The organism is Mesorhizobium sp. M0276 (genome assembly GCF_040321755.1).
Lineage (GTDB): Bacteria > Pseudomonadota > Alphaproteobacteria > Rhizobiales > Rhizobiaceae > Mesorhizobium.
In genome coordinates this window covers 1-55962 of the sequence record NZ_JAMYSC010000029.1, presented here as the reverse complement: position 1 = coordinate 55962, position 55962 = coordinate 1, and the positions used below count along the sequence as shown (strand labels likewise).

The 55962-nt window shown below is 63.2% G+C and carries 56 protein-coding genes (1 of these 56 only partly in view); 27 read left to right on the top strand and 29 right to left on the bottom strand.

Annotation, left to right across the window (positions count from 1 at the left end):
• Positions 1-159, top strand: the 3' portion of a protein-coding gene (locus tag NKJ01_RS22245) for a DUF1488 family protein (protein ID WP_352730965.1). The gene continues 108 nt to the left of window position 1, outside the view; the window shows 159 of its 267 coding nt (coding positions 109-267); the start codon falls outside the window, past its left edge; it ends in the stop codon at positions 157-159.
• Positions 160-361: 202 nt separating this feature from the next.
• On the opposite strand, the gene NKJ01_RS22240 is transcribed toward NKJ01_RS22245, so the two are convergent.
• Together NKJ01_RS22240 and NKJ01_RS22235 are read right to left on the bottom strand one after the other, a co-directional pair.
• The gene (locus NKJ01_RS22240) at positions 362-763 is read right to left on the bottom strand and encodes a type II toxin-antitoxin system HicB family antitoxin (RefSeq protein ID WP_352730963.1); all 402 of its coding nucleotides are present in this window, start codon (positions 761-763) and stop codon (positions 362-364) included.
• 5 nt (positions 764-768) lie between these two features.
• Entirely contained in the window at positions 769-957 is a 189-nt protein-coding gene (locus tag NKJ01_RS22235; protein WP_084025473.1) for a type II toxin-antitoxin system HicA family toxin, read from the bottom strand.
• Positions 958-1413: 456 nt separating this feature from the next.
• Between NKJ01_RS22235 and NKJ01_RS22230 the strand changes: the two genes are divergently transcribed.
• From NKJ01_RS22230 to NKJ01_RS22210, 5 genes are all read left to right on the top strand, one after another.
• Positions 1414-2457 (top strand): LacI family DNA-binding transcriptional regulator, encoded by a 1044-nt coding sequence (locus NKJ01_RS22230; protein WP_352730960.1) that lies wholly within the window; start codon positions 1414-1416, stop codon positions 2455-2457.
• A gap of 63 nt (positions 2458-2520) precedes the next feature.
• Positions 2521-3768: an ABC transporter substrate-binding protein gene (locus tag NKJ01_RS22225; protein WP_352730957.1), complete on the top strand. Its 1248-nt coding sequence runs from the start codon at positions 2521-2523 to the stop codon at positions 3766-3768.
• A 332-nt stretch (positions 3769-4100) separates the two neighbouring features.
• Positions 4101-5024, top strand: coding sequence for a carbohydrate ABC transporter permease (locus NKJ01_RS22220; protein WP_352730954.1), 924 nt, complete (start codon positions 4101-4103; stop codon positions 5022-5024).
• Entirely contained in the window at positions 5024-5881 is an 858-nt protein-coding gene (locus NKJ01_RS22215) for a carbohydrate ABC transporter permease (RefSeq protein ID WP_352730951.1), read from the top strand. The genes NKJ01_RS22220 and NKJ01_RS22215 overlap by 1 nt, the downstream gene beginning before the upstream one ends.
• 22 nt (positions 5882-5903) lie before the next feature.
• The gene (locus NKJ01_RS22210) at positions 5904-7883 is read left to right on the top strand and encodes a glycoside hydrolase family 127 protein (RefSeq protein WP_352730949.1); all 1980 of its coding nucleotides are present in this window, start codon (positions 5904-5906) and stop codon (positions 7881-7883) included.
• Here NKJ01_RS22210 and NKJ01_RS22205 read toward each other — a convergent pair.
• Together NKJ01_RS22205 and NKJ01_RS22200 are read right to left on the bottom strand one after the other, a co-directional pair.
• Positions 7870-8586: a gamma-glutamylcyclotransferase gene (locus tag NKJ01_RS22205; protein ID WP_352730946.1), complete on the bottom strand. Its 717-nt coding sequence runs from the start codon at positions 8584-8586 to the stop codon at positions 7870-7872. The two genes, NKJ01_RS22210 and NKJ01_RS22205, sit on opposite strands and share 14 nt — an antisense overlap.
• Positions 8587-8716: 130 nt before the next feature.
• The gene (locus NKJ01_RS22200; RefSeq protein ID WP_031260414.1) at positions 8717-9232 is read right to left on the bottom strand and encodes an Hsp20/alpha crystallin family protein; all 516 of its coding nucleotides are present in this window, start codon (positions 9230-9232) and stop codon (positions 8717-8719) included.
• Positions 9233-9678: 446 nt separating this feature from the next.
• Here NKJ01_RS22200 and NKJ01_RS22195 point away from each other — a divergent pair, with 446 nt between their 5' ends.
• The gene (locus tag NKJ01_RS22195) at positions 9679-10371 is read left to right on the top strand and encodes a DUF2270 domain-containing protein (protein ID WP_023760004.1); all 693 of its coding nucleotides are present in this window, start codon (positions 9679-9681) and stop codon (positions 10369-10371) included.
• An 87-nt stretch (positions 10372-10458) separates the two neighbouring features.
• Positions 10459-12789 (top strand): cation:proton antiporter domain-containing protein, encoded by a 2331-nt coding sequence (locus tag NKJ01_RS22190; protein WP_352730943.1) that lies wholly within the window; start codon positions 10459-10461, stop codon positions 12787-12789.
• A 31-nt stretch (positions 12790-12820) separates the two neighbouring features.
• Here the strand turns inward: NKJ01_RS22190 and NKJ01_RS22185 are convergent, their stop codons facing one another.
• Positions 12821-12964 (bottom strand): hypothetical protein, encoded by a 144-nt coding sequence (locus NKJ01_RS22185; protein ID WP_352730941.1) that lies wholly within the window; start codon positions 12962-12964, stop codon positions 12821-12823.
• A gap of 254 nt (positions 12965-13218) precedes the next feature.
• Here NKJ01_RS22185 and NKJ01_RS22180 point away from each other — a divergent pair, with 254 nt between their 5' ends.
• The 3 genes from NKJ01_RS22180 (at position 13219) to NKJ01_RS22170 (ending at position 15504) form a co-directional block, all read left to right on the top strand.
• Positions 13219-13662 (top strand): SRPBCC family protein, encoded by a 444-nt coding sequence (locus NKJ01_RS22180; protein WP_023760001.1) that lies wholly within the window; start codon positions 13219-13221, stop codon positions 13660-13662.
• A 98-nt stretch (positions 13663-13760) separates the two neighbouring features.
• Positions 13761-14216 carry a hypothetical protein gene (locus NKJ01_RS22175; protein ID WP_352730939.1) on the top strand — a complete coding sequence of 152 codons (456 nt, stop codon included), beginning with the start codon at positions 13761-13763 and terminating at the stop codon, positions 14214-14216.
• 139 nt (positions 14217-14355) lie between these two features.
• Positions 14356-15504, top strand: a complete 1149-nt coding sequence (locus NKJ01_RS22170) for an amidohydrolase (RefSeq protein ID WP_352730937.1) — start codon at positions 14356-14358, stop codon at positions 15502-15504.
• Between the two features lie 59 nt (positions 15505-15563).
• On the opposite strand, the gene NKJ01_RS22165 is transcribed toward NKJ01_RS22170, so the two are convergent.
• Entirely contained in the window at positions 15564-15713 is a 150-nt protein-coding gene (locus tag NKJ01_RS22165) for a hypothetical protein (RefSeq protein WP_352730935.1), read from the bottom strand.
• 160 nt (positions 15714-15873) lie between these two features.
• Here NKJ01_RS22165 and NKJ01_RS22160 point away from each other — a divergent pair, with 160 nt between their 5' ends.
• Positions 15874-16356, top strand: coding sequence for a VOC family protein (locus NKJ01_RS22160; RefSeq protein WP_352730933.1), 483 nt, complete (start codon positions 15874-15876; stop codon positions 16354-16356).
• A 20-nt stretch (positions 16357-16376) separates the two neighbouring features.
• Here the strand turns inward: NKJ01_RS22160 and NKJ01_RS22155 are convergent, their stop codons facing one another.
• From NKJ01_RS22155 to NKJ01_RS22145, 3 genes are all read right to left on the bottom strand, one after another.
• A complete protein-coding gene (locus NKJ01_RS22155) occupies positions 16377-17378 on the bottom strand; it encodes an NADP-dependent oxidoreductase (RefSeq protein WP_352730931.1) in 1002 nt (333 codons plus the stop codon).
• A 71-nt stretch (positions 17379-17449) separates the two neighbouring features.
• The gene (locus NKJ01_RS22150) at positions 17450-18373 is read right to left on the bottom strand and encodes an alpha/beta fold hydrolase (RefSeq protein ID WP_352730929.1); all 924 of its coding nucleotides are present in this window, start codon (positions 18371-18373) and stop codon (positions 17450-17452) included.
• A gap of 29 nt (positions 18374-18402) precedes the next feature.
• On the bottom strand, positions 18403-19215 hold the full coding sequence (locus NKJ01_RS22145; protein ID WP_352730926.1) for an oxidoreductase: 813 nt from the start codon (positions 19213-19215) through the stop codon (positions 18403-18405).
• Positions 19216-19318: 103 nt separating this feature from the next.
• Between NKJ01_RS22145 and NKJ01_RS22140 the strand changes: the two genes are divergently transcribed.
• Positions 19319-19894 carry a TetR/AcrR family transcriptional regulator gene (locus NKJ01_RS22140; RefSeq protein ID WP_352730923.1) on the top strand — a complete coding sequence of 192 codons (576 nt, stop codon included), beginning with the start codon at positions 19319-19321 and terminating at the stop codon, positions 19892-19894.
• A 93-nt stretch (positions 19895-19987) separates the two neighbouring features.
• Here the strand turns inward: NKJ01_RS22140 and NKJ01_RS22135 are convergent, their stop codons facing one another.
• Both NKJ01_RS22135 and NKJ01_RS22130 read right to left on the bottom strand, forming a co-directional pair.
• A complete protein-coding gene (locus NKJ01_RS22135) occupies positions 19988-20185 on the bottom strand; it encodes a hypothetical protein (protein ID WP_352730921.1) in 198 nt (65 codons plus the stop codon).
• A 431-nt stretch (positions 20186-20616) separates the two neighbouring features.
• Entirely contained in the window at positions 20617-21012 is a 396-nt protein-coding gene (locus tag NKJ01_RS22130; protein ID WP_502905893.1) for a hypothetical protein, read from the bottom strand.
• 25 nt (positions 21013-21037) lie between these two features.
• Here NKJ01_RS22130 and NKJ01_RS22125 point away from each other — a divergent pair, with 25 nt between their 5' ends.
• Positions 21038-23059: an amidase gene (locus tag NKJ01_RS22125; RefSeq protein WP_352730918.1), complete on the top strand. Its 2022-nt coding sequence runs from the start codon at positions 21038-21040 to the stop codon at positions 23057-23059.
• 351 nt (positions 23060-23410) lie between these two features.
• Here NKJ01_RS22125 and frp read toward each other — a convergent pair whose 3' ends face one another.
• From frp to NKJ01_RS22080, 9 genes are all read right to left on the bottom strand, one after another.
• Entirely contained in the window at positions 23411-23746 is a 336-nt protein-coding gene (gene frp / locus NKJ01_RS22120; RefSeq protein WP_352730915.1) for a fluorescence recovery protein, read from the bottom strand.
• A 52-nt stretch (positions 23747-23798) separates the two neighbouring features.
• On the bottom strand, positions 23799-25292 hold the full coding sequence (locus tag NKJ01_RS22115; protein WP_502905892.1) for an aldehyde dehydrogenase family protein: 1494 nt from the start codon (positions 25290-25292) through the stop codon (positions 23799-23801).
• Positions 25293-25404: 112 nt separating this feature from the next.
• Positions 25405-26049: a ThuA domain-containing protein gene (locus NKJ01_RS22110; protein WP_352730913.1), complete on the bottom strand. Its 645-nt coding sequence runs from the start codon at positions 26047-26049 to the stop codon at positions 25405-25407.
• A 41-nt stretch (positions 26050-26090) separates the two neighbouring features.
• Positions 26091-27113 (bottom strand): LLM class flavin-dependent oxidoreductase, encoded by a 1023-nt coding sequence (locus tag NKJ01_RS22105; protein ID WP_352731040.1) that lies wholly within the window; start codon positions 27111-27113, stop codon positions 26091-26093.
• Between the two features lie 69 nt (positions 27114-27182).
• On the bottom strand, positions 27183-28070 hold the full coding sequence (locus NKJ01_RS22100; protein WP_352730910.1) for an ABC transporter permease: 888 nt from the start codon (positions 28068-28070) through the stop codon (positions 27183-27185).
• The gene (locus NKJ01_RS22095) at positions 28067-29026 is read right to left on the bottom strand and encodes an ABC transporter permease (RefSeq protein WP_352730907.1); all 960 of its coding nucleotides are present in this window, start codon (positions 29024-29026) and stop codon (positions 28067-28069) included. The genes NKJ01_RS22100 and NKJ01_RS22095 overlap by 4 nt, the downstream gene beginning before the upstream one ends.
• A 7-nt stretch (positions 29027-29033) precedes the next feature.
• Complete coding sequence (locus NKJ01_RS22090) at positions 29034-30671, bottom strand: ABC transporter substrate-binding protein (RefSeq protein WP_352730904.1); 1638 nt, start codon at positions 30669-30671, stop codon at positions 29034-29036.
• A 33-nt stretch (positions 30672-30704) separates the two neighbouring features.
• Positions 30705-31481: a DUF427 domain-containing protein gene (locus NKJ01_RS22085; RefSeq protein ID WP_023759566.1), complete on the bottom strand. Its 777-nt coding sequence runs from the start codon at positions 31479-31481 to the stop codon at positions 30705-30707.
• Between the two features lie 14 nt (positions 31482-31495).
• Complete coding sequence (locus NKJ01_RS22080) at positions 31496-32854, bottom strand: LLM class flavin-dependent oxidoreductase (protein WP_352606409.1); 1359 nt, start codon at positions 32852-32854, stop codon at positions 31496-31498.
• A gap of 128 nt (positions 32855-32982) precedes the next feature.
• On the opposite strand from NKJ01_RS22080, the gene NKJ01_RS22075 reads away from it, so the two are divergent.
• From NKJ01_RS22075 to NKJ01_RS22020, 12 genes are all read left to right on the top strand, one after another.
• Positions 32983-34848: a dipeptide ABC transporter ATP-binding protein gene (locus NKJ01_RS22075; RefSeq protein WP_352730901.1), complete on the top strand. Its 1866-nt coding sequence runs from the start codon at positions 32983-32985 to the stop codon at positions 34846-34848.
• A gap of 153 nt (positions 34849-35001) precedes the next feature.
• Positions 35002-35379, top strand: a complete 378-nt coding sequence (locus tag NKJ01_RS22070) for a hypothetical protein (RefSeq protein ID WP_352730898.1) — start codon at positions 35002-35004, stop codon at positions 35377-35379.
• Between the two features lie 125 nt (positions 35380-35504).
• Positions 35505-36947, top strand: a complete 1443-nt coding sequence (locus NKJ01_RS22065; protein WP_352730896.1) for a multicopper oxidase family protein — start codon at positions 35505-35507, stop codon at positions 36945-36947.
• 42 nt (positions 36948-36989) lie between these two features.
• Positions 36990-37430 carry a DUF411 domain-containing protein gene (locus tag NKJ01_RS22060; protein WP_127294807.1) on the top strand — a complete coding sequence of 147 codons (441 nt, stop codon included), beginning with the start codon at positions 36990-36992 and terminating at the stop codon, positions 37428-37430.
• 95 nt (positions 37431-37525) lie between these two features.
• Entirely contained in the window at positions 37526-38053 is a 528-nt protein-coding gene (locus tag NKJ01_RS22055; protein ID WP_352730893.1) for a TlpA family protein disulfide reductase, read from the top strand.
• Positions 38054-38066: 13 nt separating this feature from the next.
• Positions 38067-38402 (top strand): hypothetical protein, encoded by a 336-nt coding sequence (locus tag NKJ01_RS22050; protein WP_352606417.1) that lies wholly within the window; start codon positions 38067-38069, stop codon positions 38400-38402.
• Positions 38402-39187, top strand: a complete 786-nt coding sequence (locus tag NKJ01_RS22045; protein WP_352730891.1) for an SCO family protein — start codon at positions 38402-38404, stop codon at positions 39185-39187. Before NKJ01_RS22050 ends, NKJ01_RS22045 begins: the two co-directional genes overlap by 1 nt.
• Positions 39188-39273: 86 nt before the next feature.
• The gene (locus NKJ01_RS22040; protein ID WP_352730889.1) at positions 39274-39747 is read left to right on the top strand and encodes a hypothetical protein; all 474 of its coding nucleotides are present in this window, start codon (positions 39274-39276) and stop codon (positions 39745-39747) included.
• A 154-nt stretch (positions 39748-39901) separates the two neighbouring features.
• Positions 39902-40324 carry a hypothetical protein gene (locus tag NKJ01_RS22035; protein WP_352730887.1) on the top strand — a complete coding sequence of 141 codons (423 nt, stop codon included), beginning with the start codon at positions 39902-39904 and terminating at the stop codon, positions 40322-40324.
• Between the two features lie 266 nt (positions 40325-40590).
• On the top strand, positions 40591-42453 hold the full coding sequence (locus tag NKJ01_RS22030) for an ABC transporter ATP-binding protein (RefSeq protein WP_352730885.1): 1863 nt from the start codon (positions 40591-40593) through the stop codon (positions 42451-42453).
• A complete protein-coding gene (locus NKJ01_RS22025) occupies positions 42453-44345 on the top strand; it encodes an ABC transporter ATP-binding protein (RefSeq protein WP_352730883.1) in 1893 nt (630 codons plus the stop codon). The genes NKJ01_RS22030 and NKJ01_RS22025 overlap by 1 nt, the downstream gene beginning before the upstream one ends.
• A gap of 211 nt (positions 44346-44556) precedes the next feature.
• Positions 44557-44889: a hypothetical protein gene (locus tag NKJ01_RS22020; RefSeq protein WP_352730880.1), complete on the top strand. Its 333-nt coding sequence runs from the start codon at positions 44557-44559 to the stop codon at positions 44887-44889.
• A gap of 47 nt (positions 44890-44936) precedes the next feature.
• Here the strand turns inward: NKJ01_RS22020 and NKJ01_RS22015 are convergent, their stop codons facing one another.
• From NKJ01_RS22015 to NKJ01_RS21985, 7 genes are all read right to left on the bottom strand, one after another.
• Positions 44937-45719 (bottom strand): ABC transporter ATP-binding protein, encoded by a 783-nt coding sequence (locus tag NKJ01_RS22015; RefSeq protein WP_352730877.1) that lies wholly within the window; start codon positions 45717-45719, stop codon positions 44937-44939.
• A gap of 10 nt (positions 45720-45729) precedes the next feature.
• Positions 45730-46593, bottom strand: a complete 864-nt coding sequence (locus NKJ01_RS22010; protein ID WP_352730875.1) for an ABC transporter permease — start codon at positions 46591-46593, stop codon at positions 45730-45732.
• 28 nt (positions 46594-46621) lie between these two features.
• Positions 46622-47629, bottom strand: coding sequence for an ABC transporter substrate-binding protein (locus tag NKJ01_RS22005; protein ID WP_352730872.1), 1008 nt, complete (start codon positions 47627-47629; stop codon positions 46622-46624).
• Positions 47630-47925: 296 nt separating this feature from the next.
• On the bottom strand, positions 47926-48657 hold the full coding sequence (hutC, locus tag NKJ01_RS22000) for a histidine utilization transcriptional repressor HutC (protein WP_352606430.1): 732 nt from the start codon (positions 48655-48657) through the stop codon (positions 47926-47928).
• A gap of 32 nt (positions 48658-48689) precedes the next feature.
• A complete protein-coding gene (locus tag NKJ01_RS21995; protein ID WP_352730870.1) occupies positions 48690-49715 on the bottom strand; it encodes a zinc-dependent alcohol dehydrogenase in 1026 nt (341 codons plus the stop codon).
• A 14-nt stretch (positions 49716-49729) separates the two neighbouring features.
• The gene (gene hisD, locus NKJ01_RS21990; protein ID WP_352730867.1) at positions 49730-51052 is read right to left on the bottom strand and encodes a histidinol dehydrogenase; all 1323 of its coding nucleotides are present in this window, start codon (positions 51050-51052) and stop codon (positions 49730-49732) included.
• A gap of 202 nt (positions 51053-51254) precedes the next feature.
• Positions 51255-52028: an SDR family NAD(P)-dependent oxidoreductase gene (locus tag NKJ01_RS21985; protein ID WP_352730866.1), complete on the bottom strand. Its 774-nt coding sequence runs from the start codon at positions 52026-52028 to the stop codon at positions 51255-51257.
• Positions 52029-52137: 109 nt separating this feature from the next.
• On the opposite strand from NKJ01_RS21985, the gene NKJ01_RS21980 reads away from it, so the two are divergent.
• The gene (locus NKJ01_RS21980; RefSeq protein WP_352730864.1) at positions 52138-52533 is read left to right on the top strand and encodes a hypothetical protein; all 396 of its coding nucleotides are present in this window, start codon (positions 52138-52140) and stop codon (positions 52531-52533) included.
• Positions 52534-52794: 261 nt separating this feature from the next.
• On the opposite strand, the gene NKJ01_RS21975 is transcribed toward NKJ01_RS21980, so the two are convergent.
• Together NKJ01_RS21975 and NKJ01_RS21970 are read right to left on the bottom strand one after the other, a co-directional pair.
• Positions 52795-53052: a BrnA antitoxin family protein gene (locus NKJ01_RS21975; RefSeq protein ID WP_352730862.1), complete on the bottom strand. Its 258-nt coding sequence runs from the start codon at positions 53050-53052 to the stop codon at positions 52795-52797.
• Between the two features lie 99 nt (positions 53053-53151).
• A partial coding sequence (locus tag NKJ01_RS21970) for a nitrate reductase (protein ID WP_352730860.1) occupies positions 53152-55962 on the bottom strand: 2811 nt, incomplete at its 5' end.

Here is a 55962-nt window from a genome sequence, read left to right as displayed (position 1 = left end):
GACGCGATGGCGAAGATGCAGCCAGCAGCCGCAGCCAATGAGGCCGGTTACCTCGCCACATTCGACACCGAGGGCCGCGCCATCCGCGAAGTGGCGTCGAGGGCTTACGACCGCACCCACAGGAGCATGTATGTGCTGACGGCAGCCGATTTCGGCTGAGGACCGAATGGCGGCGACGGCGATCAGGGCCTGCGCCCTGCCCTCCGCGCGTCCTAACGCCGGGTCCGTGGCGCTCACGGCTCCAGTCTTGGGTATCGATGGTCACGCAACGCAGGGTCATGATCGTCGAGGCCAAGACGCTTCCAAGTGAAAGCGCTGCTGGCCTCTGAAGTTCCGCCCACCTTTCGTCACGAAAGGTGGGTTAGGTAGCCTCGAGTTCCATTACCTTCACTGCCGCTTTGGCGAGAAATCCAGAACGGGTGTAACCATGAGCCTCGGCGAAGGCATCTATTCGCTGAAGAACGTCATCTGGTAGAGTGACGTTTACCCGCACCGCCTTTTTTGCTTCGGTTTTCAGGCCAACTAGAATGGCGACACCATCGCGGTTGACAGACGACGCCATAACCTCGGCTAGAGACGAGGGTTCTGGAATAGCCTCCCCATCTTCGACAAGCCCTTCCACATGAAAGGCAAGGGCCTCTTCGGCCATAACTCGCGCGTCATCCAAGTCCTTACCTGCCGTAATCACGCCAGGAAAATCAGGAAAAGACACGCCGAAGTCGCTTTCGCCATCCTTATGGATAAGTCCAATATACTGCTTCATGTCTCTCACCTCAGTCTCAATCCGGACTGCTTTTCGATACTGCGCAGGGTGCCGATGGGTATGTCTCGCTTGGGGTGCGGAACAGTGACCCGTCCCGGTTTGTCGTTATGCTTGAACTGAGCATGACTGCCTTTTCGAGCAACTTCGAACCATCCATCGCCAACTAATCTTGCAATCATATCGGCGCTCTTCATGTGTGTATAAATACACACTTATCCTCGCGATGTCAATGAAAACTGGTCCAGGCCGAATCAGCCTGTATGACCGCGGCGGTCGCTTGGCGAACATCGTCGCTGTCGCCGCTGTTGTCGAAAGCAGTGCCGGTTCCATCGTGGTTCAATTCCCTGGATCATCTGGCTCGCGCTCAACGGCAACTCAGGCGATGAGGTCGCGGACTCAATGGTGCGGCCTGACGGCAGCCGGTTCCGGCGGATCAGCCGAGATCCATCTCCTCGACCATCGGGGCGAATTCCAAACCTGAAGTCATTGCCCTGTCCAGACCATTTTTCCGCTTGAACGACCATCAGATCTGGCTTAGCCTTGGTTTGAGAAAAGGTTTTTCCAAACATTTCCGATCGGGCTTGGCCGCGTGCCGGCCTCGCTCGGACCAGTAAGAGAAAACCTTTTCCCAGCTAAGGATTCTCGGCGCGATGCCATCGGACGATCTGCCTGTTCCGGCCTTTTCCAAGCCAGTCACCTTGCGTGACGTGGCCGCGCAGGCCGGTGTCAGCGTCGCTACCGCCTCGAAGGCGCTCAACAACCAGGGGCGAATGACCGGCGAAACGCGCGAACGCATCCGCGAGACGGCGCGGCGCCTCGGCTTCCGGCCCAACAGCCTGGCGCAGAGCCTGCTCCGGCGGCGCAGCTTCACTGTCGGCCTGCTCACCAATGATACCTATGGCCGCTTCTCGCTGCCGCTGATGTCGGGCATCTCGGACGCGCTGGTCGACAATGGCGTGTCGGTGTTCCTGTGCAATGTCGAGGAGGATCCGCGGCTGGGTCAGATGCATGTCGATGCCATGCTCGACAAGCGCGTCGACGGCATCATCGCCACCGGCAAGCGCATCGACCGCCATCTGCCCGTCGACCTCAGCAATCTGCGCGTCCCGGTGATCTATGCCTTCACGCAGCCCGATCCCGACGCCGTCGCCTTCGTTTCGGACGATTCCGACGGCGCCCGGCTGGCGGTCGAGCACCTTTGCCGGCTGGGCTGGAAGCGCATCGCCCATGTCACCGGCCCAGCGAGCTTTGCCGTGGTGCACGCCCGCGCCCAGGCTTACCGCGACGTGCTGATCGAAAACGGCCTGCCGGTCACCGAGCCGCTGCTCGGCTCCTGGTCGGAAGCCTGGGGCCACGCGGCGGTGGCGCAGCTATTCGACGGCAAGAGCGAGAGGCCGGACGCCGTCTTCTGCGGCAACGACCAGATCGCGCGCGGCGTTATCGATGCCTTGCGCGAGCGCGGCCTGAACGTTCCCCGCGATGTCGGCGTCATCGGTTTCGACAATTGGGAGATCGTGGCCGAGGCAACGCGCCCGCCGCTGACCTCCATCGACATGAACCTGGTCGCACTCGGGCGCGAGGCCGGGCTGACCCTGCTTTCGCTGGTCGGCGGCAAGCCCGCCGCGCCGGGCATTCGAAAACTGCCGTGCCGGCTGGTGGTGCGGCAGTCATGCGGCCATCCGCTGGATGGCTGAAAACCAAGCGCCGCGCAATCGGCGCCAAGCCGCGGAGCGCGGTCAAACCTGGAGGAGGAGAATATGAGGAACCTGATTGCCAAACTGGCCCTGGCCGCTGCCGTTCTGGGTAGCGGTCTCGGTACTGCCGCCGCCGAGACGGCCAACATCTGGGTACGCGCCGACGGCTCGAATTTCATGCCGAGGATCGTCGACGCCTACAACAAGGCGCACACCAACCAGGTCAAGCTGGACATCATCCCCAATGCCGAGATCATCCCGAAATATGGCGCTGCGGCCGCCGGCGGCACTGCTCCGGACGCGCTGTCGCTCGACCTGATCTACACGCCATCCTTCGCCGCTGCCGGCCAGTTGGAGGATATCACCGACTGGGCCAAGTCCCTGCCCTATTTCGCCAGCCTGTCGCCGGCGCATGTGAAGACCGGCACCTACAAGGACCACATTTACGGCCTGCCGTTCTCCGCCGACGCCTCGGTGCTGATCTGGAACAAGAAGCTGTTCAAGCAGGCCGGCCTCGACCCTGAGAAGGGGCCGACCAACTGGGCCGAGATCGCGGCCGACGCCGAGAAGGTCAACGCGCTCGGCGGTAACATCAAGGGCTTTTACTTCTCGGGCAATTGCGGCGGCTGCAACATCTTCACCTTCACGCCGCTGATCTGGGCGTCGGGCGGCGACATCCTTTCGGAAGATGGCTCGAAGGCGACGCTGGACAGCCCGCAATTGCGCGGGGCCATCGATCTCTACCGCTCGATGGTCAAGAAGGATCTGGTGCCGGCAGGCGCGCAGACCGACACCGGCGCTAATTTCTTCGCCGCCTTCGCTGCCGGCAATATCGGCATCTCGCCGTCCGGCGCCTTCGCCATCGGCGCGCTCAACACCCAGTATCCCGATATCGACTATGGCGTCACCTTCCTGCCGGGCAAGGATAGCGGCTGGTCGTCCTTTGCTGGCGGCGACAATTTCGTCGTCACCAAGGGCACCACGAAACTGCCCGTGGTGAAAGAATTCCTCGATTTCGCCTATTCGCTCGAGGGCCAGACCATCCTCGCCAAATACGGCAGCCTGCCGGTGCGCGGCGACATCGCCAAGGAAGCGCTGAAGGATCTCGATCCGCGCTACCAGGTCGCCGCCGAGGCCATGGCCAAGGGCCGCACGCCCTATTCGGTGGTGTTCAACGACCTGATCAACTCCGCCAACGGGCCGTGGACGCAGATGATCAACGAGGTCTTCTTCGGCGACGACGTCGACGGCGCGATCGCCAATGCGCAGGAGACGATGCAGTCGATCATCGACCAGGCGCCGCAGAAGTAGCGGCGTCTGCCGGCCGCCCGCTCGTCTCCCTGGGCGGGTGGCCGCCCCAGCTCCCCCTTGAGGGAAGGATGACATCGCATCCGTCAGTGCAGGCTATTCGACATGGAAGCTTTGAGACATCCGCTCGGCCTATCCAGTTTGGGTTCCTCGCCCCCACGTGAGTGGGGGAGAGGTGGCTCGGCGAAGCCGAGACGGAGAGGGGGACTGCGCCCTACGAAGGCCCCCTCTCCGGCCGCGTCGCGGCCACCTCACCCCCCCCTCTGGCGGGGGGGAGGAACCCAAGCTGGAATTCCCTCCTCACAAGGGGAACGGAAAGCAAGAGCAGAGCAGCCATGACCTCCATCGCAACCATCACCGCGCCGCCCCGCTCCCGAAAACTCGTCGGCGCCGGCCGGCAATGGATCGGCCTGCTCTATGTCGCGCCGGCCATCGCGCTGGTCGTCGTCTTTTTCCTGATACCGCTCGGCATGACGGCGTGGATGTCGCTGCACAACTGGCCCTTGATGGGCGAGCACAGCTATGTCGGCCTCGGCAACTATGTCGCTATCCTGCGCGACACAAGGTTCTGGAACGCGCTGCGCTTCACCGCCTACTACACCGTGATTGTCACCATCGCGATCTTCGTGGTGGCGTTCCCGCTGGCGCTGTTCGTCGAACGGCCGCGGCCGCTGACCAACCTCTACCGGACCATGTTCTTCATGCCGGCGGTGGTCGGTTTCGCCTCGGCCAGCCTGCTCTGGTCATGGCTCTTGAATGTCGATTCCGGCCTGTTCAGCCCGGCCGCCTACGATCTCGGCCTGATCGACAAGAAATTCAACCTGCTGGCCACCTTCCAACCGGCCTTCTGGTCGATCATCGCCATGGTCGTCTGGAAGGTCGCCGGCTTCACCATGATCATCCTGATGGCCGGCCTGCAGTCGATCCCGCAGGACCTGCAGGAGGCCGCAGTCATCGACGGCGCCGGGCCGTTCGCCAGGTTCCGCGCGATCACCCTGCCGCTGATGCGCCGCACACTGGCGCTGTCGCTGATCCTGTCGGTCGCCGGCTCGATCCTCGCTTTCGACCAGTTCTACATCATCCTGCGTGGCGGTCCGCGCAACCAGACGCTGACGGCCGTCTACTGGATCTTCAACCAGTCTTTCGTCTCGTTCAAGCTCGGCTATGGTGCCGCGCTCTCGATGGTGCTGCTCGTCGTCCTGGTGGCGCTCAGCCTCGTCCAGCTGTGGCTGCTGCGCAAGCCGGAGGGGCTCGACTGATGGCGCAGGCCGCTTCCCGCAACCGCCGGCTCCTGGCTCGCATCGGCGAGCATTCGACCGGCATCATCGCCTCGGTGCTGTTTGCGGCGCCGATCGTGTGGGCGGTGCTGTCGGCGTTCAAGCCAGCCGCCGAGGCACGCCTGCCGCCGCTGCCGCCCTGGCCGACGTCAGGCTTCTCGCTGGAGAACTACGCCACGCTCAACAGCTTCGGCGACGGGCTCTGGGTCTCGGCGCAAAACAGCATCTACGTCTCGGTGATGACCGTGCTGCTGTCGGTCGCTGTCAGCGTGCTGGCCGGTTACGGTTTTTCGCGGTTCCGGTTTCCGTTCAAGGACCTGGTCTTCATCCTCATCCTATCGACGATCATGATCCCGTTCCAGTCGATCCTGACGCCCATCTTCCTGGTGCTGACCAAGCTTGGCCTGCACAACACGCTGACCGGCCTGGTCGGCGTCTATGTGACGCTGCAGCTGCCGTTCTCCATCTTCATGATGCGCAATGCATTCGACGCGGTGCCGCGCGAGATCGAGGAAGCCGCCCGCATGGACGGTGCCGGCAATCTCACCATGCTTTTGAAGGTGATGCTGCCGCTGGTCTGGCCGGGCGTCGTCACCATCGCGCTATTTGCCTTCCTCGGCGCCTGGAACGAATTCCTCGCAGCCCTCGTGCTGATGACCGACCAGTCCAAGTTCACGCTGCCGGTGATGATGACCGCGCTGCAGTCGGGCCGCTTCGGCGCCATCGACTGGGGTGCGGTGCAGGCGGGCGTCACCGTGATGATGGTGCCCTGCCTCATCCTGTTCCTGGTCCTGCAGCGTTTCTACATCCGCGGCCTGATGGCCGGGGCCATCAAATAAACAGACCGAATGGAGTGAGTACATGACCGCATCGCCATCCGCAAAAACCGGAAAACCAAAGCTCGCCTTCCGCCCGCTGCCGGTGCCGCAGGTCGACGTGCACGGCTTCTGGGGCGAACGCGCCGACGCGGTGGCCACGCGCACCGCCGATATCCTCTACGATCGCTGCGTGGAGGCCCGCATGCTGGAGCAGATCGACCCGGACCGGCCCTCGCCCGGCGTCGTCATTCCTTTCCACTCGCCCTCGCCCGACGAAGCCGACCGCCAGGGCGCGGAATTCACCGGGTCGACGGTGACCACGCAGATGTTCTGGGATTCCGATCTCGGCAAGACGATCGAGACCGCGGCCTATTCGCTCTACCGGCGCAAGAATCCAGAACTGGAGAAGAAGATCGATGCCGTCATCGACATGTACGGCAAACTGCAGCAGGAGGACGGCTATCTCTCGAGCTGGTACCAGCGCATCCAGCCCGGCAAGCGCTGGACCAATCTGCGCGACTGCCATGAACTCTATTGCGCCGGCCACCTCATCGAGGGTGCGGTCGCCTATTACCAGGCGACGGGAAAACGCAAGCTGCTCGACATCATGTGCCGCTATGCCGACCATATCGCGTCGGTGCTCGGCCCCGAACCCGGCAAGAAGAAGGGCTATTGCGGCCACGAGGAGATCGAGCTGGCGCTGGTCAAGCTGGCGCGGGTGACCGGCGAGCGAAAATACATGGATCTCGCCAAATACTTCATCGACCAGCGCGGCCAGCAGCCGCATTATTTCGACGAGGAGGCCCGCGCCCGCGGCGCCGACCCGAAGGCCTACCATTTCAAGACCTATGAATACAGCCAGTCGCACATTCCAGTGCGCGAGCAGGACAAGGTGGTCGGCCATGCGGTCAGGGCGATGTACCTCTATTCGGGCATGGCCGACATCGCCACCGAATATGGCGACGACAGCTTGCGAGTGGCACTCGACCATCTGTGGGACGATCTCACCACCAAGAGCCTCTACATCACCGGCGGGCTCGGGCCGTCGGCTCACAATGAAGGTTTCACCAGCGACTACGATCTGCCCAACGAAAGCGCCTATGCCGAGACCTGTGCCGCGGTCGGACTGGTGTTCTGGGCGAACCGCATGCTCGGCATGGGGCCGAATGCCCGCTATGCCGACATGATGGAACGCGCCCTCTACAATGGCTCGATCTCGGGCCTGTCGCTCGACGGCTCGCTGTTCTTCTATGAAAACCCGCTGGAAAGCCGGGGCAAGCACAACAGGTGGAAGTGGCACCGCTGCCCCTGCTGCCCGCCAAATATCGGGCGCATGGTCGCCTCGATCGGCAGCTATTTCTACAGCCTGGCCGACGACGCGCTGGCCGTCCATCTCTATGGCGACTCGACCGCCCGCTTCGATATATCAGGCGTGCCGGTGAGCCTGACGCAGGCAAGCCGCTATCCCTGGGACGGTGCCGTCGAGATCACGATCGAGCCGCAGGCGCCGATTGCGTTCACATTGCACCTGCGCATCCCGGCGTGGAGCACCGACGCTGCGCTCAAGGTCAATGGTGAGGCGGTCAAGTTGGCGGATGTCACCAGCGACGGCTACGCGGCGATCCGACGGACATGGAAGAAGGGCGACCAGGTGCGGCTCGATCTCGAAATGCCGATCGAGCGGCTTTACGCCAACCCGCAGGTGCGCCAGGATGCCGGCCGCGTCGCGCTGTCGCGCGGGCCGCTGATCTACTGCGTCGAGGCGACCGACAATGACAGCCAGCTGCATCGGCTGACGCTGCCAAGGACGGCCAGCCTCGAAGCGCAGCACCGGCCCGAGCTTCTCGGCGGCGTGGTGACGCTGTCGGCTACAGCACTTGCCGATGCCGCAGACGGATGGCAAAGCGGGCTCTACAGGCCCGAACCGCCGGCCACTACCGAGACGCGCCTGACCGCCATTCCCTACTTCGCCTGGGACAACCGCGAGCCTGGCGAAATGCTGGTTTGGCTCAGGGATGGGTGAAGCGGCCTATCTCCTCGGCCACCAGTTCCTGCAATCGCCAAAGATTACGGTCGCGGATACCGCAGGCTTCGAGGTGACGGGTGGTCGCGAACAGATATTCAGCGCCCGAGCCCCAATGGCCGACGGCCGTGGCCAGCGTTGCCGCGATCACCTGCTTGTCGAGCTTGCCGGCATAACGCGGATTGGCGGGATCGACGACGAAGCCAAGCGCGCGGCATAGGCCGTCACCTGTCCTGACCCGCAGCCAGCGCGGCACGTTGACGGCGGGCAGAACGGTCATCTCGCGGCGCAGCAGCGCTTCGAGATTGGCCGCCACCGGTTCGGCGATCTCGAACACCATGCCCTGGCACTGGCCGCCACGATCGAGCGCCATCATCAGGCCGGGCCGCTCGACCGTGCCGCGAAAACGCTTGACGGTGAAACAGAAGGACCGATGCCAGCCCGTTGCCACCGCCCTTTCGCCGCCACGCAATTCGCCAACCGGATTCCACAACAGTGAACCATAGGCGAACAGCCTTGTGGGCCCCACCGGGGCCGAAGCCAGCACCTCGTCGCGGACGCGCGCATAGTCGGCGTCGGTCATGTAGACCATGCCCGGCGTCGGCCCGGCATCCTCGACCGCGCGCATGGTGCGGGCGACGAGTTCCTTGGTCAGCGCCATCGGCGCCTTGCGCGGCGATACGGCAGAAATCGGCTTGTTCATTTTCGCGCCCCCGGCCCTCTCCGCCATGTTTGCCCAAGGCAGAGGGATACTCAAGGTCCATGTGACCGGCGCGAAATCCGGTGACTGATGCCGGGCGTGCGCGATTTGCTCGCCCGGCTGCTGGTCTATTCTAGTGTTTGGTGCTCTTGCCGCCGATGGGAATGCGCTTTGTCCTGCTCTGCGCCTTCTCGGACTTCGGCAAAGTGACGAACAGCACGCCATTGCGGAAATCGGCCGCTACCTTGTCCTCTTCGACTTCGAAACCGATCGGAATGCGACGTTCGAAGCGGCCGTAGAACCGCTCGGAGAACTGACGTTCCTTGTCGTCGGTTTCGGCCTGTTTTTCACCGCGCAACGTCAGGACGCCGTCATCGAGCAACACCTCGATGTCCTTATCCTCCATGCCGGGTATCTCGGCCGTCACACGGATCTCCTTGTCCGTTTCGGAGATTTCCACGCTGGGCCAGCTACCGCCGGCCGAAGACAACATGGACGGAAGCCGTGAGCCGAAGCCGCGAAACATGTCGTCGACAAGGCGGCTCATCTCGCGATGCAGGCTCATGAACGGGTCCTGGTCGCGGTCGCGAAACAGGGTAGAAGCCTGGTTGGCGTCGCGGCTCCATGGCATTAGATCACGAATGGTCATTGCATTGCTCCTTTCTTGATCCTGGTTTTTGTTCGTTTACATGCCATGCTCCGGGGGACAATGCGCCGTCCGACCCACACCCCATTTGCGCTTTCTGTTTTTCGCTCCCTTCTGTTCCGATCCGCTCCACCTGGGAAACACCCTGGACCAGGTCTCGCGGGCCTTCATCGCCTCCGGCTACCTGGTGCCCGAGTTTGACGGCCACAAAACCACCACTCTCCGCGGCGCCGCCATGAAGCCGGCGCCCGCGTCGGCACCGGTATGATTGATTTGGGGTTTGCCGCGGTGGGGTCAAGATCCGATAATGCAATGTGATCGTAGAACTGCGGTGGCGCCCGCCACGCCGGCGCGCGTGGCGGTCACGGCGGAGGCCGCCGGCCGGTGCGAAATCCGGACACCGCGGAACGAGACCAAGTCTGAGGCGTTTTACTCAGTTGGAGGGCGTTATGAACGATGCGTCGGCGAAGCCCATCGGGCCGGTGCTTACATCGGCCGAACGGGTCAACACGCTATCGCATTTTCATCGCGCTGAGATCGCGCGCATGGCGGGGTGGCGAGATCGGCTCGACCGGACGACGAACTGGGCGATCACGGTGGTGGCGGCGCTGCTTTCGGTGTCGCTGTCCACGGCCAGTGCGCATCACGGCGTGCTGCTGTTCGCCATGCTGCTGATCCTGCTGCTGCTGTGGATCGAGGCGCGCCGCTATCGCTTCTTCGATTTCTATCGGGCTCGCGTGCGCCAGTTCGAGCGTCACTATTTCGCGCAGATCTTCTCCCCGCAACCCGACTTTGCCTCTGATTGGCTGCTCATCGTCGGCGAAGGCCTGCGCGCGCCGAAGTTTCTGCTGTCGCAGCGCGCTGCGCTGGCGCGCCGCCTGCGGCGAAACTACATCTACCTGTTCCTGATCCTACTGCTGGCCTGGATGGTCAAGATATCGACCCCCAGTCTTCAGGCCGTGGGCCTCAGGACCGGGTTTGTCGGTTCGCTTCGCGAGGCCGTCGACAGCGCCGCCCTTGGCCCCATTCCCGGTGTGGCGATCGTGGTCGTTGTGGCGGCATTCTATGCCGGGCTGTTCGCCATCGTCTTTTTCGTGGCCGGCGACGACGGCGAACTTTCCTTCGGCGACGTCCATGTTTGACGTCGATGTCTGGTGACACGCGGCTGCAACGCAAATGATGGCCCGCGCGTTGTGATGGTCAGTCTGCCGAGGCGTTTGAGGGAATCCATGGCCTGTCGATCGGCAACGACGTCACGCAGCATTGCGCCGGCCCTTTTGCTGGCCGTATTCGGTTTGGCGTCGGCAGGCACGACCTTCGCCGCCCAGCCGGCAGGCCACGCTTCGGGCATGGGTGGCTCAGCGGAGGGGGTGTTCGTCGCCGAGATCGTCTTGCTGCTTCTGGTCGGCCGGGGTGTCGGAGAGATCTTCCAGCGCCACGGTCAGCCGGCGGTCATGGGCCAGCTCATCGGCGGCATCCTGCTCGGGCCCTCATTGTTCGGCTGGCTGTGGCCCGACGCGCAGCACCTGATCTTCTCGACCGATCCGGCGCAGAAAAGCATGATCGACGCGGTCTCGCAGCTCGGCATTCTGCTGCTTCTGCTCTTGACCGGCATGGAGACAGACCTGCGCCTCGTGCGCCGGGTGGGGGCGGCCTGCTTTTCTATCTCGATCACCGGCGTCGTCGTGCCCTTCGTCTGCGGTTTCGCACTGGCGCAGTTCCTGCCCGACACATTGCTGCCCAACCCGACGCAGCGCGTCGTCGCCGGGCTGTTCCTGGGCACGGCGCTATCGATCTCCTCAGTCAAGATCGTCGCCATGGTGGTGCGCGAAATGAACTTCATGCGCCGCAATCTCGGCCAGGTCATCATCTCATCGGCGATCATCGAGGATACGATCGGCTGGCTCATCATCGCCGTCACCTTCGGCATCGCCACCAACGGCAGCCTGCAGCTGCTGCCGCTGCTCACCACGGTCGCCGAGGTGGCGCTGTTCATGGTGTTCTCCTTCACCATAGGCCGCCGGCTGGTGTTCATGCTGATCCGCTGGAGCAACGACTCTTTCCGCAGCGAATACGCCGTCATCACCGTCATCCTCCTCATCATGGGCGTGATGGCGCTGATCACCAATCTGATCGGTGTGCACACCGTCCTCGGTGCCTTCGTCGCGGGCATCCTTGTTGGCGAATCGCCGATCCTGTCCGCCCACATCGAGGGCCAATTGCGCGGCGTCATCACAGCGCTGTTCATGCCAATCTTCTTCGGCATGGCCGGCCTGTCAGCCGACCTCACCGTGCTTGCCGACCCGACGCTGGCGCTGCTGACGCTGGCGCTGCTGGTCATTGCCAGTATCGGCAAGTTCGGCGGCGCCTTCCTCGGCGGCAGGATTGCCGGCATGTCGCTGAAGGAGGCAATCGCCGTCGGCAGCGCCATGAACGCACGCGGCTCGACCGAGGTTATCGTCGCCAGCATCGGCCTGTCGATGAACATCCTCTCCCACAACCTCTTCACCATGATCGTCACCATGGCCGCCCTCACCACGCTCGCCATGCCACCAATGTTGCGCTGGGCGCTCGGCCGCTTGCCTGTCGACGATGTCGAGAAGCAGCGCGTCGACCGCGAATTGCTCGACGAGCGCGGCTTCATCTCGAAGCTTGAGCGGTTGCTGCTGCTGGTCGACGACAGCCCGATCGGCAAGTTCACCGCCTACCTCGCCGGACTGGTTGGCGGCGGCAGCGGCATGCCGACCACTTTGCTCCATCTCAAGGATGGCAAGCTCGCCGGCCCGACCCGCGACAAGGGCCCGGAACAGTCAGTCAAGGAAGTGAAGAAGGGTGCGCGGAAGAGCGCAAAGGCCGTCAGCAAGGCCGAGGACACCTTGGTCGCGAAAGTCCATCTGACCACCCGCACTGAATCCGGGGCGACAGCCGCGACGATCGCCGAGGAGGCCCGCAAAGGCTACGGCCTGCTGCTGCTCGGCCTGGAAGACGCTTTCACGGTGAAGGGGTCGTTCACACCGGCGCTGAACGACATCACCGAAGGGTTCGACGGCCCGCTATGCCTGGTGCTGAAAGGCGCCGGATCCACCGGCAAGATGCCGGTATTGCGGACCGGAACCACCATACTGGTTCCCGTCAACGGCACCGAAGTGTCGCGCCGCGCCGCCGATCTGGCCCTGGCGCTGGCACGCCCGAATCGGGCGCGCGTGAAGGTTCTCTACGTCTCGAAGGCGGCGCGGCAAGGCGGGAGGATCACGTCCGTCTCGCACCGGCGCGAAGAAGCCATGCTGAAGGATATTGCCGATCTGGCCGTTCGCTATGGCGTACAGGTCGACACCGCAATCCGCACCCGCGCCACCCCTGACAAGGCGATCGCCAGGGAGGTCGCCAAGGGGGCTGCCCTGGTGGTGATGGGTGTAACGCAAAGGCCGGGCGAAGAGCTGTTCTTCGGCGATACCGCGACGGCGGTGCTTGCCGCCGTCACCTGCCCGGTGGTGCTTCTGGCCAGCGAACGTATCCGCTCCGCGGAGGCCAGGAAGGAGGTTACCGAGGTCGGCGCTTGATCTACACTCCGCCGGAAGATGGCATTCGAGCCTAGTAGCCGAAGAAGTGCTTGCCGATCATGTAGCCCAGCGCCGCCACGACCAGCGGGAACAGTGCCGGTGCGGCCTTGCTGAACACGGAGATCCTGGCGTCCTTTGGCGGCATATAACGCGCGTTGCCGAGATTCTTGGTCATGGCTACTCCAGGCGGATCGCTTGATTAGCAAATGCTTATTAACAACATGGCCGCATTAACGGTTTGCAAAGAAATTAGATCGAATAGCCGACCATTGGCCGGGGGCGCGGGGTTGAACTAACTAGCGCACGCCATGCGTGCGCCAGCCGGACAGGCTGCGAGGCGCGTTGAAAAAGATTCGAGAGTATGTCGGACTGGCCGCCTCTCGTTCGTCCTTTGGCCATTGAACAAACAATCACGAAAGGATCTGGAATATGCCCGGCACCGTACGTCTGCACCGCGTTCTGACGACCAGCCCGCAGAAGGTCTATCGCGCCTTCACCGAGGCGGATGCGCTGGCGAAATGGCTTCCGCCGAACGGCTTCACCTGCACGGTCGATCACCTTGAGGCGAAGGTCGGCGGGACGTTCAAGATGGCCTTCCGCAACTTCACGACCGGCGGCAGCCATTCCTTCGGCGGCGAGTATCTCGAACTCGTTCCAGGAGAACGCCTGCGCTATACCGACCGATTCGACGACCCCAACCTGCCCGGCGAGATCCAGGTGACCGTAATCTTGAAAAAAGTGTCGGTCGGCACCGAGATCGACATCACCCAGGCCGGCATTCCGGATGCGATTCCGGTCGAGGCCTGCTATCTCGGCTGGCAGGAATCGCTCAGGAACCTGGCAAAGCTCGTCGAACCCGAGATCAATCAGTAGGCTGCGGCCGCCAGCTTTGGGTGTCGCACAAAAAGCGGCACGGAGAGCTTGACCAGAGACGGCGCATGTGGACCTTTTCCACCCAAAGGGAGGTTTGCATGCGACGTTTCCTGGCCGTGCTTTGCGCTGTAATCCTTGCCTCTTCGGCTGAGGCCAAAACGCTTTACTACGGCGGCAGGGCGGGCATGGAGGTCACAATCGTCAAGGCATCCGGCATCGGCTCTTCGCATGCCAGGATACTGATCGGGCACACAAGGCGGAATGCAATCGCCTTCTGCCGCGACTATGTTGGCAAGGTGACCGAGGACTGCATTGCCAAGGAGTTGCAAACGCCCTTGCACCTCGAGATCACCGCTAACTGCCGGACCGGCAAATTCACCACCCTCTATGGTGCAAACATGCGGTTCCAGGGCCGCAACCCCGATGCGGACGCGACGACGGACTATTTGATATCGGACACCGACGACAATGTGGTGCTGGATGGCTCGGGTGCCTCGGGATACGACTACACTCTGGACCAGTTCAAAGCCCTGTGCCCCAATCGCGTGCGCTAAGACCATTCGCGAGGCATTGCCGCCTTGCCTGGCCCGCAAAGCCTGAAGATTGGAGTGTGCAGGCACAGCCATTTGTCGATACTCGTCATCGCAGTTTGACGCCTCCGGGCGTGTCGTGAATGCAGCGGAGGCCAAAAGCATGACCCTTACCAACCGGGACATCGTCGAATTGACCGCGTGGCGGCGCCAGTTGCACCAGCATCCGGAAATCTCGAACGAAGAGGAGAAGACGGCAAAAGAGGTCATCGACTTCCTCGCCGATACCAGACCGGACAAGGTGCTGACCGGATTGGGCGGCCACGGCGTCGCGGCCATATACGACAGCGGCAGAGCGGGGCCGACGGTGCTGTTCCGATCGGAGCTCGATGCCTTGCCGATCGAAGAACTTTCGGGCGTACCGCATTCGTCGCGCGTGCCTGGCAAGTCGCATATGTGCGGCCATGACGGACATACCGCGATCCTTGCATCCCTCGGCCGCCAGCTCGGGCGCGAGAGGCCAGCAAGCGGCCGCGTCGTGCTGATGTTCCAGCCGGCGGAAGAAACCGGCAATGGCGCGGCCGGCATCATCGCCGATCCGCGTTTCGGCGAGATCGCGCCGGATTTCGCCTTCTCGCTGCACAACCTGCCCGGCGTGCCGTTCGGCGAAGTGCGGCTCAAACCCGGCGTGGTCAACTGTGCTTCACGCGGCATGCGCATCGTGCTGGAGGGCAAGACCGCGCATTCGTCGATGCCGGAGACCGGCGTCTCGCCGATGCTGGCGATCAGCGAGCTGATGCCGGCCCTCCCCGCGCTCAGGCGCGGAACCTTCGCCGATGACGCCTTCTCCATGGTCACCGTTACTCATGCCGCAATGGGCGAAGCCGTGTTCGGCATCGCGCCTGGTCATGCCGAGGTGTGGGCGACGCTGCGGACCCGCCGCGACGAGCGTATGGCAGACCTGTGCGCCGCCGCCGAGGCGCTGGTCGCGAAGATTGCCGCCGAGCATCGCCTCGCTGCCCGGTGGGACTATCACGAAATCTTCGTCGCCAGCGTCAACGCGCAGGATGCGGTGGAGCACCTGCAACGCGCGCTCGGCGAAGAGGGCGTCGCGCACAGCGAAGAGGCCCTGCCGATGCGCGCCTCGGAAGATTTCGGCCTGTTCGGTCACAGCGCGTCATCGGCGATGTTCTTCCTCGGCGCAGGCGAGCGGCACCCTTCATTGCACAATCCGGACTATGATTTTCCCGACGACCTGATCCCGATCGGCTCAAGGATTTTCATGCGCGCGGCACGCAATCTTCTGGGCTGACTCGATGTTGGAACAGCCTGACGCAGATGGACATCCGCAGCTGGCGAACGCAGCGCGCGCTAATGCCGCTTGAAGTACTGGACCTCACGCTCGTGCTTCTCGGCGGCCTCACGCGATTTGAACGTACCGAGATTTCTGCGCTTGTGGGTCTTTGGGTCGTCCTTCCGGGAATAGAGTCGGAACTCCCCGGACTTCAGCTTGCGGATCATGGCAACCTCCTGTGCCAATATTAAATTCGTCAGGGCCACGCCGGTTCCGTCGGTCCATTTGGGCCGCGACAGTGGCGAGAAGCGGTTGGCGACCTATGTCACAAGAGCGCGGGTGGAACGCCAGGACGGAAATCAGCCTTTAGATCGAAAGGAACACGCAGTGCCAAAGACGCCGAAGAACACGATTTGCCTCTGGTTCGACAAGGACGCCGAGGCTGCGGCTCGTTTCTACGCGGAGACCTTTCCAGACACCAAGGTGGGTGCCGTTCACCGTGCGCCGAGCGATTTTCCGTCCGGCAAGCAGGGCGATGTGCTGACGGTCGAATTCACCGTCGCCGGCATTCCCTGCATCGGACTGAACGGCGGCTCCGCGTTCAAGCAAAGCGAGGCCTTCTCGTTCCAGATCGCCACCGACGATCAGCAGGAAACCGACCGCTACTGGAATGCCATTGTCGGCAATGGCGGCCAGGAGAGTGCGTGCGGCTGGTGCAAGGACAAATGGGGCGTGTCCTGGCAAATCACGCCGCGCACACTGATCGAGGCGATGGCGGCCGGCGGCGACGAAGCCAAGCGCGCGTTCGATGCAATGATGGACATGAAGAAGATAGACGTCGCATCGATCGACGCGGCCCGGCGCGGCTGAGGCTCTTTCACTGCCGAGTTTTATCTGACCTTGATGACGACCTTGCCCTTGGCACGTCCGCTTTCGACGTAAGCCAGAGCCTCGTTGGTCGCTTCGAAGGGAAATATCCGATCGACAACCGGGCGGATCGCTCCGGATTCGATGAGGGATGCAATCTTGCTCAACTGATCACCCTGCGCCCACATGAAAAGGAACGAGAACTTCACGCCGCGGCGTTTGGCTTTGGTCCGGATATCTCGGCTCAACAGGCGCAGTATAAGCCTCAGCACGGGGTTCAGTCCCTTTTCCCGGGCGAATTCGGGATCCGGCGGGCCGGAGATGGAGATCAACTTCCCACCCGGTTTCAGCACATTCAGCGACTTTTCAAGCGTCTTTGCGTCCTGGCTGTTCAAGACGACGTCGTATCCCGACAGAACTTTCTCGAAATCATCTTTCTTGTAGTCGACGACAACGTCGGCGCCGAGCCCCCTGACCAGATCGGCGCTCGCCGCGCTCACGGTGGTGGCGACAGTTGCGCCGAGGTGCCTTGCCAATTGGATGGCGAACGTCCCGACGCCGCCGGAACCGGCCTGAATGAAGACTTTCTGTCCCTTCCCTAGGTTTGCCCTTTCAATGAGCGCCTGCCAGGCGGTCAACCCCACCAGCGGGATCGAGGCCGCCTCTTCCATGCTGAGATTTTTGGGCTTCAGGGCGACGTCGGCTTCGTCCATGGCGATGAACTCGGCGAATGCACCGATCCGTCCATCGCGCGGCCGTGCATAGACATCGTCGCCAGGTTTGAACTTGCGGACTTTCGATCCCACGCGGACAACCCTACCGGCCACGTCATGGCCCAGGATAAAGGGCCTGCGATAGGGCAGGATGAGTTTGAACTCTCCGGTTCTGATCTTGGAATCGAGGAGGTTCACGGCCGCGGCGTGGACCTCGACCAGGACGTCATTGTCCCCAAGCACCGGCTCCGGCATCTCGGCCAGCCGCAGAATGCCCTTCTTGTTATATTTGTCGACGACGAATGCCTTCATGACAGTGACTTCCTGAAAATGTTTGTTGATGTTCCGGGACGAAAAAACCGCCCTGAGAAAGACGTCAGGCATCAAGCATCGAGGAAGGCCAAGGCCTTCAGGACGAAATCGGCGTGGTACTGGAAGACCCCGCCATGTCCGGCATCGGGATAGATCACCAGTTGCGCTCCAGGGATACGCCGGGCGAGATCGTGGGTGTTGCCGCTTGGCACCATCCTGTCATGATCGCCGTTCGCAACCAAAGCAGGAATTCGGATGGCGCTCAGGTCTTGCGGCGCCTGCAATCCGTAAGCCTTGATCGCCTTGAGCTGAGCGCGGAACGCGCTCAGCGATACCGGCTTGTCGCGATCGGCATGGCGCTCCGTCAACCGCTGCAGGAAAGCTTTGGCGGCGCGGCGCCCATTCGCCGTCCTTGTGAAGAAGAGATAGTATTTCGGATCCCGAAGAGTAAGCGCCCCCTTGATCATGTCGACGATCGTCAACGGCGTCACCTTGTCGATGCCTTCGCCACCGGCCGGCCCGGTGCCGGCCAGGATGAGCTTGCGCACAAGCCTGGGCTCGCTCAGCACAATCTCCTGCGCCACGAAGCCGCCGAGCGAAAAGCCGAAGAGATCTACTTCCTTGAGCCCCAGCGCCCGGATAAAGGCGACCGCATCCCGTGCCATCTCGGCAACGCTTGACGGCGTTTTGCCGCCCGAAGCACCGATGCCCCTGTTGTCGAAGGCAATCACCCACCGGGTCGCGGCGAGGCCATCGATGATGCGTGGATCGAAGTTGTCCAGTTGAGCAGCGAGATGGTTGAGCAGGATCACCGGTACGCCGGTCCTGGGGCCGAGCTCCCGGTAGACGAACGCCGTGCCGCCGACATCCACCGAGCGCGTCGGCGTGTCCTGGAACGACGCCGGTGAGCGGGGCGGCTGATTGAACCTATGCGTCGTGCTTGGCACCTCCGTCCTGTGGGGACTGGCCAATTGTGTCGTCGTTGCTAGGCGCATGTGCGTGATTTCCTCTATCTGGCTGTTGTTCAGACCGGCAGGCGGAACTGCTTGCGCAGGCTCTTGTCGAATATCCCCGCGGGGGCAAAGCGGCGCAGGAGGCTGACCTGGCGCGCGGCCTTGCCGGCGGTATAGCGCCGTCGCGGATTGGTATCGGTCGCCGCCTTGACGACCACCTGGGCCACCACTTCCGGTCGATCGGCTACAGGCATCACATCGCGAAGGAGCGCTTCGAGCCCGGCTCGTGCCCGATCGTATTCTTTCAACAGGGAATCCGGCTCGATTCCGTTCTGGTCGAAGACGGTACGCACGAATGCAGGTTCGATGACCGAGACGCGGATATTGAAGGCACGAACCTCGTGATCGAGCGATTCCGAATAGCCCTCGAGCGCGTGCTTGACCGCCGAATAATACGCCGAATACGGCGCCGGCACGAATCCCAGTACCGAGCCGATATTGACGATGCGTCCTTCGCCGCGCCGCCGCATCGACGGCAACACCGCATTGGTCATGCGGATGACACCGAACAGATTGACGTCGAACAGAGCCTGCACTTGTGCCACGGAGGATTCCTCGGCCCCTCCAAGCAGACCGACGCCGGCATTGTTGACCAAGAGGTCGATCCGGCCGGTCTGCCCGAGCACCGTTGAGACAAGTGCAGCGACGGCCTCGCCATCGGTCACGTCACAAATCAGCATGGTCACCCCGTCCGGGCCGTTGGCCTTGCGGCGGCTCGTTCCGAAGACAGTGAACCCTGCCCGCGCCAGTGCCTCGGCGCTGGCGCGGCCGATGCCTGAGGAGGCTCCGGTAACGATCGCGGTTTTTCCCGAATTCATATTCATTTCTTGCTCCAAGCTCATGGGGGCTAGCTTTTCTGCGCCCTTTGAATTACACTCATAATATCAGATTACGCTCATAATGCAATAGCAGAAAGGAATGGCAGCCATGCGTTACGAAAAGGGCCGGAAAGACGCGTCACGCAGCCGGATCATGGAGGTCGCCGCCGACCGCTTTCGCGGCGACGGCATAGCCGCGTCCGGACTTGCGACCATCATGAGCGACGCCGGGCTGACGAACGGCGCGTTTTATCCCCACTTCCAATCCAAGGCGGAGCTTGTGCGCGAAAGCGTGGCGGCAGCCATGGAGCTTCAGGCGCAGCAGATTGCGGAAGCATTGGCCTCGGGTGGCCCGGAGATGGCCATAGAGGCGTATCTCTCGGCCGAGCATCGGGACAATCCGGGAAAGGGCTGCGCGTCAGCCGCGCTGCTGCCGGAACTGGCGCGTCAGCCACCTGAAACGCGCGACGCCTATACCGACCATTTGCTGGCTTTGGTGCGCCAATTGGCCGAGGCACTTCCGCGGGCAAAGGACCCGGAAGGCGTGGCGCTTGCTGTCTTTGCGACGGTCATCGGTGCGCTTCAAATGGCCCGCGCTGTGAAAGGGACCGAATTGTCCGATCGCATCCTCGCGGCAGGGAAAGACGCGGCGCGGACGCTGGTCCGGCCTCACATGGGCACGTAAAGGACATCCTCAAACGGATTGGATGCAACGCGCAAAGCTCCGCACAGGCTCAACTTTGTGCGATCTGCCGAAGTCGCGCGGCCGACGGCGACCCTAAAGGTCGAGAGCGACCGTCATGCCGCGGACTTCGGCCATTTCCAGCAACAGGTCCTGCAGTGTTTCGTCCAGCCCGGCACCGGTCAGCGTCAGAAGCTCCCTGATGCTCTCTCTCATCGATATGACGGCGGCACCTGTCTTCTCGGCGAGCAGCCGTCCGATGGCCGCTCGGATCGGGTCGTCCTGATCAGGCATTGTTTCTACAACGTCCCCCACCGGCAGTTCCGTGAATGTGTCGAAATCGAGAATGGGCCTGTCGGCTCTTCCAGGATTTCGAAACGCTCCATCCCAAACCTCCCCTGCACAAAAGCAGCTACTACCGCCGATACTCCTAAAAGGTTTCCTCCGCGATATCTTTTTCGCGTTTTGGTTGTAGCGAATGCCGGCAAGCCAGGCATGGCGTTGGGCTGCACGGTCAAAAAATCCCTGAGCGCCGTTTCTAAATCTTGCCGCGTCTCAACGTGTTGGAAGACATACGGAAAACGCAGGGCATTGATAGGAGCATGCCGTAGCGGTCGGCGAAGCCACTGACCGACCTTGCAGCCGCGACCGGGCGCGGATGACCGATATCAACGAGCGGATGAAGGAAAGCGGCCAGCGTTGAGGCGTAGCTACTGCCTACTGCCTTACTTCCCGCAGTGATGATCGTTGATTTTGTTCAACGCATTCGCATCTGGTCCGACGCGATGGTAGGAACAGGCGCCGGCCGCCGTCGTGAACAGCTGCTGATCGTAGTAACGCGGGCCGCCGAACAGGATGTCGATGAGATCGCCTTCGGCGGGAACGTAGCGTTCGGAGTGGGCTCGGCGGTCGTAATGCCGGTCGCCAGCGAAGGCCGGGGCGCAAAGGCTTGAGCCCATTGCCACAGCGAGAGCTAGGATCGCAACGCATTTCGTGGTCATCGGCAGCACCCTCCCGGCCATTTCGGAATCACACCATACATCCAAAATCGCCAGCCGGACAAAAGTTCCAACGAAGATCGCGATAGGCTCTTGCCGAAGTCTGCTGCCTCGCTCATCCATGGCCCGTGGAAATTTGGGACCAGCGATGACCGATGCCAGCCTTCATCTCGTCGAAGCGACGATCGGCCAATTGCGCCGCGCGCTCGACGACGGCACCGTCACCAGCGTCGAACTGGTCGGTGCGTATCTCAGGCGCATCGCGCATTTCGACCGCCACGGCATAACTCTCAACGCCGTCCCGGTACTCAATCCAGCGATGTTCGAGGAAGCGGCCGCCTCCGACCAGCGGCGCCGCAAGGGTGCCGTGCTCGGGCCGCTCGACGGCATCCCCTACACCGCCAAGGACAGCTACAAGGTATCTGGCCTGACGGTGGCCGCCGGCTCGCCGGCCTTCGAGCATCTCGTCGCCAATGAGGACGCCTTCACCATCGCCCGGCTCAGGGCAGGCGGTGCCGTGCTGATCGGCCTGACCAACATGCCGCCAATGGCCAATGGCGGCATGCAGCGCGGCGTCTATGGCCGTGCCGAAAGCCCCTACAACGCCGACTTCCTGGCTGCGGCCTTCGCGTCGGGCTCATCCAATGGCTCCGGCACGGCGACGGCAGCCAGCTTCTGCGCCTTCGGGCTTGGCGAAGAGACCTGGTCGTCCGGCCGCGCGCCGGCGACCAACAACGCGCTGGTCGCCTACACGCCGTCGCGCGGCATCATTTCGGTGCGCGGCAACTGGCCGCTGGTACCGACTATGGATGTCGTGGTGCCGCACACGCGCAGTGTGCCTGACATGCTCGAACTGCTCGACGTGATCGTCGCCGACGACCCCGTGACCCAAGGCGATTTCTGGCGCGCGCAGCCCTGGATCATCTTGCCGAAAAGCTCCGACGTGCGGCCGCCACGCTATGCCGACCTCGCACTGGCGGGATCGTTGAAAGGCATGCGGCTCGGCGTGCCCAGAATGTATATCGGCCGCGACAGCGACGCCGATGCGCCGATCGAAACCCGCGCCTCGGTGCTTGCCCTGTGGGAACACGCGGCGGCCGATCTGAAGCGGCTTGGCGCCGAAGTGGTGGAGGTCGATTTTCCCGTCGTTTCCAACTACGAGCGCGACCGCGCCGGCGCGCGCACTATGGTCGAGCGCGGGCTGGTGCCGCAAGACTTCGGCGAGCGCGAACTCTGGGATCTCTGCATCTGGGGCTGGGACGACTTTTTGCGCGCCAACGCCGATCCCACCCTGCCCGATCTCGTTTCGGTCGATGGCCCCAAAATCTTCCCGCAACCGCCGGGCACACTGCCCGACCGCTACCAAGGCGGCTTTGACCTGGCCGAGTATGTCGAGCGCGCGCGAGCCGGCGTCACGCCTTTCGCGGAAATTCCAACGCTCGAAGAGGGCCTGAAGGGGCTGGAGACGACGAGACGGATCGATTTCGAGGACTGGCTGGATGCACTGGGCATCGACGCGGTGGTGCTGCCCGCCGCCGCCGATGTCGGCCCGTCCGACGCCGACGTCAACGATGCATCCGCCGCCATTGCCTGGCGCAACGGCACCTGGGTCGCCAACGGCAATCTGGTCTGGCGCCATTTCGGCATCCCGACCGTCACCGTGCCGATGGGAACGATGGCCGATATCGGCATGCCGGTCGGCCTGACCTTCGCCGGCAAGGCTTATGACGACGAGAGACTGCTGTGCATGGCCGGCGATTTCGAGCGCTCCACGCAGCGCCGCACCCGCCCGCCGCGCACGCCTGAGCTGCCCGACGAAGTCTTTTCGAGCCGCCCTGCCCGAGCCGGCGACGGCAAGGCGCCGCCGCTTGCCATAAAGCTCGCCGCCGAGACGCGGCCTTCCGGCGATCAGGATGAAATCCTCATCACGCTCGACCTGCCCAACGAAGTCGCAGAGGCGGCCAGCGTCAAAGTGCACGTCAACGGCAAGGCGGTCGCGCTGCAGCGCAGCGGCGCGCGCTTCAGCGGGCGTGCGCTCGTCCCGTCCGCCGAGCATCAGCGGCTGCACAGCGGCTGGCGCGGTCCGTATGGGTCGATCGTGACGGCGGTCGTGCGGCTGGAGGACGGGCGTAGCGCAGGTGCTTATGCGGTCACTGGCGGCATCGGGTGAGGTGGTGCTGCCCCCCTCGTTCGTCATCCTAGGGCGGAGCAAGGAGCGAAGCGACGCGGCGCAGACCCTAGGATCCATGCCGTGACTGGCACCAAAGTTGCACCGGTCCAGAATTGTCGCCTGCACCGATCGAATGTTGCGTCGACGTGGCGGCGATAGCGATCCGAATCTTCTGCACCGTCGCATCGCTCAATAGTCGCGGCAGGATCCTAGGGTCTCCGCGACGTCGCTTCGCGACTGCTACGCCCTAGGATGACGAAGGTATGGAGGTCTGTCGATAGTCGCGATGGTTGGGGCTGGCATCAATGGCATTGCTAACCTTCGTAGTTGATCGAAGCGCTCTATCCCTCATCAGAGGCTCTCGGCAAAAGCGATATCCCGGCGAATGGCGTCCCGCTTGTCCTGCGACAGGCCGGCGAGCAGGTTCTCGTCGAGATAGCCTGCCCGAATGAGACCCGCGAAGACATACAGAAGCTGGGAATAGCGGTAGTCGAACATCCGGTCGATCTCGCGGCGCCGCTCACGCAAATAGTCTTCGACCTCCCACATCTCGGCGGGGACAGTCGCGGCGTTGGCCTTGTTCTTGAATTCGGCCATCGTCCTTGCCAGCGCCACCTCAAGTGCAGCGTCGAAGGCGCGGCGTGCGAGCTTCTTTTCGGATGAGGACCAGCTTTCCCTGGAATCCATGATTTGCTCCGTCTTTCGATCATCCCGTCGCAAAACGCCGCCAGACGACCTCTCAATCCGTCCTGATCCAGACGCCTTTCGTATTAAGATATTCATCGAGGTGCTCCGCCCCGCCTTCGCGTCCGTAGCCGCTCATCTTGTAGCCGCCGAAGGGCACTGCCGGGTCGATGGCGTGATAGGTGTTGACCCAGACCGAGCCGGCGCGCAGGCGGTTGGCCAGCTGGTGCGCCTTGCCGAGGTCGCGGGTGAACACGCCGGCACCCAGCCCATAGGGTGTATCGTTGCCGCGCCGCACCACTTCGTCCAGCGTGTCGAACGGCAGCGCCGAAATCACCGGGCCGAAGATCTCTTCGCGGGCGATGCGCATGTCGTCGGTGACACCCGAAAAAACGCTTGGCGCGATGAAATTGCCTGAACCAAGCGCACCTTCTGTGATGCGCTTGCCGCCGGTGACCAGCCGCGCGCCTTGCCTTGTGCCATCCTCGATGAATCCAGCGACGCGTTCGAGCTGCTTGGGCGAAATCAGCGGCCCGATCTCGGTCTCGGGGTCGGCGCCGTCGCCGATCCGAAGCTTCGCCGCATAGGCCGAGACCCGGTCGACGAATTCGTCATGGATCGGCCGTTCGACGAACAGCCGCGAGCCGGCGATGCAGATCTGGCCGGAATTGGCGAACACCGACATCGCCGCGATCGGCACGGCGCGTTCGAGATCGGCGTCGGCGCAGACGATGACCGGCGACTTGCCACCAAGCTCCAGCGAGACGCGCTTCATGTTGCCGGCCGAGGCGCGCAGGATGTTCTGGCCGGTCACTGTCGAGCCGGTGAAGACGATCTTGTCGACGTCCATATGGGCGGCGAGCGGCGCGCCGGCCTCGGCACCAGTGCCGGTGACGATATTGACGACGCCGGGCGGCACGCCGGCCTCCATCATCAGCGCGCCGATCAGAAGCGGCGTCAGCGGCGCTTCCTCGGAAGGCTTCAGGACGATGGTACAGCCGGTCGCCAGCGCCGGGCCGATCTTCCAGATCGAGGCGGCGGTCGGCGCATTCCAGGGAATGATCGCGCCGACGACGCCGACCGGCTCCTTGCGCGTGTACGAGATGATCTCGCCCGGCAGCGAATTGCCGATCGTGTGGCCATGGATCGATGTCGCCATGCCGGCATAGAAGCGCAGCATGCCAAGCACGCGGTTCTTGTTGGCGAGCGTACGCACGATGGGCATGCCCATATCCGTGGTGTCCGAAAGCGCGATCTCCTCCCAATGGCGCTCCATCAGATCGGCGATCTTCAGCAGCAGCACCTGGCGTTCATAAGGCTTGAACCGGCTCCACGGCCCGTCGAAGGAGCGCCGGGCCGCCGCCACGGCGAGGTCGATATCGCTGGAATCGGAGAGCGGTACGGTGCCGATCACGGCACCCGTGGCGGGATTGCGCGTCTCGAAGGTCCGGCCGCTGAGCGCGTCGCACCAGGCGCCGTCGATCAGCATCTTGCGGTGCCGGCCATCAATGGGCGTGTGCAGCGGCAAATCTCTCACCGGTACAGTCATGCTGACGTCCACATCTCCGCAGGCCTAGAGCAATTCCAGGAAAAGTGTGAAACGGTTTTCCCGGGAAAAGCGCATAGCGCTTTCCCTCGGGAATTGCGTCAAAACAAAAACTCTAGCGGGCAGCCCAGATGAGACCTCGCTCGACGATCAGCGCCATCTCCGGCACCGCGAACTCGTCGGCATTGTGCCCCAGCGCGCTGTAAAAAACCTTTCCCGCGCCATAGCGACGCTTCCAGACGACCGGCATGACGACGCCGCCTATCCCCGGGAAATGCGCGTCGGTGAAGATGGTGGTGGCCAACACCTCGTTGCTCGGGTCGACATGCATGTAATACTGCTCCGACCGGTAGGCGAAATCGGCAATGCCGGATGTGATCGGGTCGTCCGGCCTGGTGACGGCGACCCTATAGTCGATGATGTCGCCGGGATGCGCCACCCACTGGCCGCCGGTCATGAACTGATAGTCGGGTTCGTTACGAAAACTGTCGCCCATCGTGCCGTGAAAGCCGCCGAGCCCGCTGCCCCCGCGAACGGCAAGCGTCAGGTTCTGAAGTTCGGCTTTCTCGATCGTCGACATCGTGATCACCGGCACGATGAGATCGAAAGAGGCAAGCTCCGGATCGGCGAACATCGCGGTGCCCTGGCCGAGCGTGACGTCGAATCCGTTGCGCTCAAGCAGCGAGCTGATGATTTTGGCGCTGCGCTCCGGTGTGTGACCTTCCCAGCCGCCCCAGGCGATCAAAGCCTTCCTCGCCATGGTGTACCTCCCTGAAATGATCCGTCTTGAGCGATCCGGTGTCAGCGCCAGCCCAGCGCCGGGGCAACATGGGTCAGGATCGCCTCGATGACATGCGCATTGTAGTCGACGCCGAGCTGGTTCGGAACGGTGAGCAGCAGCGTGTCGGCCTCGGCGATCGCCTCGTCCTTAGCCAGTTCCTTGATCAGCACTTCCGGCTCGGCGGCGTAGCTGCGGCCGAAGATCGCCCTGGTGTTCTCCTCGATGAAGCCGATCTGGTCGCGGCTCTCATTGCCGCGTCCGAAATAGGCCCGGTCGCGATCGTCGACCAGCGCGAAGATGCTGCGGCTGACCGAGACGTGCGGTTCGCGCCTGTGGCCGGCAGCCTTCCAGGCCTCGCGGTAGATGCGGATCTGCTCGGCCTGCTGGATGTGGAACGGCTTGCCGCTCTCGTCGAATTTGAGCGTCGAGCTTTGCAGGTTCATGCCTAGCTTCGCCGCCCATTCCGACGTGGCGTTGGTCGCCGCGCCCCACCAGATCCGCTCGCGCAAACCCTCCGAATGCGGCTCAAGCCGCAGCAGGCCAGGCGGGTTGGGGAACATCGGTCGTGGATTGGGCTGGGCGAAGCCCTCGCCGCGCAGCGTGTCGAGGAAAACCTCGGCGTGATGCCGCGCCATGTCGGCGTCGCTTTTGCCTTCCGGCGGCGCGTAGCCGAAATAGCGCCAGCCGTCGATCACCTGTTCCGGCGAGCCGCGGCCGATGCCGAGTTGCAGGCGGCCGCCGGCGATGATGTCGGCCGCGCCCGCATCCTCCGCCATGTAGAGCGGATTCTCGTAGCGCATGTCGATGACGGCGGTGCCGATCTCGATGCGGCTGGTCTTGGCGCCGACAGCCGCCAGCAGCGGGAACGGCGAAGCGAGCTGGCGGGCGAAATGATGCACGCGGAAATACGCTCCGTCCGCGCCAAGCTGCTCGGCCGCGACGGCAAGATCGATGGATTGCAAAAGCGCATCCGATGCCGAGCGCACCTGCGATTGCGACGAGGGCGTCCAGTGCCCGAACGACAGGAAACCGATTTTCTTCATAGCCATGCGATATAAGGATGCGCGCCAGGCTTCAATGCAAAAGAAACTTTCCAGCGCCCGGTTTAAGGCTCATGCATCGCTATTTTCGAAGGCACCGATGCCTTGTGCGACGAGGTTGGTCGCCATCACCAGCGAGACGATTGCCGCGGAATTGAACACGACGACCCACCATTTGCCGCCGGTCAGGAAGCCGTAGCCGTCGGCGACGGCCAGTCCCCAATCGGCCGACGGCGGCTGGATGCCGAGGCCCAGAAAACTCAGGGTCGCGATCGAAAAGAACGCGTAGCCCAGCCGGGTGACGAGCTCGATGAGGATCGTCTCCCTGATGTTGGGCAATATCTCCAGGAACATGATGGCAAGCGCGCCTTCGCCGCCAAGCCGGGCGGCGCTCACATAGTCGCGCTCCTTCTGCTCGCGCACGGCGGCGCGGACGGTGCGCGCCACCAGCGGCGCATAGGCGATGCCGATCACCAGGATGACGGTCAGGTTCGACGGCCCGATCGCCACCAGCGTCATGGTGACGAGAACAATGAACGGAAACGCCATCAGCGTATCGAGCAGCCGCGCACCGATGGCATCGGTGAGGCCATCGAAATAGCCGAGCACCAGGCCGATGATGCTGCCGGCCGCAACGCCGGCCAGCGTCGCCAACGGCGCAACCAGCAGGATGTCGCGCGATCCAACCACGATGCGCGACAGCACGTCGCGGCCGAGCTGATCGGTCCCGAACCAATGCAAGGCATCGGGCGGCGTCAGCGTCGCCAGAAAATCCTCGGCATAGGGATCGTAGGGAACGAAGAGATTGCCGAACAGCGCGCAGGCGACCCAGAACAGCAGCAGCAGCGTTCCGATCACGACCGATGGGGGCAGTCGGGAGAAAGCACTGCCGATCCTGCGCACCGCTGGCAAACCAACCACAGCGCGCCGCGGCGCCGGAGATTCCGTCAGATCCGTCATTGCGAGGTCCGACGGCGCTGCCGCGGATCGAGCAAGGCCAGCGCGAGGTCGCCCACTGCCGCCGACAGCACGAAGATTGCCGCCATCACCAGCACGCCCGCTTCAAGCATCGGAAAATCGCGTGCCTTGGCCGCGTTCAAAACCAGATTGCCAAGCCCCTGGATGCCGAACAACGCCTCGATCACCACCAGTCCGCCAAGCATGTATCCGGTCTGCGTCGCCAGCACCGCGATGGTCGGGGTCAGCGCGTTGCGCAGCACGTGCCGAAGGATGATCTCGTGTCGATTCAAACCCTTCAGGACGGCGGTGCGTGTGTAGTCGGCGGCTATCGCCTCGATCACGCCTGCCCGCGTCATCCGGGCGATGTAGCCGGCAAGATTGAGCACCAGCGGCAGCGCCGGCAGGATCAGATAATAGCCATGCGTCCAGAAGCCCGCGCCATCTGGCGCAACGCCTGAGATCGGAAACCAGTTCAGCCACAGGCCGAAAACGATGAGCAGCATCAGGCCGGACACAAAATCCGGCACGATGCCGAAGGAAACGCCCGCCATCACGATCAGCCGGTCGATGATGCGGCCGGCGTTGAGACCGGCGATGACACCGCCGCCAACCCCGAGCGGAATGAGAAAGATCAAGATAATGCCGGCAAGGGCCGCGGAGCGCTTGAGGCTTTCCAGCACGAAGGGGGCCACCGGCGCGCGCATCGACAGCGAGGTGCCGAAATCGCCTGTGACGGCCTTGCTGAACCAGAGCCAGTACTGGACGAGAACCGGCTGGTCGGCGCCGAGCCGTTTGTTCAGTTCCGCCACGGCCTGCGCGTCGGCAAACGGCCCGAGCATGACGCGGCCGACATCGCCGGGCAAAACCTGCCCGGCGAAGAACACCAGGATGCTGACCAGCCACAGCGTGAGGACAAGTGTGCCCACACGCGCCGACAGAATGCGGCCGGTCAGCATGTCGCGATCATGCCTGGACGAAGGAAACGCGGTCGAGCAGCAGATGCGAAATCGCGGTGAAGCGCACGCCCTCGACCTTTGAGCTGACGATCCGGCTGTATTGCGAGAAGTAGCTGATGATCGCCGGCGTCTCGTCAAGCAAGAGGGTCTGGATCTTGCCGGCAACGAGGCGCTGTGCCTGCAGATCACGTGCCTTCGAGTAGTCGAGCAGCAGCGCATCATAGGCCGGGTTGTTGAAATGCGCCGCGTTCCAGGCTCCCGAGCTCTTCAGCGTCGCGTTGAGGAAGATATCGGGCGTGCCGCGATGGCCATAGTCGGTGATGCCGAGCACCGAATCCAGCCAGGGCGAGCTGCCGAAAGTCGCCGAGCCATAATAGGCGTCCTGCGGCAGGACATTGAGCTTGACGTCGATGCCGGCCTTCTTGGCGAAGTTCTGGATGATCACCGCATAGTCGGGAATGTCATAGGCGCGCTCGGTGGTCAACGTCACCTCGAAGCCGTTGGGCACGCCCGCCTCGCCAAGCAGCCGCCTGGCTTCCGCAATGTCTTGCTTGCGCTGCGGCACCGACGGATCGGCCGAGGGGAAGATCGGCGCGAACGGGCTGTCGTTGCCGACGATTGCACGGCCCTTGAGCAGGCCCTTGACCACCGCCTCGCGATCGATGGTGAGGGCCAGCGCACGGCGGATGCGCTTGTCGGTGAACGGAGCCTGGTCGGTTCTGAGATGCACCTGGTCGTGTGAGCTCGCCTGCACGCTCAGCAGCTTGAAATTCGGATTGCCCTCGATCGCGAGTTCCAGGCGCGTCGTGCTCGGGATAACGTCGAGTTGGCCGGCCTGCAGCGCCAGCACCTGCGCCTGCTCGTCGTCGAAGAACTTGATCTCGACCCGGTCGGGCAGCGCCTTGTCGCCCCAGTAATCCTCATTGCGCACGAAGCTGGCGCCTTGCTTGGGACGGAAGGATTCGAGCTTGAACGGGCCAGTGCCGTTGAAAGTCTTCTCGAAATCACCGGCATAGTCGGCCGGCAGGATGACGGCATTGTAGACGTCGGAGGAAACATAGAAGGGAAAGTTGCTGTTCGGACCGTCGAGATCGAAAGCGACTGTCTGCTCGTCGACCAGCTTGGCGCCGCCCTTGGACAGGATGCCCTTGTAGGCCGACAAGGCAGACGAGCCGCTGGCCGGATCGACCAGCCGCTCGAAGCTCGCCACCACGTCTTTGGCGGTGACCGCGCGGCCGTCGTGGAATTTCACCCCCTGCCGCAATTTGAAGGTCCAGCGGCTGGCCGTCTCGTCGGCTTCCCAGGACAGGGCAAGCTTCGGCTGCAGCCCGTCCTTTGGGTCGTCGAGGATCAGATATTCGCCGACCTGGCTGATCACCCCGATGCTGGCCGGATCGGTCACCGAAACCGGATCGATCGCCTTGGTCGGCTGGCCGAGCCCGACACGCACTGTGCCGCCTGCTGCTGCGGCAGCGCGCGCGCCCCCCAGCCCCTGCGAGGCGGCAAAGCCGGTCAGGCCAAGCAGTGCGGCATATTTCAGGAGATCGCGGCGCTTGAGAAAGCCGCCCTGATATTCGTCGACGGCGACATTCCAGATGTCTCCCGACAGATTGCGAAGTGCGTCGATATCCCTGTGTTTGGTCATGTTAAAACCCTGCTCTGAAATGAAGATTGAAACCTATGCGACGGGTTCGCCGTCGAGATGGATGCGGTCCACGGCCTGCGGATAGAAGGCGATGAGGCCCTTGATCTTGGGCATCTCCGCGATCGGATCGCGATAGCTCCAGGCGATGTCCGGGCGCACCGTTCCATCGCTCAGCAGACCGGACCAGTAGGAGGCGATGCCCTTGTAGGGACATCGCGTCGTCGTAACGGACGCCGTCAGCCGCTCCAGCCGGATGTCTTCCGCGGGCAGATAGAAGCGGGTCGGCAGATGCGTCTCGAACAGCAGCACCGGACGATGGCTGTCGGCGATCGGTTCGCCGTCGAACCAGACCTGCACATGGCTCGTGCTTTGCAGCACATCGATGCGCGCATAAGGGTCTCGCGCGTGGACGAAGACTTCTTCGTCCTCCTCGAACCATTGGTCGACGGCCTTCCAGGTGAAGGCGATGCGGCCGGCGAGCGGCGCCAGGTTCTCATCCGGCGGCGAGATGAAGGCCCACGCCGCGTTGGCACTGCGCCTGTCGCCGCTGTCGATATCCCAATAGGCCGTCTCGCCACCCACTGGATGCGGTTCGCGATGCAGCGAAGGCTTCAGCACCGACGGGTCGACCGCTGACGGCGGGAAGAAATAGATCGGCAGGAAATGGTTGGAGCGCAGCACCAGCACGTTGCGGCTGTCGGCGATGGTGCGGCCGCCGAATTTGACCCGCACGCGCTTGGGGCTGTGCAGAACGTTGACGAGCTGCGGAGCGGTCGCTTCACGAGGCTGCAATCTTGGGGCGACAGTCATGATCGTTCTCCCGGTCAGGACACGGCGCGCGCATTGTCGCGCTGCTCGGCGAAGCGGTTGGCGGGCCGCGCCAGGCCGAAGCGGTCGCGCAGCGTTCCCTGCGCGTATTCGCTCGGAAACACGCCGCGCCGTTGCAGCTCGGGCACCACCTGTTCGGCGAAGTTCACCCAGTCTTCCGGCAGCAGCGGGAACATCAGGTTGAAGCCGTCGGCGGCACCGGAAACGAACCAGTCTTCGAGTTGGTCGGCGATCTGTCTTGGCGTGCCCGCGACGGTCGGTACAGAACCGCTGTTGGCGAGCTTGCGGGCAATCTCTCGCAGGCTGAGATTCTGCTTCGCCCACTGCTTGACCCGGTTGAGCGACGTGCGCCCGCCATTGAAGGTGCTTTCGTCCGGCAGCGGCGGCAGCGGCCCGTCCGGCGGATAGACGGAGAGATCGATGCCGCTCCAGCTCGACAGCAGGTCGATGCCGACCTGGTCGGGCAGCAGGGTCTGGAGGTATTCCTGTCTTTCCCGGCCTTCCGCCTCGGAAGGGGCGACGATCGGCAGGATGCCGGGCAAGATTTTGAAGCTCTCCGGCCGCCTGCCGTGGCGGGCGAGACGCTCGTTGATGTCCTGGCGATATTTGATGCCATCCTCCTTGGTGCTGTAGATGGCGAAGTGCGCATCGGCCTGCGCGGTGGCGAAGTTCTTGCCGTCCTCGGACGATCCGGCCTGGACGATCAGCGGATGGCCCTGCGGCGGCCGTGAGACGTTGAGCGGCCCGCGCACCTTGAAATGCTTGCCCTTGTGGTCGATGGGATGGACCTTGTCGGGGTCGGCGAAATAGCCCGACGCCTTGTCGATCAGCAGCGCCTCGTCTTCCCAGCTGTCCCACAGCGCCTTGACGATATCGAGGAATTCGGCCGCGCGCTCATAGCGAAACGCATGCTCGATGTTGCCATCGCGGCCGAAATTGCGCGCCTCCTCATCCATCGCCGAGGTGACGACGTTCCACGATGCCCTGCCCTTGCTTATATGGTCGAGCGAGGCGAACATGCGCGCCACATTGTAGGGCTCGCTGTAGGAACTCGACGCCGTCGTGATCAGGCCGATATGGCTGGTCGCCCCGGCCAGCGCCGACAGCAGCGTCAGCGGTTCGAGGCGGGCATTGGCGTAGTGGGCGACACCGCTCTTGACCGAATCCCAGATCGACACGTGGTCGGCGACGAAGATGGTGTCGATCCTGGCCCGCTCGGCCGCCTGCACGAGATCGCGGTAGAACTCGAAGTCCAGCACCTCGCGGCCCGGCGCCCGCGGATGGCGCCACGACATCCGATGATCGCCCTGCGGGTTGAAGAAAAATGCGCTGAGGATCATGTGGGCTCGAGCCATGCCGGTCTCCTTCCAGATCTGCTCCGAGGGACGTCGCGCTGCTTCGGCAGACGGCGACAATCTCTCTTGAGCCCTGAAAGTTAGATTGCGCTCCGGCTTAATTCGAGTAACTTTATAGAGATAATGCATTGAGAAAGTGGAAGCGATTGCCCTCGATCGCGACGCTGGAAGAAAGTGGTTTCAAGCCCCCAATGTTCTCCTCGGTTCTGAACGTCGACCAGCTTTCCATCGCCTATGACGGGCGCAATGGGTCGCATCCCGCCGTCAGCGGCGTCTCGCTGCGCATAGCCGAAGGCGAAGCACTCGGCCTTGTCGGCGAGTCCGGATCGGGGAAAAGCTCGGTGGCGCTCGCCATCCTGCGCTATCTGCCGAGGAATGCCCGCATCGCGGCGTCAGCGCTGGAGTTCCAGGGCCGCGAAATCCGCGACCTCTCGGCCGAGCAGTTGCGCCAGCTTAGGGGGGATCATATCGCCGCCGTCTACCAGCATCCGGGCGCGGCCCTCAACCCAAGCATGACGATCGGCCGCCAGATCACCGAAACGATCATGCGGCATCGCCCGATGCGCCATGACGAGGCGCGCGAGCGGGCTTCCGAACTGCTCGGCCGCGTTCGGGTGAGCCATCCGGAGCGGGTACTGGGGCTCTATCCACACGAACTCTCCGGCGGCATGCAGCAGCGTGCCAACATCGCCATCGCGATTGCGCTCGAGCCATCGCTGCTGGTGCTGGACGAGCCGACGACGGCGCTCGACGCCAGCGTCCAGTCCGAGATCATCGCCATCCTCTCCGATCTGCGCAAGGACCACAAAACCAGCATCCTGCTGATCAGCCACGACATCAACATGATCCGCCGCTCCTGCGACCGGGTGGCGGTGATGCAGTCGGGAAAGGTGGTCGAAAGCGGCGCCGCCGGCGATGTCTTCGACAACCCGTCTCACGCCTATACGAAGGCGCTCATCGCCTCGATCCCGGCGCTCAATTACACCAAGCGGAACGGAAGACTGGCGGAGACGGATAGCCTGACGCCGCACCCAGCGGTCCAGAATGAAGCCGCCGGCCCGCCAAAGGAACGCCGGATCGCGATCGCCTGCAAGGGCATCAGCCATGCCTTCGGCAGCCAGCCAGTGCTGCACGGCATCGATCTCGACATCGGCCAGGGCGAGACCTTCGGGCTGATCGGCGAGTCCGGTTCCGGCAAGTCGACCATGGCACGGATCGTCACCGGCCTGCAGGCGCCCAATGCCGGATCGGTCGAGCTGTTCGGCAGGATGGTGGCGCCGCGCGTCGAGAAGAGGAACCTCGCCGAACGGCGCGACGTGCAGATGGTCTTCCAGTCGCCGGACCGCACGCTCAACCCGCGCCAGCGGATCGGCCGGATTCTCGGCCGCCCGCTGCGCCGGCTCGCCGGCCTGCGTCGCAGCGAGGTGAGAGCCCGTGTCAGCGACCTGCTGGCCTCGGTCCGCCTCGCCGGCGCCACAGCCGAGCAGAAGTCGCGATCACTATCCGGCGGCCAGCGGCAACGGGCAGCCATCGCACGGGCCTTCGCCGGCGTGCCGAAGGTCGTCGTGCTCGATGAACCCACCTCCGCGCTCGACGTCTCCGTCCAGGCGACCGTTCTCAACCTGCTCAACGAACTGCAGCGCGACAAGGACACGACCTATCTGTTCATCAGCCACGATCTCAGGGTCGTGCGCTACATGGCCGACCGGATCGGCGTGCTCTACCGCGGCCGCCTCGTCGAAACCGGCTCATCCGACCAGATTTTTCAGGGCCCCAATCACCCCTATACAGCATTGCTACTGGCGGCGGCGTCCGATGAGGCCGAGCCGAAGCTATCCGTTCCAGTCGACATCGAGGAAGCCCCGAACACCGGATGCTCCTTCGCCGACCGCTGCCCTCTGGTCCTGCCCGATTGCAGAAAGGCCGAACCGCCCGCCAGAGAGACAGCGGCCGGCCATTTCATCGCCTGCTGGCGACACGGCCAGGCTTCGTAAGCGGATTACCGACAGTCCGAAGGCCCTCAACAGCATGGTTCTTCCTCAGGCACGATGCGATGCCGGGATTGTCGCAGCATCGGAATCCAGCTTGCAAATGCCATCTTTTGAGGCCAGCCTAGATGCATGATGGCACGCCGGTCGCCAAAACATATGCTTGTCATGCTCCTCGCGGTATTCCTGACCGCCGGGTTCAGCCTGTCTGCCGCTCAGGCGAGCGTTATGTCGGCGAAGATGATGATGACGACTGGCAGCGGCATGACCATGCCTGCCGACACCGGCATGGCCAAGATGGCCGACACCGCCATGAATGGCGACTGCAACGCCTGCCTCAAGGGCGCGGGCGACACCGGCAAACCGATGCATTGTCCGCCGACCTGCATCGCGCCGGTGCTCGCCGTACTCCCTCAAAGCCTCGCCATCACCATGGTTCCACCGGTGCAGCAACCATCGGCGCTACCGATGCCGTTCCTTCACGGGCGAAGTTCCGTGCCCGACCCATTCCCTCCCAAATCCACCGATCTCGTCTGACGCCGTTTCAGCCATCCCACGGCTGATTTCCGGCGTTTGATTGCCGCTGCGCTTCGCGCCGGCAGGCACACGGCAATTCGACGTCGAGAGGCTCGCCGTCGATTGAGATCGCAAAGGGCTTGAGAGTGAGTATCGATTCCAGTCATTCCATTTCACGCCGCAGGTTCGTCTTTGCCGCGGCGGGCGTTGCTGCGGCCACCCTGGTGCACCCCGCAACGCCAAGAGCATCCGCCGTCGATGAGCGCCGCATCAGGATCGCGCCAGGCCACGCCAGCTTCACCAGCCCTGGCGATCCGCTTACTCCTGTCTGGGCGTATGACGGGACGGTCCCCGGCCCGATGCTGCGCCTGCGCCAGGGCCGACCCGTTCACATCACGGTCGAGAACGGGCTGGACGAGGAAACCACGGTCCATTGGCATGGCATCCGCCTGCAAAACGCCATGGACGGAGTACCCGGCCTAACGCAGCAGCCGATCAAGCCGGGGACAGTTTTCGTCTATGAATTCACGCCGCCCGACGCCGGCACCTTTTGGTACCATCCGCATGCAAACAGCCTTGTGCAGCTCGGTCGCGGGCTCGCCGGCGCCCTCATTGTCGAGGAGACCGAGCCCGTCGCCGTCGACCGCGACCTCTTGTGGTTGCTGCAGGACTGGCGGCTTGCCGACGACGGGCAGATGGCGCCCGGTTTCGGCAGCGCGATGGACGCGGCGATGTCCGGCCGCGTCGGCAACGTCGTCACCATCAACGGCACGGCGCCGGCCGACCAGAGCGTAAGGGCTGGCGAACGTGTCAGGCTGCGGCTGGCCAATGCGTCGCTCGCCCGCATCATGTCGCTGCGCTTCGAAGGCCACCGCCCGGTCGTCGTCGCGATCGACGGCCAGCCCTGTGATCCGCATGAACCGGAGGACGGCCGCCTTGTTCTGGCACCTGCCATGCGCATCGACGTCGTGATCGATATGCAGGGCGACCCAGGCAAGCGTTACGCAGTGATCGACGATTTCTATGACGGCCTCGCCTATACGCTGACCACGCTTGCCTATGACAGCGCATCGCCACTTCGGACCCATCCTCTCGGTACGCCGCTTGGCCTGCCGCGCAACCCGTTGCAGCAACCCGATCTCGCAAGCGCCGAGCGCCAGGAGATCGTCCTGCAAGGCGGCATGATGGGTGGCGGCAAGCTCGCCGGCGTCGGCGGCATGATGGGCATGGCGACACCCGGCATGAAGGGTGGCGCTGCGTGGGCGATCAACGGCATGTCGATGACCGGTGACGGCCACGCCGGCATGGCGCCGCAGTTCACCCTGCCCCGCGGCGCAACCTGTCATCTCACAATGCGCAACGAAACTGCCTGGTGGCACCCGATGCACATCCACGGCTTCAGCATGCTGGTGCTTGCGCGCAACGGTTCGCCGGTACCGTACCGGCAATGGCAGGACACGGTGCTGCTCGCTCCCAGGGACACGATCGAATGCGCGTTCGTCGCCGACAATCCCGGCGACTGGATGCTGCACTGCCATGTCGCCGACCACCAGATGGCCGGCCTCATGACGGTGTTTCGTGTGACCTGATTTTCTCGTCAAAACAACAATAAGACAACAAGGAGTACTGCAATGAAACTGACTTACTCTCTCGCCGCTTTCGCCGTCGCGATCGCAATGCCGCTGCCGGCTGTCGCGGCGACGATCAACGCGGTGATGTACAAGAACCCGCAATGCAGCTGCTGCGAATCCTATGCCAACTATCTGGAACACAACGGCTTCAAGGTCGACATCAAGCCCGTCAACAATCTGTCCCAGATCAGCAGTGACGCCGGCGTGCCGGCGGACCTCGAAGGCTGCCACACGCTGATGGTCGACGGTTATGTCGTCGACGGGCTGGTGCCGGTCGATATCGTCAAGAAACTGTTGACCGAACGGCCCGCCATCACCGGCATCACGCTGGCCGGCATGCCGACCGGTGCCCCCGGCATGGGTGGCGAGAAGGCTGGCCCTTTCATCGTCTACGCCTTCACCAAGGACGGCAAGGCGCCCACCGTCTACGCGACGGACTGAGAGGCAAGCGCTATGTCTGCCGATACGTCGGATTGCCCTGCCCGAACCTGGCTCGCCATGACGTTCCTGCGGCTCGAATCGAGGGAACGGCAGCTATGAAGATGGTCGCTCTCGTTCTCTTCGGCGCACTGCTCGCGGTGCCTGGACCTGCGACGGCCGGCGAGCCGCCGCAGAATTTTGCTGTTCAGGCGAGCCCGCAGCCGCTTCCGGAGATTCAGTTCCAGGACGGCGATGGGCAACCCAAAACGCTCGCCGATTTTTCCGGCAAGGTCGTGCTGCTCAACATCTGGGCGACGTGGTGCGCTCCCTGCCGCAAGGAAATGCCGACGCTCGACAGGCTGCAGGCCAAACTCGGCGGGCCGGACTTCGAGGTCGTCGCGCTGTCGATGGATCGCGGCGGTCCGGACAAGGTGAAAAAGTTCTTCGCCGAGATCGGTATCGAGCATCTCGCCCTCAACATCGACACGTCGGCCAAGGCGATGTTCGCGCTCGGCGCCCTCGGCCTTCCCATGACATTGCTGATCGACCGCCAAGGCAAGGAGATCGCCCGTCTGATTGGTCCGGCTGAATGGGATGCTCCCGACATGGTCGACTTCATCCGCAGCCATTTTGCTGCCAACTGAGAAGGAATTCACTGTGACCGCCACAGAACTGATCCGAGCCAAGGAGGCCTCGTTCGGCCGCAATGTCCTCGCCTCGATTCGCTACTATCTCGGCGGCCGGCGTGGCTTCCCCGCATTGGCGGCGGCCGTGATCCTCGCAGGCCTTGCATCCAACTGGAGCTGGCTGGCCGCGGCGGGCGTCACGCCGCTGCTTCTCAGCGCTTTGCCCTGCGTCGCAATGTGCGCGCTCGGCCTCTGCATGCACAAGATGACAGGTCGCGCCTGTCCGGCCGAAGACGGTTCCCCCAAAGCTGAAGAGGTCGCCGTTGGTCCGACAACGGTGCCCGCCGATCTGAAAGGCAACAGCTGATGCCAGTCCGTATCCAAGAATGGATGCATTTCCTGCGGTGCCTGATTTCCGTTGCTGCGCTGATTGTGGGCTTCGTCCACGGCGCGCAAGCGCACTCGCTCGAAGAACTCGACGCCATGCTTCAGGGCGACGAAAAGTATTTCCAGCAGATCGACAAACCCGCGCCCGACTTCACGCTGCGTACCGCAGACGGGCACATGGTGCGGCTGGCTGATCTGCGTGGCAAGGTCGTCATCCTTCACTTCATCTACACATCGTGCACGGACGTTTGTCCCTTGCATGCCGAGAAGATCGCCGAGATCCAGAAAATGGTGAACGGCACGCCGATGAAGGACCAGGTCACCTTTGTCAGCATCACCACAGATCCGACGAGAGACACGCCGGACGTGATGCGAAAATACGGACCAACGCATGGGCTCGATCCCGTCAATTGGGCGTTCCTGACCACAACCCAGGACCAGCCGGAGGACGCTACCCGCACGCTGGCGGAAGCTTTTGGCCACAAATTTACCAAAACGGACGACGGCATTCAGGCGCACGGCATCGTCACGCATGTGATCGACAAGGAGGGCTATTGGCGCGCGAATTTCCATGGCCTGGATTTCGCACCCAATTCGGCGGAGTTTCCGGCAAAATGGCCCGTTCCCTCATGCTGGCCATTGCAACGCAACCGCCAGGTGGCGCCGATCATGGCGGGCTTCATCGTCGGCGACCAGATTTTCCCGGGCGCGACCGATCTTGCGACGATGAAGAGCCTGGTCGAGCAGGCCAGGGCCGCCAACTGAGCCAGATATCGCACCCCAGTCGACGAACGGTTCTGCGCGGCATTTTTGGGGCCGCCGCGATTATGGGCTTCCTCAGGGATACGGATTTGGCAATCGCCGCGGAGGATCCAGGCCTGGCGAGCCGCTTCAAAGACCTCAGCGAAAACGGCAACAGCACGTGCTCGGCCAAATTCACGGAATCGATCGCCACCATGCCGAGCACCTCGCGGATCAAGGGCTCGTGCTGCAGCCCGATGGAAATGAAGCGCTATGTCGAGCAGGTGAACGGCTTGGCCAGATACCGAGACATAGCGATGATCCCGAGCGATCCGTACGATATCCCGGCGGGCGTCGCGCAGAAGATGATGCCTTACTACGATGTGAAACTCACCAGCACCGAACAGCAGACCTACGACTATGCGATGGCAAATTCCGAGGAGAAGGGTCCGTGCTGCTGCCAATGCTGGCGCTGGAAAGTGTATGGCGGCCTGGCGAAATACCTGATCCACGAGCACGGTTTTAACGGCAAGCAGATCGTCGATGTATGGGACCTCTCCGACGGCTGCGGCGGGGCAATGTAAAATTGCCGTGGCGCGCTGGCTTGCCGTAACCGGAAGCGCGGAGTTTCTACCGCCGTGCTTGGCTTGGGCACTTCCTCGCATACAAGTACATTCGTTTGTGCTAATATATCCTAGTCATGCACAATCGTTCGTGACTAACATGTGGGAGGACGCAATGAAAACCATGAATCGCAGGTCTGCAATTGCTCTCGGTGTGACGGCTGCCGCGATAACGCCTCTGTTCACCTTGGTGGCGTCCGCGAAGGTCAAGAAATACGGTCCGAAAGAAGGCAAGGAGATTGCGCCCGGTGTCAGACTGGTTGAGGTCGGCACCGGCAACTCCGACATTCCCGCCTACAAGAGCATCGCCATTGTCGACATAGTCTTTCAGCCCGGAGCACATGCGCCTCAAACCGTGATGGACAACGACATGGTCTGCACGATCACTTCCGGCGCGTTCACCATCAAGAAGGCAGACAAGGAATTCAAGCTCAAGACAGGTGACATGTACACCTGCTCCAAGGGCAAGACCGACGAGGCGACGAATACAAGCAAGGAGGTCGGTGTGCATCGTCTCGCCGTCCTGATACCTGCCTAGCAACTGGAACTCCGGCCGGACGGTTGGTTGCATCTCGTCCGGCCATCTCTTGCCTAACTGCGGCTGCCGGCCTCGTGGCCGATGGCCGCTACGAGCCGGTCCCGGCAATGCACCGGATCACACTCGCAGCATGTTGCTTCAGGCACAGTGCGCTGACGGCATTGGCTCTTGAACGATGCAACCGGACCCGCGTACCATCGCGCCATCTGAATTGAGTCTGCTTTATTAGTCCGGGCTAACGTCCGGATTGGTTTGGATATTTTCCTTTGAACACGCAAGCAATCGGCGGCGCGCCGGAGCGCGGCAAATCGTTTGCCCATGTGGCGGAAGCCTCCTGGGGCAAGGGCCTCAGCACCTTGCTCCGTATCGTGCGCATGACGCTGCGCCATCCCTGGCAGGTCTCCATCACCATCGTCTCGACCTTCATTGCCGCGACGCTTCAGCTGTTCATTCCGCGCCTGCTGGGACGCGCCATCGACCAGGCGCAGGGCGTCATGACCACGGGTGCCGGTGCCGCGGCAGAGCAAGCGCTGTGGAACACGGCGCTGACACTGCTCGTCGTCAGCATCCTGCGCGGTCTCTTCACCATGGCGCAGAACTACTATGGCGAGGCCGTCGGCCACCGCACCGGCTATGAGCTGCGCCTGGCATTCTATGAGAAGATCCAGCGATTGAGCTTCTCCTTCCACGACAGGGTCCACACCGGCGATCTGATCACGCTCGGCCTGCTCGATCTCGACGGCGTGCGCATGTTCTTCTCCACCGGCATCCTGCGCGTCGTGCTGCTCGGCGTGTTGATCGGCGTCGGCGCCTATCTGCTGATCAGCACCGACCTTGTACTCGGGCTGCTCAGCTTGAGCTTCGTGCCGTTCGTTGCCTGGCGATCCTCAGTCACCCAGCTCGCATTGCGCAGCACCTGGCTAACGTTGCAGGAGCGCCTCTCGGTGTTGAGCCGCGTGATGGACGAGAATCTCGGCGGCATCCGTGTCGTGCGGGCCTTCGCGGCGCAGCGGCATGAGCTCGAAAAATTCGACCGCGCCAAGCTGTCGGCGCTGGAGCTTGCCAATCAGCGCGTCGACATCCGCGTCGCTAACACCAGCGCCATGAACTTCTCCTTCCTGGCCGCCATGGGCCTGGTACTCTGGTTCGGTGGCCAGAAGGTGATTGCGGGCCAAATCAGCGTCGGCACGCTGGCCCAGTTCCTCACCTTCATGACCATCCTGCAGATGCCCGTTCGCCAGCTCGGCCTGATGGTCAACTCGTTCGCGCGCGCCTCGACCTGCGGCACCCGCCTGTTCGAACTGCTCGACGCTGAGCTCGACATCGAGGACGCGCCTGGCGCCAAGGACCTCGTCGTCACCGACGGCGTTTTGCGCTTCGACAATGTCGGCTTCCGCTATGAGGGCGCGAGCGGCCGGCCAACGCTGTCGGGCATCTCATTCGAGGCCCGGTCCGGCGAGACCATCGGCATTGTCGGCCCGCCTGGCAGCGGCAAGTCGACCATCGCACACCTGATCCCGCGTTTCTACGACGTCACTTCAGGTGCGATCACCATTGATGGCCAGGACATCCGCGAGGTGACGCTGCAATCGTTGCGCAAGGCCGTCGGTGTCGTGCAGCAGGACGCGTTCCTGTTCACCACCTCGATCGAGAACAACATCGCCTACGGCAATCCCTGGGCGCGCGAGACCCGCATCGGCCAGGCGGCCGAGTACGCCCAGCTGCATAACTACATCATCGGTCTCCCGGCGGGCTACACCACGGTGGTCGGCGAACGCGGTGCGTCGCTTTCCGGTGGCCAGCGGCAGCGCCTGACCATCGCCCGCAGCCTGATGCTGCGGCCATCGGTGCTGGTCTTCGACGATTCGACCGCGGCAATAGACGCCGGCACCGAGCAGCGGATCCGGGCGGCGATGAAGCGCTTCGCCAAGGATCGCGTCACGCTGATCATCTCGCATCGGCTGAGTTCGCTGATGCATGCCGACCAGATCCTGTTCGTCGAGGGCGGCCGGATCGTCGAACGCGGCACGCATGAGCAATTGCTGGCGCTCGGTGGACGCTATCGCGCGCTCTACGATCTGCAGCTGCGGCCCGACGATGACCGTCCTGCGGTTATGGGAGCTGCGTGATGTCGACGCAGGACGACGATGACAAGGAAGACAAAAGCGGGCGGCCGACCAAGGCCGTCGTCGGCTCGCATCGCGACGAGGAAGAGGTTTTCGGCAAGGCCTACGATCCGCGCATCATCAGGCGCATCTGGAGCTTCGTGAGACCCTACCAGAGCCGCATTTTCATCTCGGTCGCCGCGGTGCTGGTGTTCACCCTGACGCAATTGGCGATCCCGCTGGTCATCCGCTACGCCATCGACCATGGCATGACGGCGGGCCGGCTCGACCAGTCGGTGATGATCGCCGCGACCGGCGCGTTCACGTTGGTCATCCTCATCAACTATGCAGCCAGCTATGTTCAGGAAAGCGTCGTCGGCAAGGTCGCCGAGAACGTGCTGTCCGACCTGCGCCGTGCCATGTTCAGCCATCTGCAGCGTGTCTCGCTGAGCTTCATGGACAAGACCGAAGTCGGCCGGCTGATGTCGCGCCTGCAGGGCGACGTCAATTCGATGCAGGAATTCCTCGAGACGTCTGTGATGTCGGTCGGTGACATCGTGCTCTTGTTCGGCATTGTCAGCGTGCTTTTGTGGCTCGATTTCCGGCTCGGCCTGCTGACGCTGTCGACCATGCCGGTGCTGTTCGTCGTGCGCCTGTTTTGGCTGCCGCGTGCCAAGGTCGCCTTCATGGCTGCGCACGAAACCAACTCGATCGCCAATGGCGCGCTGGCCGAAGGCATTCATGGCGTACGAACGGTGCAGAGCCTCGAGCGCCAGCACGTCAATTTCGACCTCTACGACGAGAAGGTGCTGGCCAATCTCAATGCCCATCTGCGCTCGGCGAAATATGCGCAGGTGATGGTGCCGATCGTCGACACGCTGACCGGCATCGCCATGGCGACGGTCATCGTCGTCGGTGGTTCGATGGTGCTCTCGCACAGCCTCGATATCGGCGTCATGGTAGCGTTCCTGTTCTACATCCAGCGCTTCTTCGACCCGATCCGCTCGCTGACCATGCAGTACAGCGTCATGCAGCGCGCCATGGCTTCGGGCCAGCGCATCTCCGAGGTGCTCGATGTTCCCGTCGACGTCAGTGACAGGCAAGGCGCCGTCGCCCTGACGCGCGACATGGACGGCTCGGTCGAGTTCAGGAACGTCACCTTCGGATACCGGCCGAACCAGCCGGTGCTGAAGAACATCTCCTTTCGCGTCAATCCGGGCGAGACCGTGGCCCTTGTCGGTCCGACCGGGTCGGGCAAGTCAAGCTCGATGGCGCTGGTGCACCGTTTCTACGATGTCTGGTCGGGTCAGGTCCTGGTCGGCGGCCACGATGTGCGTGACCTGACGCAGCATTCGCTCGGCGATCAGGTGGCGATGGTGCTGCAGGAGCCGTTCCTGTTCTCAGGTTCGGTGCTGGAAAACATCCGCTATCACAAGACGGGTGCCAGCCGCGAAGAAGTGGTGCGTGCCGCGAAGGCCGTCGGCGCGCACGATTTCATCGAGAACCTGTCCGATGGCTACGACACCGAGCTCGAGCAGCGCGGCGGCAATCTCTCGCTTGGCCAGCGCCAGCTGATCAGTTTTGCGCGCGCCCTGGTGGCGGATGCGAAGATCCTGGTGCTCGACGAAGCCACGGCCAGCATCGATTCCTACACCGAGATGCTGATCCAGAAGGCGCTGGTCAAACTGCTGGAAGGCCGCACAGGGCTGGTTATCGCCCACCGTCTGGCCACCATCCGCGGCGCCGACCGCATCATCGTGCTGCAGAACGGCGAGATCGTCGAAAGCGGCAACCACGAACAGCTGATGCAGGGGAAAGGCCTTTACGCCCGCCTTTACAACATGAATTACGCTTCGTTCGATGACATTTCTGGGGAAGAAATGGCAATGGACGCGGCGCTCGGCAAAGCGACCTGAGTGCGGCCGGCAGGGTTCGACCCGACAGATCGCCTGCTGCCCGTGCGTTTTCTGACAAGGCCTATGTGCGAGATCGCCTGAGTGAGGCAAGCGGCGATTGCGCAATACGGCCGTTGTCCAAAGATCGCTTGTCCCGATTTTGTGAAGGAACGTGTGGGTGCAGAATCCGTTTTCGTCCCGTGCATGTCTCGCATGAACAGGAGGCATCCTCATGAAACGGCAGATGATGCTCACCGGTGCCATTGTCTTGGCGGCCGCGAGCGCGATCTCTTTTAGCACTGTCGCCGATGCCGCGGTCGTCAGGCACCATTCTGTCCGCCATGCCGCGGCACATCGCGGCGGCGAGCATCGGCACGTGGTTCACCGGGAATATCTACGGACTGACGTGTGGGTTGGCGGCGGTTGGACGGGCGACAACTCGGCCGGTGACAATGCCCGGATGGACAGCTACTACAATGGTTACGGCAGCTACCATGGGTATGTCGGCGACTTTTGCGGAACCGTCGCGTGGACGCTCGGCCTATGCGGTCCCCACGGCCCCTGATTCCTGACTGATATGTGGGGCCAACGAATTGTTTGACCGCCCGGATGCTACGCCATTTCGGGACGTCTCGACGCCTCGCGGATCGCCTTGTGGACGCCGCGCTGCAAATCCATGAATGCCGGGCTTTCCATCACCTCCTCGCGGCGCGGACGCTCGATATCGACGTTGAACGTCTGCGTGATGCGCCCCGGACCGATCCCCATGACGACGATCCGGTCAGACAGATAAACGGCCTCCTCCACGTCATGGGTGACAAACAGGACGGTCAACCTGTGTTCCTCCCAGATCTGCGTCAGCAGCTCCTGCATCTGATGCCGGGTCAAGGCATCGAGCGCGCCGAAGGGCTCGTCCATCAACAGCATCTTGGGCCGATAGGAAAGCGCACGGGCGATGGCAACGCGCTGCTTCATGCCGCCCGAGAGTTCGGCCGGATAGCGATCAGCGCTGTCCGACAGCTTGACGAGCTCGAGATGCTCTAGCGCGATGCTGCGGCAGGTCGAACGGTCGTAGCCGGCGGCCTTGAGGGCAAACTCGATGTTCTGCCGCGCGGTCAGCCAGGGAAGCAGCGTGTAGGACTGGAAGACGACGCCCCGGTCGAGCCCCGGCTGCACGATCGGCGCGCCATCGATGCTGAGATCGCCGGCGTCGAAATCCTGCAATCCGGCGACGATCGACAGTAGCGTGCTCTTGCCGCAGCCCGATATGCCGACCAGGGAGACGAACTCGTTGTCGGCAAGATCGAGGTTGATGTCGCGCAGCACTTCCTTGCGCCGCTCGCCCGTGCCGAAGCTCTTGTTGAGACCGGCGATCCGCAATTTGGGGGGGCTCATCGGCGGCACCTCATTGCGAGCGGCCCTCCTGCTTGAACAGCACCTTTTCCAACGCCTTCATGACCTGGTCGGTGATCAGGCCGAGCAGGCCCAAGAGCAGGATATAGCCGATGATGGTGTTGGTCTGGAAATAGCGCTGCGACACGGTGATGCGATAGCCAAGCCCGGATGTCGCCGCGACCAGTTCGGCCAGCACCAGCCAGGTCCACGCCCAGCCCAGGCTGATGCGCAGCGTATCCCAGATACCCGGCAGAGCGCTGGGGACGACAATGCGCGTCAGGATCTTGCGATCCGGCAGGCCGAGCGTGCGCCCAAGGCCGATGAAATCGGCGGGAACCCGTTTGACGTTGTCCATGATCATCAGCACCTGCTGGAAGAAGGTGCCGATGAAGATGATCAGGAATTTCTGCGTATCGCCGGTACCCGCCCACAGGATGGAGAGCGGCACGAAGGCGACGACCGGCATGTAGCGGATGAAATCCACCAGGGGTTCGATGGCCGCTTCCCAGGAGCGGAAGCTGCCGATCAGAACGCCGATCGGTATCGACAGTGCCGAGGCGATGAGGAAGCCGATGGAAATGCGGTACATCGAGGCTTTGAGGTCCAGCCACAACGTGCCGTCAGCGGCGAGCTTCGCGATCTGCGTCGCGACGCTGCCCGGCGACGGCAGAAAGATCGGCTTCACCAATCCCAGTCCGGTCGCCGCCCACCAGGCAAGGCCAAGCCCGACAAAGACAGCCACGGCGATCGTCAGGAAACGCGACCTGGCGATGGGCGCGCCGATCCCTGAGTATCGGCGGCGCCTCGCCGGTTTCGTAATAGGGCCTGGCGCGGAATGCGCCGGGCCTGTTTCCGCCGGTCGCTTCGCCGACATTTGCGTCACCACAGCGATCCGGCCTTGGTCATTCCGCCGCCTTGACGAAAGACGGGTCGATCATCTTTTCCGGCGTTACATCGGCCTGCAGCAGCTTGGCGTTCTTGGCAGCGGCTTCGACATCGGCGAAGGTCTTCGTGCTGAAGTCGCCGGTGAGCGCCGTCTTGTTTTCGGCGAGCGAGTAGTACCGCACGCCGTCAAAGGCGGTGTTGAGGTCCTTGACGTCCGAACCGACGGCCTTGGCAATGATGGCGCGGCCGCCTGATGTATCGGCTTTGTAGTCCTTGAGCGCCGCGTCCCAGCTCTTGATCATGGCCAGCACCTGGCCGGGCCGCGACTTGATCACCTCGTCGCGCACCACCAGCACGTCGCTGATCAGGCCGGGATCCTCGCCGGCGGTGAACAGCAGCTTGACGTCCTTGTTCTGCGCCATGGCGACAGTGAGGTACGGCTCGTAGGTCACCGCGACCGGCACCTGGCCCGCGATCAGGGCACCGCCTGCGTCGGATGCCGGCATCGGCACGGGCTTCACGTCGTCGATCGACATGCCGTTCTTGGCGAGCGCATATTTGAGCAGGATGTCGCTCGTCGTGCCTTCCTCGAAGGCGACTTCCTTGCCCTTGAGGTCCTTGATCGAGGTGATGTCCTTGCCGGCGATCATGGCGTCGGCGGTCATGCTGACATCGAGCAGCAGCACGATCTTCACCGGCAGGCCGGCCGCAACCATGCCCATCGCCGTGTGCGTGGCGATATTGGCGGCGTCGAGCTGGCCGCTTGCGAGCGCCGCGTTGATGTCCTTGTCCTCGGCGAAATTGACGATCTGTACGTCGGTCAAACCGTTTGCCTTGAACAGCGCCTTGGCCTCCGCGACATGCCACTGGCCATAGCCAAGCCAGGGCTCGATGCCGATCTTGAACGCTCCCGCCTCCGGCGTGGTGGGAATGGCCGCATCGGCCGCGTAGGCTGCCGGGGCGGCGGCGAGCCCGATGGCGACGGCCATCACGAGCGCGCGAAATTGTCCTGTTAGGTTACGCATCATCTTTGTTCCCCTTGATGATCAGACCGCTTTTCTTACCCAGGCGTCCGGTCTGTTGAGACTGCGGGTTTCTGCTCTTGCGGCACTGTGCCTCGGCGTCTTACCTGCCACCTCATGGTGAAGTGCGAGGATATTTCAGCGTCAGCAGGAGCGGATGTCAAGGCTAAAATACATACATGCATATACAAGTTGGAAAGGACTCAATTTCGACTTTGATCGTGCGCCTCTGCCTGCCCTCAATACATGCAAAATACATTGGCAACGAAACCTCTCCGTCTTGCGTCGCAGCGTTACGGTCAGCTATTTTTGGAAGGGGAATAACGGCTGCCGAGCGAGTAGCGGCTGCCGGCATATGTCAGCCTGCTGATCGTCGCCACCACCGCGCCCGTCCATGTCCGGCGGTTCAGGAAAAGGCAGCAGGCGCCGACATCGATACCCAGATGCCGCGCCGTCTCGGCATCAGCCGGGATCGCCGAGATGATATGCTCGACCTCGCTCACCGGGGTTTTCTGCATCAGGTAGTCATAGGTCGCCGTCTTCGAAAAATCCTGCTTGTCGTAGTCGGGTATCAGAGCCGGATTGACGAAGCGCTCTTCCAACTGCACCGGCAGATCGTTCTCGAAATTGACGACGACGGAATGATAGATCGAGACACGTTTTGGAAATTCGAACGACAGCGCCAACTCCTTTGTCGGCATGATCGTTTCGAGCACGAGGACTTCGGAGCGATGCCTGTTGCCGCGCTCGACGATTTCCGCAGCGATATTGTTGATCTCGATCAGCGTGGATTGCGGCCGCGGTGGCGCAATGAAAGTTCCCACACCTTGCAGCCGGGTCAGAAATCCCGCCGCGGTCAGTTCCCGCAAGGCGCGGTGCACCGTCATCCGCGATACGCCGAGCGACGCCACCAACTCATTCTCGGACGGCAGCTTGCGATCCTTGCTCCACTTGCCGGTTCCGATATTCGTCAGAATATAGTCCTTCACCTTCTCGTAGAGAGGGCTGGCCGTATCGGGCAAGGTGATCATTTCAAAAGTCCTTTCCGGCGATTGATCGGAAATCACGACGGCTCGACAGGTTGCCGCATGCGGATGATTGTTTTCAAGCCGTCGCTGCGCCCCGCCAACAGCCGCTCATAGGCGGCGGGAAGCTCATCCAGGCCGATCTCTTGATCGATCAGGGCCAGCAGCGGTTCGCTGAGTTCACCCAGCATCCGGACGGCCTCGGGCAGCTCGTCGGCAAAGGCGTGGCATCCCAGCAACCCGATTTCGCGTTCGACCAGACTATTGGGATCGATGTCGAGGCGGCCATGGAAGATGCCGACCATAGCAATCGTGCCGCCGGGATCGAGAACGCCGAGCAATTGGTTCAGTGCCGCGATGCTTCCTGTCGCTTCGATGGCCGCGAGCAACGGGGCATTGGCGGTAGCGCTGGCAATGGCATCCCGGTTCAGGTCGACGATCGTTGCCCCGGTCACCTGCGCTACCCGGGCGCAACGGCCTAGGTTGCGGTCGGCAACCAGCACGGTACCAGCGAAGGTGCGTGACAGCAGTAACGCGGCAAGACCGCCGATGGGTCCACAGCCGACGACCAGCACGGAACCTGCCGTTTTCGGCAGCCGCCGCACCGCGTGCAGCGCCACCGCCAGCGGCTCGGCCATCGCAGCGACCCGCTCGTCGAGCGCGGCATCGATGGCATGCAGCAGCCGCGCCGGCAGCACCGCCTGTTCTGCAAATCCGCCGTCGCAGATCTCACCCACGAAGCCCAGCGACACGCAGAGATGGCGCCTGCCGGCACGGCATTGCGCACACTCCCCGCACCAGAAGCGGGAATCGGCAATTACCCTGTCGCCGATGACGAACCTGTCCACGCCCTCGCCAATGGCGATCACCGTGCCGGTCACCTCATGGCCCGCCGTCGAAGGCGACCGGCTTATCCATTGGCCGGTGCGGAAATTGTGCAGGTCCGAACCGCAAATGCCGGCGGCATCGACCCTCAGCTTCACCCAGCCCGCACCCGGCGGGCCTGGCGTGGCGATATCCTCGACGCGCAGGTCGCCGGGTCCATAAAGTCGGGCGGCCTTCATCGCGACGTGTCCGCTCAGCCGGCGAGATAGCGGTCGCGGATCTCCGACACCGCGTTCTCGTGCGAACTGAACCCCTCGTAGCGGGCGAGCCTGCGCGCATGCAGAGCGAGTTCCGGATAGGCCGCCGAGGTCACATAGCCGACCGATGAGCGCTTGACGAAATCCGTCACCGAAAGCGGCCCATAGGTTCGCGCCCAGCGGCTGGTCGGCAGTACGGCATTGGGTCCGAGGACGAAATTGGCAAGGGTAACCGGCGTGTGCGGTCCCATGAGGATTTCGGCTGCCTCGGTGATGCGTCCGAGATGCGCGAACGGCTCCTTCGACAGGATCTCGAGATGTTCGGGCGCATAGTCGTTGATGAAACGGTAGCTGTCTTCCAGCGACGCGGTCAGCACGATGCCGCCGCGCTTTCCCGTCAGCACGGCGCGCGAGAACTCAACACGCTGTTCAGTCATCCGCGACCAGTGATCCGGAAGTGCAGCGAGTGCTGCTTCGGCGACCTTGCGGCTGTGCGTCACCAGATAGGCCGAGGAATCCGGCCCGTGCTCGGCTTCGATGAGAAGATCAAGCGCGGCAAGGCCGCCGTCGACGCTGTCATCGGCAAAGATGATCGCTTCCGACGGGCCGGCTGGAAGACCCGTATTGATGACGGAGGACAACACGCTCTTGGCCGCCACCACCCACGGGCTGCCGGGACCGACGATCTTGAGTGCGGGCTTGACCGTCTCGGTGCCGTAGGCGACGGCGGCGACGGCTTGCGCGCCGCCGCATTTGTAGACGGTCCCGACGCCGGCAAGGCGCGCGGCGACCAGTGTTGCTGCGTCCACCGAACCATCCGATGTCGGCGGCGTCACGATGGCGATCTGCGGCACCCCGGCAATCACCGCTGGTACCGACGTCATCATCGTCACCGACGGGAAGGCGCCCTTGCCGCGCGGCACGTAAAGCGCAACGGAAGCGATCGGCGTGTATCTGTCGCCGGCATAGGCGCCCGGCCGGACTTCCTTGAGCCACATCGTTTCCGGCTTCTGCTCCTCGTGGAAATGCCGGATGTTGTCGATGCCGAATTGGATGCTCTCCACGACATCCTTTTCGACCTTGTCGAACGCCGTGTCGAACTCCTTCTCCGACACCTGCAGTTCGCCTTCAGCGACATTGGCCTTGTCGAGTTCCCTGGCAAACCGGATCAAGGCCGCGTCGCCTTCGTCCTTGACGGCCTGGATGATCGGCCGGACCTTCTCGACGAAGACCGTCAGATCGGCCTCGGCGCGCTTCAGCAGACTGGCGCGCTGGTCGGCATCGATGGATGACAAATCGTGGAAGCTGATGTCGGACATGGCAGCTGGTTCTCCTGGGACTCTTCGAACGCAATGACGGCTGGTCGGCCATCTTTCCGCGGGCCGACGGGTCGACCCGGGACGAGGATCAAAGCCATCGCGAGGCTTCGCCCGGACATAAAGTATATACATGTACGTATGACGGTCGCCAGCAATTTTTCCACCGTCCTTCCGGTCGAAACTGCCGAGGCAAACTGCTCCATCAGATCGAGGCGAGAAAGCCGCCATCGACCGGGATGGACTGGCCGGTGATGTAGGCCGCGGCATCCGAAGCAAGGAACACCGCGATGCCGTGCAGGTCGTGGAGATCGCCGAAGCGGCGCTGCGGAATCTTGGCCAGCATCGACTGCTGCCATGCTTCGCTGCTGTAAAACACGTCGGTCATCGCCGTCCTGAAATAGCCCGGCGCAATGGCGTTGACCCGGATGCCAAGCTCCGCCCACTCCGCCGCAAGCGCCCGTGTCATGCCGAGCAGGCCCGACTTTGACGAGCCGTACGGCACCGCCGTGGGGATTCCGACTTCCGATGTCAGCGAACACAAATTGATGATGGCGCCGGAACGGCCGGCGTCCCGCATCTGCCGTGCGGCGGCCTGGGCACAGAAGAACGCTCCCTTCAGATTTGTATCGACGATCCTGTCCCACAGCGCCTCATCGACATCGAGCGAGGGCCGCACCTCCTCCATCCCGGCATTGTTGACGAGAATATCGAGACCGCCAAGCAGGCCGGCGGCCTCGGCGGTTGCTGCCCGGCACCGCTCGACATCGGTGACGTCAAGCGCGATGGCGTGCGCCACCCCGCCGGCCGCGCGGATGGCTGTCGTCGTTTCCTCAAGCGAAGCCAGGCCGCGCGCCGTGACCGCGACGTCGGCGCCGGCCGCGCTCAGCGCCTCGGCGATGCTGCGCCCGATGCCGCGGCTTGCGCCGGTGACAAGCGCCTTCCTGCCGGAGAGATCGAAGAGAGAAGCATTGCGCATGTGATCCTCCTTGGCAGTGCCGGCTTCGGTTTCGACGCTATCATATCATGTTGCATATACAAGCATATGCAAAGTATTCAGCTGCGCTGCTGATGGCATCATTCGCCGCATGAGCACCCTTGTCGTCAATGTCGACGGCACATTTTATTTGGCCTCGAACCGGACGCAGGTCTTAACTTTCGCGGCGTGGGTTTTTACATCCCTTGGCGTCTGCAAACCATTGACGCTTGAGGAGGCTCCTTTGCAGCAGCAACCAGACTCTGTCGCCGCCCGCCGATTGGGCATTCTCATCGAGCAGTATGTGGAAGCGCGCAAAAAGCGCTACGACTATGTGTCGACCGAACACGCCTATCGGGCCATCCGGCAGGTCCTCAAACCCGCCATTCCCGATCGCGAACTTGACGACATGGTCGCCTCGCATGCCGTCAAGAAGGGTTTGGCAGTCGTTTTCGACCGCCAAACCAAAGCGTCCGCCGATGATATTCCTCCGGGGATCCGGTCTTAAATCAACGCATGCCGGCCGGCCGCGTCAGGCCGCCGACCGATAAGCGCCGGCGTCCGCGCCCGGTTTGTCGAATACAGGACGGTTGTCCTGTTCCGCCATGCCGCGCAGAAAATCGCCAAGGATGCCGCGACCTTTGCCGTGGAATGCAGCGGAGCAGAATTCTGCACCGTTGCAGCGCTCTGGAGTCGCGGCATGTATCCTCGGGTCTGCGCCGCATTGCTACGCTCCTTGCGCCGCCCGTGGATGACGAAGCAATGGGCTCTACTCGTCTCCCGAACCGCCGGCAGTCGACTTGCCTTCTATCGCCCGCCGCAAGGCATCGTTGATGCGATCCTGCCAGCCGGGTCCATCCTCCTGGAAATGATCCAGAACGGCTCGGTCGATCCGGATCGAAACAAGCTCCCTGACACCTGGAGCGGCCGAGGGCTCACGAACCGGAGCAGCCGGCTTCTTCACCGGCTTGAAGGCGGCCTCGGCGGCCATCATCGGATTTGTCGGCCGGCGCGGGGTATTAGCCATTGGGTGACCCTGACTTAAGACGATTCGCGCTCGGTGCTGCACGCTTGTGCCATCTTAGCCCAGCTGGCGCCGCCGCGCAGGTCCTTTTGGTCAGGACAATCACTCGGCTGCCTGAAGAGTTTGTGCGTCGACGATAACCCTGATTTCGGCGCGGCAGGAGCCGCAATTCGTTCCGGCATGCAGCGCCGCTCCGATTGCCGCGACGCTGCCGCAGCCCTGGCGCACCGCTTCCGCGATCTGGTTGGCGCCGACGCCGAAACAGGAGCAGACGATGGCGCCGCGGTCGGCGTCGATCCCGCCGGGCCGTCCGGCCACGATCGACAGCCTGCCGCGCCGGTCGACATGATCGGCACTCAACTGTTCCGCCGCCCAGCCGCGCGACACGGCGACCGGTCCGGGCGCGACGAACAAGGCCCCGGACAATTGATCGCCGTCGAAGGCAGCGATGCGATGCTGGCCGGCGTCGCGGTCATGATAGGCAAGGATATCGGCACCCGGTGACGTGCCGAACAAGGAGCCGGCGAAGCCGGCCCAGTCGATGTCGTCATCGCCAAAGGCAAGCTCGACCCGCCAGCCGGCTTTGCATTTGGCCACGGCCCAGTAGCCCGCCTTGTCGGGCTCCGGCCTCCGCCGCGTCACCGCGAAGCCGAAGGCTTTCGCGGCGAATTTCTCGATGCGGGCCGCGACGTGTTTCAGCGCCGGCTGGCCGGAAATCGGGTCGGTCACCGGCGCGGTCAGTGCATCGAGCCTGCCCTTTGCCGCAAACTGATCGGTCCAGTGCATCGGTGCAAACAGGCTGCCCTGGCGCTGGCGTGCGGTCACAAGCGCGCGCACCAGCACGTCGCCGCGCGGGCTGGAAACGCGCGCGATGTCGGCGTCGCCGATGCCGTAAAGCGCGGCATCCGCCGGGTGGATTTCGACGAAGGGCTCGGCGATGTGCTGGGAAAGCCGCGGGCTTTTCCCCGTCCGCGTCATGGTGTGCCAATGGTCGCGGATACGGCCGGTGTTGAGGATCAGCGGATAGTCCGGGCTGGTGCGGATTTCTGTAGTGGGGCGGATGGCAATGAAGCGCGCCTTGCGGTCGGGTGTGTAGAAATTGCCGTTGGCGAAGAAGCGGGTATTTTCGCCTTCTGGTTTGAGTCCAGCCTGAGCGCCCCCCTCTGGCCTGCCGGCCATCTCCCCCTCCAGGGGGGAGATTGGCAGCTTCGCCGACTGCTCTTGGTTTGCGACGTTGGCAATTGCCGAAGGCTGTAGTGACAGCTGATCTCCCCCCTTGAGGGGGAGATGGCCGGCAGGCCAGAGGGGGGTGCCTTGGCTCGGCGCCGGCCATTGGAACGGCTCAAGCGCCTCATACCCCTCCGCACCAACCCCGGCATAAGCCCCAATGTCGAAATCCCGCGCGCCATCGTTCTCGAACCCCGACAGCGCGGCATGCTCGGCAAACGCCTCCGCCGGCGTGGCATGGGAAAACGCCTCGCCAAAACCCATCCGCTTGCCGACCTCGGCAACAATCCGCCAGTCCGGCAGCACTTCCCCGGGTAGGTCCAAAAAGGCGCGCTGGCGTGAGATTCGGCGCTCGGAATTGGTGACGGTGCCGTCTTTTTCGCCCCAGGCGGCGGCGGGCAGCCGCACATGGGCGTGGCGCACGGTGTCGGTCTGGGCCAACACGTCCGACACCACGACGAACGGGCAGCCCTTGATTGCCGCTTCGACGGCATCGGCGTCCGGCATCGAATCGACCGGGTTGGTGGCCATGATCCACAGCGCCTTGATCCGCCCATCGGCCAGCGCCTGGAACATCTCGACCGCCTTCAGGCCCGGCTTTCGGGCAATGGTCGGTGCATTCCAGAATCGCTGCACGCGGTCGCGATGTTCCGGGTTTTCGACTTCCATATGAGCGGCCAGCATGTTGGCCATGCCGCCGACCTCGCGGCCGCCCATGGCGTTGGGCTGGCCGGTCACCGAAAATGGCCCTGCCCCCGGCTTGCCGATGCGGCCGGTGGCGAGATGGCAGTTTATGATGGCGTTGACCTTGTCGGTGCCCGACGATGACTGGTTCACACCCTGGCTGTAGACGGTCACCGTTTTCGCGGTCGCTGCGAACAGGCTGTAGAAGCGGCCAAGCTCGTCCTCGCTCAGGCCCGTGGAGGCGGCGACCTCGGCAAGGTCGAGCGCGGAGGCGGCGAAAAGAGCCTGCCCGAAACCGGTCGTATGCGCCGTGATATAGGGGCGGTCGAGCACATTGTGCTGGCCGAGATAGGCCAGCAAGCCGGTGAACAGGGCGACGTCGCCATCCGGCGCGATCGCCAGGTGCATGTCGGCGATGTCTGCGGTCATCGTGCGACGCGGATCGACCAGCACGATCTTCATCTCCGGCCGCTTTTCCCGGGCCGCCGCGATGCGCTGGTAGAGCACGGGATGGCACCAGGCGAGGTTGGAGCCGACCAGCACGATGAGGTCGGCAAGCTCCAGATCCTCGTAGGTTCCCGGCACCGTATCGGCGCCGAAGGCACGGCGATGGCCGGCGACCGAGGAGGCCATGCAAAGACGCGAATTGGTGTCGATGTTGGCCGAGCCGACAAAACCTTTCATCAGCTTGTTGGCGACGTAATAGTCTTCGGTCAGCAACTGGCCGGAGACATAGAAGGCAACCGAATCCGGGCCGTGCTCGGCGATGGTTTGCGAGAAGGTCGAGGCGACCAGGTCGAGCGCCTCGTCCCAGCCGGCGCGGCAGCCGTGGATCTCCGGATGAAGCAGCCTGCCGTCAAGGTCGACGGTCTCGGCCAGTGCCGAACCCTTGGAGCAGAGCCGGCCGAAATTGGCCGGATGGCTGGGGTGGGGGGGGGGGGGGCGGCGGGGCGCCCGCGCGCCCGCGCGCGCCCCCCCCCCCCCCCCCCCCCCCCCCCCCCC

Bases quoted from the DNA above. Each gene is read 5' to 3' on its own strand.
- NKJ01_RS22145 (WP_352730926.1), bottom strand. From the start codon at position 19,215: ATGAATATGAATTCGGGAAAAACCGCGATCGTTACCGGAGCCTCCTCA.
- NKJ01_RS22015 (WP_352730877.1), bottom strand. From the start codon at position 45,719: ATGAGCCCCCCCAAATTGCGGATCGCCGGTCTCAACAAGAGCTTCGGC.
- NKJ01_RS22225 (WP_352730957.1), top strand. From the start codon at position 2,521: ATGAGGAACCTGATTGCCAAACTGGCCCTGGCCGCTGCCGTTCTGGGT.
- hutC (WP_352606430.1), bottom strand. From the start codon at position 48,657: ATGATCACCTTGCCCGATACGGCCAGCCCTCTCTACGAGAAGGTGAAG.
- NKJ01_RS22095 (WP_352730907.1), bottom strand. From the start codon at position 29,026: ATGCTGACCGGCCGCATTCTGTCGGCGCGTGTGGGCACACTTGTCCTC.
- NKJ01_RS21995 (WP_352730870.1), bottom strand. From the start codon at position 49,715: ATGAAGGCCGCCCGACTTTATGGACCCGGCGACCTGCGCGTCGAGGAT.
- NKJ01_RS22135 (WP_352730921.1), bottom strand. From the start codon at position 20,185: ATGCCTGATCAGGACGACCCGATCCGAGCGGCCATCGGACGGCTGCTC.
- NKJ01_RS22200 (WP_031260414.1), bottom strand. From the start codon at position 9,232: ATGACCATTCGTGATCTAATGCCATGGAGCCGCGACGCCAACCAGGCT.
- NKJ01_RS22080 (WP_352606409.1), bottom strand. From the start codon at position 32,854: ATGGCTCGAGCCCACATGATCCTCAGCGCATTTTTCTTCAACCCGCAG.
- NKJ01_RS22010 (WP_352730875.1), bottom strand. From the start codon at position 46,593: ATGTCGGCGAAGCGACCGGCGGAAACAGGCCCGGCGCATTCCGCGCCA.
- NKJ01_RS22165 (WP_352730935.1), bottom strand. From the start codon at position 15,713: ATGATCCGCAAGCTGAAGTCCGGGGAGTTCCGACTCTATTCCCGGAAG.
- NKJ01_RS22215 (WP_352730951.1), top strand. From the start codon at position 5,024: ATGGCGCAGGCCGCTTCCCGCAACCGCCGGCTCCTGGCTCGCATCGGC.
- NKJ01_RS22100 (WP_352730910.1), bottom strand. From the start codon at position 28,070: ATGACGGATCTGACGGAATCTCCGGCGCCGCGGCGCGCTGTGGTTGGT.
- NKJ01_RS22035 (WP_352730887.1), top strand. From the start codon at position 39,902: ATGAAAACCATGAATCGCAGGTCTGCAATTGCTCTCGGTGTGACGGCT.
- NKJ01_RS22085 (WP_023759566.1), bottom strand. From the start codon at position 31,481: ATGACTGTCGCCCCAAGATTGCAGCCTCGTGAAGCGACCGCTCCGCAG.
- NKJ01_RS22045 (WP_352730891.1), top strand. From the start codon at position 38,402: ATGCCAGTCCGTATCCAAGAATGGATGCATTTCCTGCGGTGCCTGATT.
- hisD (WP_352730867.1), bottom strand. From the start codon at position 51,052: ATGTCCGACATCAGCTTCCACGATTTGTCATCCATCGATGCCGACCAG.
- NKJ01_RS22185 (WP_352730941.1), bottom strand. From the start codon at position 12,964: ATGACCAAGAATCTCGGCAACGCGCGTTATATGCCGCCAAAGGACGCC.
- NKJ01_RS22060 (WP_127294807.1), top strand. From the start codon at position 36,990: ATGAAACTGACTTACTCTCTCGCCGCTTTCGCCGTCGCGATCGCAATG.
- NKJ01_RS22110 (WP_352730913.1), bottom strand. From the start codon at position 26,049: ATGGCGAGGAAGGCTTTGATCGCCTGGGGCGGCTGGGAAGGTCACACA.
- NKJ01_RS22155 (WP_352730931.1), bottom strand. From the start codon at position 17,378: ATGAAGGCATTCGTCGTCGACAAATATAACAAGAAGGGCATTCTGCGG.
- NKJ01_RS22140 (WP_352730923.1), top strand. From the start codon at position 19,319: ATGCGTTACGAAAAGGGCCGGAAAGACGCGTCACGCAGCCGGATCATG.
- NKJ01_RS22230 (WP_352730960.1), top strand. From the start codon at position 1,414: ATGCCATCGGACGATCTGCCTGTTCCGGCCTTTTCCAAGCCAGTCACC.
- NKJ01_RS22105 (WP_352731040.1), bottom strand. From the start codon at position 27,113: ATGAAGAAAATCGGTTTCCTGTCGTTCGGGCACTGGACGCCCTCGTCG.
- NKJ01_RS22175 (WP_352730939.1), top strand. From the start codon at position 13,761: ATGCGACGTTTCCTGGCCGTGCTTTGCGCTGTAATCCTTGCCTCTTCG.
- NKJ01_RS21985 (WP_352730866.1), bottom strand. From the start codon at position 52,028: ATGCGCAATGCTTCTCTCTTCGATCTCTCCGGCAGGAAGGCGCTTGTC.
- NKJ01_RS22005 (WP_352730872.1), bottom strand. From the start codon at position 47,629: ATGCGTAACCTAACAGGACAATTTCGCGCGCTCGTGATGGCCGTCGCC.
- NKJ01_RS22055 (WP_352730893.1), top strand. From the start codon at position 37,526: ATGAAGATGGTCGCTCTCGTTCTCTTCGGCGCACTGCTCGCGGTGCCT.
- NKJ01_RS22180 (WP_023760001.1), top strand. From the start codon at position 13,219: ATGCCCGGCACCGTACGTCTGCACCGCGTTCTGACGACCAGCCCGCAG.
- NKJ01_RS22150 (WP_352730929.1), bottom strand. From the start codon at position 18,373: ATGCGCCTAGCAACGACGACACAATTGGCCAGTCCCCACAGGACGGAG.
- NKJ01_RS22235 (WP_084025473.1), bottom strand. From the start codon at position 957: ATGAAGAGCGCCGATATGATTGCAAGATTAGTTGGCGATGGATGGTTC.
- NKJ01_RS21980 (WP_352730864.1), top strand. From the start codon at position 52,138: ATGAGCACCCTTGTCGTCAATGTCGACGGCACATTTTATTTGGCCTCG.
- NKJ01_RS22210 (WP_352730949.1), top strand. From the start codon at position 5,904: ATGACCGCATCGCCATCCGCAAAAACCGGAAAACCAAAGCTCGCCTTC.
- NKJ01_RS22130 (WP_502905893.1), bottom strand. From the start codon at position 21,012: ATGGATGAGCGAGGCAGCAGACTTCGGCAAGAGCCTATCGCGATCTTC.
- NKJ01_RS22170 (WP_352730937.1), top strand. From the start codon at position 14,356: ATGACCCTTACCAACCGGGACATCGTCGAATTGACCGCGTGGCGGCGC.
- NKJ01_RS21975 (WP_352730862.1), bottom strand. From the start codon at position 53,052: ATGGCTAATACCCCGCGCCGGCCGACAAATCCGATGATGGCCGCCGAG.
- NKJ01_RS22220 (WP_352730954.1), top strand. From the start codon at position 4,101: ATGACCTCCATCGCAACCATCACCGCGCCGCCCCGCTCCCGAAAACTC.
- NKJ01_RS22195 (WP_023760004.1), top strand. From the start codon at position 9,679: ATGAACGATGCGTCGGCGAAGCCCATCGGGCCGGTGCTTACATCGGCC.
- NKJ01_RS22090 (WP_352730904.1), bottom strand. From the start codon at position 30,671: ATGACCAAACACAGGGATATCGACGCACTTCGCAATCTGTCGGGAGAC.
- NKJ01_RS22190 (WP_352730943.1), top strand. From the start codon at position 10,459: ATGGCCTGTCGATCGGCAACGACGTCACGCAGCATTGCGCCGGCCCTT.
- NKJ01_RS22070 (WP_352730898.1), top strand. From the start codon at position 35,002: ATGCTTGTCATGCTCCTCGCGGTATTCCTGACCGCCGGGTTCAGCCTG.
- NKJ01_RS22125 (WP_352730918.1), top strand. From the start codon at position 21,038: ATGACCGATGCCAGCCTTCATCTCGTCGAAGCGACGATCGGCCAATTG.
- NKJ01_RS22020 (WP_352730880.1), top strand. From the start codon at position 44,557: ATGAAACGGCAGATGATGCTCACCGGTGCCATTGTCTTGGCGGCCGCG.
- NKJ01_RS22025 (WP_352730883.1), top strand. From the start codon at position 42,453: ATGTCGACGCAGGACGACGATGACAAGGAAGACAAAAGCGGGCGGCCG.
- NKJ01_RS22240 (WP_352730963.1), bottom strand. From the start codon at position 763: ATGAAGCAGTATATTGGACTTATCCATAAGGATGGCGAAAGCGACTTC.
- frp (WP_352730915.1), bottom strand. From the start codon at position 23,746: ATGGATTCCAGGGAAAGCTGGTCCTCATCCGAAAAGAAGCTCGCACGC.
- NKJ01_RS22115 (WP_502905892.1), bottom strand. From the start codon at position 25,292: ATGACTGTACCGGTGAGAGATTTGCCGCTGCACACGCCCATTGATGGC.
- NKJ01_RS22205 (WP_352730946.1), bottom strand. From the start codon at position 8,586: ATGAACAAGCCGATTTCTGCCGTATCGCCGCGCAAGGCGCCGATGGCG.